Here is a 57671-nt window from a genome sequence, read left to right as displayed (position 1 = left end):
GCAGACTCAAACTCGGCGCGTTGTCATTGAGCGGAACACCATCACGCACACAAGGCACCACCTCATTAGTGATCCAGCGCCGCAAACTGCGCTTCTCGGCATGGCAGTGATACACCATCATCTCGTAGATACCCGACTCACTTACCATCAACTCCTCCTCAGCCCCGTAATGAGCGCCGAGCAACACCATACGACGCTGATCATCATCCAGTTTGCGCGTCGTGCGCTCATTCAAAGGCCAACTCATCAACCGACTGAAATCCCGGGCGCAGAACCAGACCTGGGATTCCAGCAGGACCGTGCGCAGTGGGCGGTGATGGCGGTGGAAGGTGGTGGGGATTAGGGCTTCGGGGGTGGGTTGCTTGGGAGGTAGTTGGGAATCGAGGTTTGGCATTAATGATCTCTGCATTTGTAGCCTTCTTACGCTGAAGGTGTCGGGAGTTAAGAAACCCCAAAGCAGAAAAGGCCGGACGTATTTCCCTTGCGGGTCTTGTATTGGTCCACTCCCGACATAACAGAGATTTTAGGACGCGCAGCCGGAGGCCGCAGGTACAAAAAGCCGCATTTTATCGGGTGCGGTCTGGCCGCCGCTTTTGAGGTTCTGGTGCGTTTCTTAGGCGCGGTGCAAGGGTAGGGGGCATGGGGCAGGCGGGCAAGGAGCAAGGTTGTAGGGCATTTCTGAAAATTTTCAGCGCTGATCGCAGTAGCGCTTTACCCATACTGGCCATCTGGCTATGGTGTAGGAATCTTCTTACAAGGATGTTCAGATGATTTCGCCTATCCTTATAGGCTTCAGCTTCCAAGTTGGCCATATTCAGCTAAAGTCTCCAATCACTTGCCTTACGCTATGATAAAGCGTTTCGCTGAATACAGCTCCATGCGATGAAATCTAAAATTCGACGTTGATAAATAGCGCAGAAGGAAATCAGAATGACATTCAAACTGCTTGGAAAAACTACTGATTTAAAAAGTGGCGCGCACGTAATTTATTGTCAGGCATCTCCCGATAAATACTTGGATATAGTTGGTGAGCGTTTTGGCGAGTTTTCAATTCAACGTAAAAGGGAGACGCATAGGGCTTACAAAAGGTTAAAAACAGACATAATTGCAGGATCGCTCCTGCCATCTATAACTCTATCTGTTCGGCATCATCTTGTTAAGGATATTGCCAGTCATTTTCACGATAATTCAAAGTTAGAGGAGTTATTGTCTGGTAATGATGTTGTAGACATTCTTGATGGGCTGCAGCGAACGTTTATTTTATCCGATATTAAGTCTGAAGGAGTAGGGTTTAAGGAAAATCAAGAGCTTCTTTTGGAGTTTTGGCTAGAGCCTGAAATGAGCAAGCTGATTTACAGGATGATCGTTCTTAATTCCGGGCAAAAAGCAATGTCTATGAGGCATCAGGTCGAGCTTTTGTTTTTATCTCTCAAAGAAACCATTGTAGAGAAAGTACCTGGGATTGAAATTATTTCTGAAAAAGATGCTAAAAGAAGAACTCAAGCCAACAAGTATTCTCTGAGCAACATAGCGTCATCCTATCATGCATTTATAACTGCGCAACATGAAACGGAGAAGGAGAATTTAGTAGCTCAGCGTTTGATTGACGAGGACGCGTTTGACTCAACTGAGCAAGAGTTAACAGAGCAGTTTGAAGATTATTTAACATATCTAAGAATATTTTGTAAATTGGATGAATTGTGCTGGATTCGATATTCACAATTAGACCTCGATTCTATTTTTGAAGGCGAGGATGATAGTGAATCTATTTTTAAGCGAAGGTCTTATGAAGAAGCCTTTACTTGGTTAGGTTCTGAGAACGTGATGCTCGCTTTTTTTGGTGCTACTGCCCAATACTTAAACAGTGGTAAGCGTGATCGGATTAACAGCGCACTTGCATCCTTAATTAAAGACGCAGAAAACAACGATGTAGTCGATCCCTTGGGTATTGTTAGTTTTAATAGGGTTAAATCTGGGTTGAACGCTAGAAAAACTAACGTAGGTTTTGCTACTCGCAAGCTGATCGCTACAGGCTTTAAAGAGTTTTTCCGAGAGGATGGAGATGTGAAGCTAAATAAGTGCTGGCCATCTGCTGCGGAGTGAAATATGGAGCTTAAAGGGATTTCTAAAAACATAACAGATATTCAGAAAATGTATAATGATGCCGGTGGAGTATTTAATGTCGAGTGGGTTGATGAAAAGTTAGTAGTTAATGGTTATGTAGCCTTGCCAGTCTTTGAACTCGATTGCTCCGTATCCACTGATGACGATATAGATATTGTGAATGACTGCGGTAAGCTTTTAGGTGTGCTCTGTCCTGTTGGTTTGTTAGGTGCCTCCAGTCCAATCAAGGAGTTGGGCATAAATCGGCTCAATGTCTTAATTCACGATATGGACGACGAGCAATTCGGTCTCCAAAAATCGCATAGCTTCAAAAGTCATTACCTGTTGGTAAACAAGGAGTTCGTGAGTCAATATATGGTTGACTTCTATGATACGGCTCCGATTTGGGGCGGATTTAGCCATAAGCGAAAACGGGCTAGTTATACGCGATCTATTTTGAAAATAGAGTTGCCGTCTAAGATTTTTGTGCCCACCACAAGGCATGAAGCTGACCTAGAAAAAGCGATTTCATCGTCAAACGGATTTGACAGGTTTCTAAAATATTATCATCAGCTTGAATTGCTTTTTGATGTTGTATTTGTTTCAAAGATTCGAAGTCTCTCTCGTGAGTCTATCGAGGGATTTGGTTCTGTAATAAAAGAATATCAAAAAAATGAGTTGGATTCTTTGAAAAGAGTTTTCAAGGATTACGTGATAGATATTTCTGAGTTGTTGTCGATCATGGGTAACTGCTCACCCTATACAGATGTCATGGAGGAAATTTTTCAAGACCACACTAAAGAGGGTAATCCAGCTGTGGTGAACAAAGTCTCAAGGTGGGCAGATCTGGTGGTGTTTTTACAGGGTGTAGATCACTCCGCAGCTGAAGCTAAATCATTAAAATTAATCAGCCATGCTACAGATGATATGTTGAGAAAGTTTATCTTGGAATTGTCTGCTTATTGGATCTACCGCGTGCGGTGTTCTGTGGCACACAATAGGATTGGTGAGTTTATTTTTAGCGATTCGCATGAGGAATTTGTAGTTGAGGTAGGGGAGGCTATGATTAAAGAAGTTTTAAAGCAGCTATTTACAAACAGCGCGTTGGAAGCAATATTGAAAAGTTAAAGTGGCGAAAGTAAAGTGATTTATAGAAAATCAAATGGCAGCGGAGCGCACATTGTGCGCTAGCCGATTTTCAATAGCTATGAAACTTCAGGGATGTTTGTGACTATTTCCGAATAGCTAAAAACTTTCATTTGTGACCAGCACTCCGATTTCTTCGCCCACTCAGAAATCATTTTACCGTTAGCGCCGATGTGTAATGCTTTGTTTATCTCATGCGATAGAGATATTATCTGTTTCTGTAATTGTAGCGAGATAGATTGCTCCCGCCAGATGGTTTGGAAATTAAGTTTTTCGCCTAGTTTTAGTGAGAGTATTGAAATTGTGTAGATTGTAATGTTGCCTTGGAATGCTGGGAATAGCGGTCTGATTATTTTTTGCGCTGTTTTGAATAGAATTGATTTCGCAATCATTTCTTTGAACTGATTTTGATCGGGGATAACGTTGTTTCCTGAAATCTCTTGCTCACTTAAATCGTCCATAAATGCTTGGAAGTTTTTTTGACTTCCTAAGCTAACTATGTAAGGCTTTTGATCCCAAGTAAGTAGAAACTTTGCAAGATCTGGTTTGGTTATTTTGCGGTAGGTCGGGATTTCCTGCTGCAGTTTTTTCTTTTGGACAGGTGTGGTTGCTTCTTTTTCAAGCATTACCTTGTAGCTTCCAGCGGAGCGCTCATAAAACCAACGTCCAACTCCATCCGGGCAATATGTTCGCAGTGAGAGCTTTTCAAGTTCGCGATGAAATGGCTTGTTGGCCGAGAGGTCAGACTGCTTCACAACATTCTGGCTATTAGCGTAGCGAGAGATGTTTGAAATTAACTCCTCGTCATCTTCTTGCCCGTTCCGAAGTACAATTATTTTTGCCGGCACCCGGACACGACTCAGATCTATCTCGGGATTCTTTTTCTTCGCGAAATAGATTGACGCCGTTGTTTGACCGCCATTAACGATTTGCATACCCTGAAGCCAGAGAATGCCAGTTGAACCATCGGTAGCGCGATCTAACTTGGCAGCATCGGCTACGACGACAATTCCATTATTGTAGGCCATAAACCGATCAGGGTTGTTCCTCAGGCTGTCGCGGATCCCTTTGTTAACGCCTTTGCTGTTCACCCCTAAAAAGGAACGTACGTTTGCTTCAAGAATGCGAGGACCATATTTTTCATAAAGGAAACGCAATGCTTCACCGGGAACTGCCGTAAGGGCGTAGTCGTATTCATCTTCTCCAACACCTGGCACCCACACACTTTGTAGTGCAGTGCCACAGAGTTCTTCGAAGTTTACTACGAGTTCATCTCGAGGGCGCCCCTGCTGCCAGTGGTTGAAGAGTCTTTGAATATCCATAACTTCAAGACGAACTTGTTTGTTCTCTATATCTTGAGGTACGTAGTTTCTTGTTTTGACTTGGCCGTCCGTTATTACGAAAATACGGATACTGTCTAAAGTTTTAAAAATGCGCTCTACTTCCATTACAAGCGGGTAAACTTCATTGGTTCTGTCAATTGCCTTAGACAGCTTTCCTGTCGCACAGAATTTTAGAAAGTGAAGCCCTTGTTTTGCTGCTCGACTGATCTCTGCATCTGGGATGCTTTCAAGGTTTTCCAATCCCTTGTAAAGGCTCACGAAAAGATCAAGGCCGTCAGGATTTCCTTGTTCGTCCGTAGTATCCGATACAGAATAACCGCTGATTTTAACCTTGTAAGCCCCGACCATCGCGCCATAGTGGCAGACGATAGGTTCAAAAGATATTCCTTCCTCCGCCATATGCGTCATTACATGTTCTGTAAATATCGCTTCTGCGGGCACAGGTGCCTCACCGGGTGCAGTATCTTTCAGTACTTCTTCCCGAATAGATGCCTGCGTTTCTCGCAGAAAGTCCACAAGTTCCATCAAATCGCTCCAAGTTGCTCAAGCACGGCTGTAAGAGTATGGTCGTCGGACGATATTAATGCTATGTCAAGTTCGTACTGCGCTTGGCGGATTGCTGTATGTACGGTAGTTCGTATAAGCCTAGGGAAATTGCCGTCTACTTGATGCAATCGTATCTCGGTGAGGGAGAAATTCCGGATGTAGGTATTTGCGTGCATATCAATGTATCCAACTTTATGGAGCGCCTGCTCAAAAAGTCCAGTTGCTGAGAAATCTGCCATGATAATACCGCGCAACTCCTCAACGAGTGCGGGTAGCGTCATACCATGCTCATTAATCGTGAGCCGGAGTGCAGCTATAAATAATGGCGGGGATTGGGCATCATCCAATTGCTCCAAGGAAGCAATTCTGACTGGGAAGCCTTGCGTTGCCATTGTGGATTTGACTTCGATTGCACCGGTGCCTAATTCGAAGTCATGAAGTCCGTCAAGCGGGCCTTTCCATCCATTGACCGCAGAAAAAAATGGCAATCCTTCGTCAAACAGATTCCTTAGAAAAAGTAGCTCTCCTACGAGTCCCTGTTCTGCCTCGAGAGTGAGGCCAGCGCGTCCTCTTCTCATAAACTCTTGCCAACCGCGAACTCTTCCGAGAAGTGTTTGATAGGCAGCATGCTCAGAGCTTTCAATAGCTGCGCTCAATCGACTGCACACATCCACTACGACTGCAGCAAATAGCTCAAGGCTTCCTGCTGGTTGGCGAATGATGGCAAGCCACTGATGCTCGCCTAGGGTTTCGCCAAGGTTCACCCGTTCGATACGGAATCCTTGTCCTTGAGGCAACTGTGAAGTGGGCGCTATCTTTGTTTCTGAAAAGCCAATTAGAACAGTCTCTTCATTTCCAGGAGCGTGTCTAGCAGCCTTAACCTTTATGGTATTTTTTTGGAAGAGGTCAATAGTTCTCCATCCCGGTGAAGAAGCATCACCGGAAAGGGCCCTCCACGTGCTCAGCAAATCTGTACTACTCAGCGCCGCCATATTGCTGCTCCCAAAGTAGGTTCGTAACGACATACGGCACTGACTTGCCCGCCTTGCTGGAAGGGAAGCTGATCGCAAAGGCAACGATAGGTCTTTCGACGTCTGAAACTTCAGACTCTGAAGGGTCCAGAAGGGACAGCAGTAGAAGCCCTTTTTCAGGATGAGCTATAACGTTATCTCCTCCTAGGCCTCGGATCCTCCTGATCCACGGACCACTTGGTACATCCGGCAGATTTTGACCTCTTGAACGGCCGGGATCAGGTTTCCAATTTTTTTGAGTTAATTCAAGGGCGGCGTTCCACGATTGCTCATCAAGGTCTAGAGCTTCATCCTTAGGAGAAAGGAGACGACCGATCGAGTACTTATCATCAGCATCAGGAGACTTATTTTTCCGTTTCGTTCTTTTTACTTGAGCGCCGGATACGTCCTCCGTGCGTTCAGAAACTCCCCCGCCGACTACCGCAACCGTCCACGTGGTAAGCTCGTTGGAGCGAGTCATCTCCTCAATAAAGTCCGCAAGAAGATCGCTTCTCACTTTTCGGGAGTCTGGATGCGTTTTATATCCTCTCAGAAAGTCAATTATATGTGGCGCCTCGACTTCAGTCCAACTTACACCGCTCCAGTTATCCAGTCGACCATTGCGGCTCTGTGATGGGATTGGAGACGATGTACCCATGGCTGCTACAAGGGATGTAAATGCTTCAAGGTTTTGGTCGATCTTGGTCTTGTTTTTGAAGAAGCTAACGGTTTCTACAATATCTCCACTGAAAGAAAGGTACAGAGTCTTGGCTGTCCGCATCTTCAGTGGAGAAGTAACCAACAGGACTGGGTGTGACACAACTTTTAAACCGTAGTCGCGAGGCGTAAGCCCGCTGTCCATCATGAAGTCGAATTCGGCTCTAAGCTCTTCCGCAGCGTCGGCAATATGCTCAAACCACTCAACCAAATCCGGAGTCGTGTAGAGTCGACACAAGTCCAGATAGCCAGGTCGATAGCCAAACCAGCGTCCCATCTGCATCAGAGTGTCATACATTTTGGAGGCTCGAAGAAAATAGCTGACGCATAGGCCTTCAAGGGTCAAGCCTCGAGCTAGCTTGTCGCCGCCTATTGCAATAACTTTTAGCCCGGTAGCGCTATCGGCGTAGTCTAATGCATCCTTCGCTGTACCATTGATCATGCGTACATCAATCTGATCTAGGACGTCCGGTAATGCGTGCTCTATCTTAAGCCAGTCGATAACCATTCCATCAGACTGTTCAGAAAACTGCTCCTCTAAGCTGTCACTGGTCGCAAGGAAGTCTCTGTCCCAGAGGTTACGCAATTCGCTGAGAATTTCGGCATGATCGATCCTTCTTCTAAGTCTTTGTCTCAGCTGCATGACATAGTTTCGGACTTCCCCATGTACATGCTGCTGAACCAAGTTGAAACGTGTGACATGTACAAGCATAGATGTATGCTCTGCTCCCTGTCCTCGCAACTGGCGAATTACACAAGCCAATATAAATGCTTGAATAGCTTCAACTAACGAAGGAGGCATATCATCCGAGGGTACATAGCTGCTTTTATGACCGACAGGCATCCAACCGCTTTTCCCATCTTTTGAACAGTGATCCGAGACAGGCCTCACCAGATCTAGTGCGCCGACACGGCCATTTTCCCCTGCCAGCCCAAAAACCCTCGATGGCCCTACATAGCTGGACGGTGCTGAAAGATTTGTAATAAAAGCCGCTGGGAAAAGGTCAGGACCTTCTTTGGTCGTTTCACCTTGTTCATGAATATAAATATTCGCAAACGGAGTAGCAGTGTAGCCTACATAAGCCTTTCTCGAGAATGAGTGCAATATCTGGCGGATAAGGCTGTTTATTGCAGTTGGCGCATGTTCGAGATCAGGCTGCCCTTTATCGTCTATAACCTTTTCGCCTGTATCGACAGAGGCATGGTCTGCTTCGTCATCAATTATCAGTAATGGTAGGTGCGTGACTAATGGGCGGCCAGTCTCCGGGTCTGTAGTTTCTGCCACATGCTTATGAATCCACTTCAATAATCGCTGCAATACCGTTTTGTTTTTCTTGACCACAAATAGCCAAGGTTTTTGTTCTGGTGAGACGCCAAGATTTTTTACGAATTTTGTGTTGAAGTCGCCTGTTTCTGTCCTATTGGTTACATACTGCGGACGTAATGCAGGTGAGGGGTCGATTTTCCCCACTCCAATTGATACGTTACCTTCCCCTTCAATGGGGCTAGTCTGGTAACCGAGAAAACCTTCATCCAATCGCATTTGCGTCTGAGAGCGCAGGTTGTTGTGGAGGCCAGCCAGCACAATAATGATCTTGTATCCGGCATCAGCTGCTTTGCAAATGAGGCCAGTGTAGTTTCCGGTCTTACCCGACTGGACGTGACCGACTACCATGCCCCTACGGTCCCATGAGCCTTCGCGTTTAGGGTCCTCTAGCATGGAAAGGATGTTGTCAGTAGTCTCGTCAAGTGCTTCCACAGCACTCCACGGTAGTTTTTGCTCTTGCCATTCCCGGTAGCGGCGCCAATATCGCCATTCCTTCTTCGCCTCGCTCGTGAGCCAAGGAATATGTCCAGCCATATCTACAAGAGATGATTCTTTACCGACCCATATACTAAATCGTCTAATGAGCTCGTCAGTGACTGCGTCACGATCTAGACCCTCACCCTTGTTGGGCATTATTTTCAGCACCATATCGATTTTTTGCGAAATGAGTGCAGGGGTGATGGCTGACTTGTCCTGTTCGTCCACCAGCATTTCCTGGACGATCTTGACCACGCTCCATTTGTTGTCATCGGACATTTGTCACTACTCCTTGAAGTTGTCAGGCAGGGCATCTACCAACGAAGGGAACGCATGGAACGGCTCTGTCATTCGAAGTTGTTGCCTAGCTGAAGAGGCCGAATACCCCTTCTTCTCGATCATGCTGCGGTACATGATCATCAGAATCTCATTAACCTCAGCAGCCTGGGTTTTTTCAAAACCGGTGCGGGGGGTATCTTTATTTTCTGCTGTGTCTATCCATATCCGCTGGACCGGCACTGTTTCTTCAATTACTCGAAGCATTGCTTTGATTTGCGGTAGCAACACTCCAGCGTCATCCAGAATATTTCTCACTGCTGGGTGGTCTGTGTCTATCCTATATCTTATGCCGCTAGCAAGCCGCTCGACTTTCCAAGCTTCGGCCACCTGTTTGTTACCTAGCATCACTGGCCTGCCTCTGTGAGCAAATGCTCGTCGTGCACGCGTGCGTGTTGCCTCAGCTAGACGGGTTAGCCAATCTCTTAGGTATACCGGAGGTCTAGCGGTAGACTTCCGAATATCTATTTTCCAGTCCGTATCCGTGTCGTTGGGTATATCTAGACGAATTCTTGCAAGTCGGTGTGCTTCGTCCTTTGTCCATGACCTACCTGTTCCTAAACCAAGCCAACTACCAGCAACGAGTAATCGCTCGTTGCGGTACACGTAGAATCCTTGTTGTGCCGTCCAGCCTTCCGGGCCGCTTAGATCTTCAAAATCCTCTGTGGACAGCATGTCCTTATGCGGTAGGACATGGCATTCGGCTTCAATATTTTTAATCGTAGGGTGCTTAAATACCGGAGGGTTGTAGGGTTTTCCGGGATGGTCCGCCATAAACGGGTCCCATGGTCTAACTGGTCGGTCATTTAGCAGGATTTTCAGACGAGGCCGGTTGCCTTCAAGGTATCGATGGAAGACCATTCCTAGATGCTGTTCGACCTTATCGGATAGATTCAAAAAATCTTGAACTGTGCTCCCAGGGGTAATAATCCGATCCATGGTTTCCCACAAGACTAAAGTGCCTTGGCCTGATTTGGAAAGCTGCTCTAAATATCCTTCCGACTTTGGATGGGGACCTTCCAAAAGGTGCCATCCACCATCAGAGCTATTTGCTAGATAATCCAGATCCCAGCGCAAGGACTGCATGCCGTCGGTGCCGATTGTTGCCACTGTGAGCCTACGGCACTGTGAAAAAGATGCGGTCTTCAATCCGAGTCCGAAGCGTCCAAGATCAGACTTGGATCTCTCTTCCAGCGGGTTACGCTCACCCAAACGCATTGCCAAATCGAGGCCGGCCGCCGACATTCCAACTCCATTATCCAAGCAGGTAATTCTTCCAATGGAGTCTGCCCAGACGAACTCGATTCTGACTTCTGAGGCGCCCGCTGCAATACTGTTATCAATAATGTCGGCCAAGGCCGTCTGAGTGTTGTAGCCGAGCCCGCGCAATGCTTCAACCATTGCGCTAGCCTTGGGTGGAGCATTTCGACTTTTGAATATGGCTGACAAAGTGACGCTCCCTGTCGAGTGTGCATTGGTGAGATCGGCTTTATTTAGCCTTTCTTCCACTTCTAAGTATTCCAGCGACGATATCTGCGATCTGCCTCGCTAAGAGGGGAGGGACCGCATTGCCGACCTGATGAAACTGCTGTGTTCGGTTACCTAAGAAGAAGTAATTATCTGGAAACGTTTGCAGGCGCGCCGCCTCTCGGACTGTCAAACTTCGGCATTGCCTGGGGTCGTAGTGAATAAAGTAGTGACCATCCTTCGCGATATGACTAGTAATCGTTGTTGACGGGATACCTGCCCTTTGTACGCGAAAACGGTCGCTGAATTTTCCAGTTGTCCAATTTTTGTGGTCTGGGGCTAAACCAGGAAGATCAAAATCATGATGCCCTTTGGGTGAGTTTTTGTATGTGTCGGCAAAAGCCGCAGCGTATACGTACCTACGGAGGTCGGAACTCATATGGCCCCTAGCTTCATGATTGAGCCAGTACTTGAGCTTTGGGTCGAGTAACCAGCTGTCGAGATGGGTTCGAGTCACGCCATTTGAGGAGCGTTTTTTCAGGACCCGCAATCCTCCGGAGTTCATATCACCGCTGTCGTAGCTGCTGGCCAAAATACCTAGCTTGGTCGCTAAACTAAGCCTCTCGGGCTCATTCTCAACTTGAAGAAGGCACTCCCTGCTTAAATCTTTCAAATGCTCACGTATAACCTGCGCCCACGAATCTGGTGAGTCCTTCATTTTAGTCAGCGTGCTTCGAAGTGGAGGCAGACACCCTATGACTTGGTCTATTGATGGCCCTGAGGCGGTGGAAAGCTTATGGTTTCCAATAGCATCTAAATATTCTTCGGACACACCTAGCAGTATCACCCGGTGCCGGGCTTGGGGAACTCCGTATGCCTCTGCTCGAATAATGTAGTTGCTCGGGGTGATGCTGTCTGGCGGAGCCCCACTTTCATACACATCGTCGGCTACGAGAGAGCAAATCCGGTATTTGGGGCCAGTGCTGCTCTCTCCCAAGGCTGCATCCGGGTCCGCAAGATCTCGCAGAATTTGAGGGAACATCTGTTCCCCACCAACCTGTGATGAAAGAATCCCTTTCACGTTCTCCATTACGAACACTGCAGGCCGCTTTTTTTGGATGATCCGTAGGTATTCCCTATATAGGAAGTGACGATGGTCATTTTCTGCCAAGTAGTCTACTTTCCCTCGATTCCTAGCTCGCCCTACGATCGAATAGGCTTGGCACGGCGGGCCGCCAATCAGCACCCAAGGTTTGGTTTCATCCAGACGGTTTGCTAGTATTTTGTCGAGCCGGATATTTCCTTCCTCAGTACCAAGCTCCAGCAGTTGCGCTTCGCTATCGGCATGCTTCCAAGCTTCTAGGCTTCTAGGTGTGTATGGCTCTGCCACAGTTGCCGTTTCACAGAAGTTGTAATAGTCCTCCAAGGCTTCTGCCTGTTCATTTTTTAGCAATCTATAAAAGGCCCGGAGTCTCAGCGTTGAGCGCGCGGAAGCCTCCATCTCGGCAGATACCTTGATATCGAAGGTCGTACCGTGATCGTCCGAGTGAGAAGAGAATCCCTCTCCAAGTCCACCAGGGCCCGCAAAGAGATCTACAACTTGGATAGAATTGCTACGACTCATGAAACCACGCTGTTTTGAGGAAATACGAAATGGACGTTGTTGATCGGGCCACGAGATCCCGCATGATGTCTGCCATCAGAGGGAAGGACACGAAGCCTGAACTGATAGTCAGAAGTTTTTTGCACGCCCAAGGCTACAGATTTAGGCTTCACCGTAAGGATTTGCCTGGAAAGCCGGACATTGTACTGCCTCGACTGAAGGTCTGTATTTTTGTACACGGATGTTTTTGGCATCGCCACGTAGGCTGCAGATACGCTGTCATGCCCAAGTCGCGGGTAGATTTCTGGACTGCAAAACTCGAAGCCAATGTCGATCGGGATCGGAAAACTTTGGAAAACTTGGATAGGTGTGGGTGGAATGTTCTTATAGTTTGGGAGTGTGAAGTCAAAAAGCCGGAAGTGATGTTGCCTAGGCTGCTTTTGCGTCTGAAAGAAATCGAGCATCAGCTGATGAGCTAACGAGCGTCTCTGCGAGATCACGAGACCTCATCCAATGCAGAAAGCAGGTTTGGCACCCATGAGTGGCAAACCCATCCGCCGGAGGAATTCCTGTTCAAATAATGGCTCAGGGAGCCGGAGAGTAGCTTGTTGATATCGGAAATTGCATAACCTAGTACCAACTCGGCGTGCGCTGATCGGTCCCCCGGATTGTCCACAAAATATCTCAGCACATCCAAAGCCGTTTCGCCAAGTTTTGCAGTTCGCTCCATGAGGACGTTTTCAACACGCGATATCGCGTTGGGCTGTTGTGTTATCAGCCGATCATCGATCCAATCGAAATCTTCAAGTGGTCCAGCAAGGTCAGGAGCCCGCGCGCCCTCTTCGATGGGGCGATAGCTACAGAGCGCTTCTTGGGTACGTTTTGCCGCTTCTCTTAGATGTTGGTCGTTTATCTTTGGAGTTTGTATTTCGTCAGCGGACTCCCAGCCCCAGTCATCGTCACCCTCGTTTTCGGGGACCAAACCTAATGCGATTTCCTGCTCCAAATTATCTCCATTAGGGGCTAGGTCAGTATTGTTGTCTAAAGCTTCATTGCCCTCAATAGGGTGCGATAGTAGGAACCTGTATAGCCGTTCGGATTCCTTTCTTTCTCGCAGAAAATCGACAAGCAAAGCACGTGCTTCTTGCTCTAAGCCTAAGCATGTCAGCGAAGATATTGAGCTCAAGATTCCTGAAGGCAACTCTCCTCGGAAACGAATTTGGAGAAGGTCCGAACAAGCATTTATTTGAGTAGGAAGCGGCGAGGGCAGTAGCGATGTGACGAGTGTTGTCCAATCCTCCCAAACGGCGTCTTGGCTGAGGGAGGCTGCATCGTCTACTGTGCCGATTTCGATGCAGCCGTTCTTAACAGGCCACAGCTGTTTTCTATATGTAACGGCAGGCTGACCGCCTTCCGTTCTAAGAGGGCGGGTGATGCGGTCAATTTCCAAGCCGCAAGACATCACTCTTACTGTCACTTCCATATCCCTATCGCCTGGCGGGTAAGAGCGTTACGATTCATGTTGTAGTGCTGGCTACATGCTACATGATGCGCAGTAAAGCCGCATCGAAAACGCTGATAGCGTATCCCGATTTGGACTTCCACCAGAGGGACTAACGACTGAAGATCGTACGGCATCCTCGGTCAGACTTGAGAGATCACTCTTGGGTTGAAGATTGCATCGCGAACAAGTTCGCCCCTACCGAGGTCGGGGACCATGCCATTTTGCACAGGTCATAAAAAAGCCAGAAGCTTTACGCTTCTGGCTTTTTCCATTTTCAAATCATCGCTAGGTAGCCGTCCCCATTTTTCATATCTGTATGAATGCAATGGCATTGATTTTTTTGACAATTGTCAAAATCACTGGCGGAAAGATGTCTAGATACTTTGGATTTTGCTTGTTTTCGGCAAAATAAGCTGGCGGCTGTTATGCAAGATAGCTATAAATCGCCGTGGGCAATAGCCCATTGTGCCCGTGTTAACTGATTGGGCTAGGGGGTTGCGCGAGGGAAGGTGGGATTTAGATAAGATGGTTTTTTAACGCGTAATCGCGCAGTATTGCTCTTTCAATCATGGGGTAATTTGTATAAGGTAGTAACGGGTGGCTAACACTAAGTTTTTTTGTTTTAACGAGGTTGTTAGCTAACTGAGTATGTCCCAAGTATTTGTCTGCTTGCGAAATGATGCAGTACTTTTCCATTATCTGTGAAATCTTGATAACGTCACTTTCTAGCAGATAAGCAGGCTGGTAATTTCCAACCCTGCTAACAAAGCCGGATGCTATGAAAAGCCGGAAGAATGGTACCGCAGAGATCTGGTATTTTTCTCTTACGCTTGAGATGTTCTCTAAAATTAGTAGCTTCCCAGACTTGAAGCCGGTTGAATTGGGACGGCTCGGCAGTAAAAATACATTGGCGACGTCGTCGATTTTATAGAGATGCGTTCGAAATGAGTCCGTTGACACCCCAGGTATTGTGCTGATTCCGAACTTTAATAACGCTTGGTCTACGCATTTTAACGGAATATTTAACCATCCGGCGATGGTCGATGCTGATGCATAATGATCATAAAAGTCATCTACGCTTTTCTTTTTAATCGGATTGCTGAAGTTATCGATTGTTTCTATAGTTTCCAATGCTCCGGAATTAATCAAGAGCGCTATCATTCGGATCGGGAGATGTAGATGACGACATGCTTCAAAGTGGGTGAGGCCATATTCTTTGGTCCTCGGAAGCTCTTTCATAGCGTGTATGAATTCAAGGACTGGAAGGCGTAAATAATAGTAAGTTGGGTTTTTGTCGATTCCTGGTCCAGTCACGGGCTTGATACCTGCTTTCCTAAGTACGGCACTGGTATGTCTTTGCTTACAGCTTAATAGTTTGGTAGCTTCGCTCGCGCTTATATATTTAATTTTGAATTTAATTAGCTCCTTTTCCTTGACTAAGTAGCCATTTTTTTGGTTGCCGCCTACAGTAGCTGGGATCAGCTTGGCTTCTATGAGGCGTCTGAGCCCCGCAGGCCAGCACCCCACAAGCTCTGCTGCCGCTGATGCACTCAGCCAAACGCCCAAGTCATTTGGATCATGTTGCGGAAGACTTGTCCAAGACTGTGTCCGCTTTTCATATTTTTTAGTATGAGGGGTACACCATTCAATTACCGCTTTACTTGTTTCAATACTCATCACATGTAGGCGCACTCTTTGGCTTTTGAATTCTGAGTTGCGTAATCCTAAGTGTCGAAGCGCACGCCGTATTTTATCGACAGGAATTTTGGTGTTTGCTGACAGCATGTGCACGGAAATGTAATGCCGGCAAAAGTTTGCTATGTCAGTAGGATCAAATAACCAGTCATCTGTCCGCCAAGAAATTGGGTGTAGAAGCTTTTCGTCAATGGCGCCGCGCAGAACGACTTTGCTTAGCAGTAACTCTTTTTTTAGTTCGCCTAGGTTCATGCCTGAGATAGCTTTCTTTTGGCTGAAGCCGTTGTTAAGTTTTAGTTGGAGTATATGCACGGTCATCTTTTGCACTTCTTGCCAACGATAACGGCCTATTGATGAAAGAATGTTAGAGTTCTTTCGGACTATTCTCCATTGATGTGAGGCCAGTTTTTGCCAGTTGGAGATCTGGCGGCTAGTTAACTCAAAAGAGGATATTAGTGGGGTTGTGCACTCTCTGAACGGAGTGTCGGTGCTAAAACTGTGTCGCAGGAAAATTTTCACACAATCCTGACATTGCTTGGCCGGGATCAGGGAAAGTTTGGCGCTAATAATTCGTCTGGGTATCTCGGGGTATAATGTGTGTAACGTTCCCAGGTGGTAGAGGATTGCCTTCTGATTAGTTTCCAATAGGGCAAATGCCAGCGCCACTATGGTTCTTACTGCGCTGCACTCAGTTGGATCTTTTGTGTGAAAGCCTAACAGCCGCAGATAGTCATTAAATTTATCAAATCTGTCGGTATCTCTTTCTCGGAAAATTTGCAGTAGCTTAATCTCAATGAGTGCTTCCGCTGATGTGCAAGTCGGGGAAATTGGCAATTCTGCACACCGGCACTTTCCAGATAGCAGGTTAGACCAGCGGAGCTCTGTTCCGCAGTTGGGGCATTTAGCCAAATACCGGCGTAAATGATAAGGACAGTACACTGCAAGCTTCAGATCCTTGATGAAATGCTCGTGACCTGCTGCCCAGCATTCGGAGCAGAACGCAGTTTGTTGTTTTCGCACCATGTCAGCTCTGACTACTAGTCCGCAGATTATGAGAGGCGGGCCCTCCAGCAAAGGTCCAACCGGTTCGTAGAACCCGCTCAGAAACTGTTTTGCATCCCAGCCGGACATGGTTGCAATGGCTTGGACTGCTGGATGAGTGCGAGACATTATCGACTCATGGCGAAGGGCGTCACCAAAGAGGCTCTGAAGGTCCGCCTTGGCTATACATCCGTGTCGAATGGCCATGCGTTTCAGGACGCTGCTCGGGCTTTCTTCGGGAAAGGGTTTAGGGATGAACAATATCCTACTCATTTTCCTCCCCCCCCACGTCCGCGTGATTCATTATGAGAACCAGCGCTTCGTCATAGGAGAGCAAAAAAGGGTTCCCATCTGACAGACTCTTTGGCAACGCTACGTATTGGCAAGCAGTGATGAAATCATCGGCTGTCAACTCCAACCGCTCTTTTCGGCACAGGCACGTCTTCAGCGCATCGTTGATGACTACGCGCATGCGTTTCAGGTTTCCGCGGGTACCAACGAATAGAGGAGCAGCGATCGTTGGATCATTAAGGTGGACACCTTTTTCGAGTGGAGCCAATTGATACATTGCCGTATCCAGATGTTTCAGCGTCGCAAAGTAATCGGAGTTATCCCCCGTTTCATAGCTGAAATCTGAAAGCTCGGCGAAGTATGGATATCTGTTTTCAAATGCTTCGTCTTCGCGCCGGATATCACGGCACAGGCCGGTGCCAGAAAGGATTACGGGAATACCGGAGCCGTTGAGGAGCGAAACAATCCATTGCAGAGAGTCCAGCCGTACTTTTTCGGCGACGGTAGTGATGCAGAGGCGCTGAATTTCGTCGAGAAAAATTATCCTTACCTGAGATGTTTTAAGGCACGTGATGAGCTGATGAGTGAGCTTTTCAACAGTGCCACTGGGGGTGGCATTAATCAGCAGGCGCAGCATGTTGGTGATTAAACCTTTGACGGTTGCCGGTGAGGGGACCTCGCAATAGAAGACGGGAAGGTTGACATAAACGCCGTCTTCACGATGAGCTTCTGAGTTCCCGGTATAAAGCTTGCGAAAGTAATTACACAGCGTGGACTTCCCGGTCCCGCTCGGGCCGCAAAGCAGAGCGCATACCGGTTCACCCAGAGCCTCGGTGTTCTCGATCGCATTCTGAATCTGCGAGAAAGCCTGCCGATACCGCGGATGGAAGACAATTTTGCTTTTGAAGGTTTTAAGCACTTGTTGACGCTCGAACTCCATGATGGCGGACCTCATGCTTATAATCTGATGGATCGCCAGAGACGTGGGTACCCCTGGCAGCGGGTAGGAGTCCGGCGGTGACGCACTCTGCATCAGTGCTACCGACCGCCGGATACATTGGTGTTGGCTAACGGGGCTCAGCGCATCCCAAATGGCCGGCGACTCAACGCCTGACGTCTGGTGGTGATCGCTGGCTGGCCCTGCGCCCGTTTGGAGTGGCCCGGGCAGACGCCTCAAGAGCGACTCCGAATGGCCTCAGACCTCCTCGGACGAATAGTCGTCGGGTGTATTGTCGTGGTAACGGTAGGCCGTCGGCGATGGTTTAAGCGGCTGTTGTTTGCCGGCGCTGGAGGCGCGCCGTATCTTGGGCTGCAGTGAGCCTTTTTCTTCGGCTCGGCTGCGTTTACGCCGCTGGGCTGGTGTCTTGACTAAGGCCAGTTCATGCAGCAGTGCCACCCTGGCGCGGCGTGCCTTGTGCGAGTCGAAGCTTTTACGCTCGGCCCTCAGGCGTTTAAGCGTCAGTTGGTGAAGGTGCATGGTCAAGCCTTGCTGGTAGTCAGGCTCCACCGCCTGCAACTCCAATACCTCGTCGGGATAGCTGGGATGGCAGGCCCACGCCTGGCCGAGGTCACTTGGGTCGTAGTAAACCAAGAGCTTCTCTGCTTTGGGTTCGCGATTGGCCAGGTACCCTACCGCAGGCCCGGTCCAGAACAGCGAGTTGTAGCGAAGCCGCCCCTGTTGGGGAGAGGCTTCGAACGCACTGAGGAAGTGCTGGCGTAATTCCGACTGCGAATAGCGCCGGGGCGGAAACATCGCGGAATACGCCGCCTCCCAAGCAAGGCGGGGAGAAGTATTCAGACTGCTGTGCAGGCGCTCGCAGTACACCCGCGTCACCCAATGGGAAAAGGCGTGCCGGACCTCATCGATGGTCATGCATGCGTTATTTTCGGAGCTGTAGTCACCCCGTGCGGTGACGTTCGAGAAAGTTGTGCCTGGCATCACGTGGGCGATCTCTTTCGACCAGACGCCGAAGAAGGCTTCCACGTGAGGCTTTTGATTGCCGGTGGCAGGTTCGCAGTAGCACACCTCGCCGCCCAGCATGGCGATGATTCGACGCAGATTTTGCGCGACGAACTCCGGACCGCTGTCGAAAACGTACCGGATGGCAACACCGGCGTAGGTGTTATCACTGGATAACGACCGCTTGAGCGTCTGAAGGGTAGTGTCCAGAGAGGGGGGATTAAACCCGATGGACCACGCATACGGCATTCGTGTGTAGACCTCAAGGAACACCGTCAGATAGGGGCGGCCGATCACCTCACCATCAACGCCCACCACCATCACGTGCATTTGTTGCGTGTCGGCCTCAACGAGTTCGAACAACCTCCCAGGCCGAGGCCGTTTGCGTGTCCAGCCTTGGTGTTTCTGGGCATACTTGCTGCCCTGCTGAGCCTGAGCTTTCTCATAAGCGTCAAGCTCCCGAAGGATCCGGTTAAGGGTCGACTCCGAAGGGACCTTCAAGCGATCATGGCTGGGTCTGCCTTCGTTGAATGCTTCCAGCTCCAGAACAATGGCATCGATCACCTCAGTTTTGCATGCCGGTTCGGCCTTCAGATAGAACTGGCTGACCTGCTGATTGATCACCTGCTGAACTTCCCAGGGCTGAAGGGCCAGACGATGTTTCGCTCTCTGCCGTCGGCCGGGTATCAGGGCCAGGCTGCTGTGCCCTGATTTGCAAAATGCCCGAACCCAACTGCGTGCCGTGCTGAAGCTGGGCGGGCTGATATCGTTGATGTCCTTAGCTAGGGTGCTGATCATCAGCGAGCCGCGCTCCTTCGGCATTTTCCCGCCAAAGCGTTTGGTTAGCGCATGCACATAATGCCAGCGTCGGTCGAATGCAGCCGCGTAAGGCTTGGGGAGCCCCGAAAGGATTTTCTGCGGATCCTTCTCGATGGGGGCTTCCTGATCTTTAACTAGGTCGCAGCGCTTCAGTGCACGTAGCAGAACTTCTCTGGTTTGGCGCAACACGATCCGGCGGCCTTCTACGGCGCGCAGTTGCACGGTTTCACCTTGTTGATCGACGACCTGAAAGCGCTGGCCGCGATAGCGGTAGTGTTCACCGATTTTGAATTCAAAGATGCCCATCATGGCCTCCGTAAATCATGCTGTGTGGGGTGAGCCTATGCTCAAGGTTGACCCGCAGTTCATCCAGAAAGATGGCGTGGCTGATATCTGCGGGAGCGAGCCCCTTAGCCAGCAGTGCGGCAATGGTTGCCTGTTTTCCGGCCCGCGCGACGACCTGGGCACGCACTTCAAGTGCCGCCCGTTTTGAGCTGTTGAAGCTGTGGTGATAGAGGTAGCGCAGGTTCTGAGTAACCAGAGAATGAGGCAGTTGGTCTTGAACGAGCCAGCGGAGGAGCACTCCATGCTCCTGCAGCATGGCTTCGATGGTCGTCGTCCACTCACGCATGTGAGGGCTGGTCTGAGCATCCGGTAGCAGGAACTTGTGGTACATCGATTGTCCGTTGCTGAGTGCAACGAGGAAGTCAGCCTTGTAGCGCAGTTCACCCTTGCACACGGTTGAGGGCCGGCACTGGTACGTGCGTACATCGTGGCGATACTCGAGATGAACGCAATAATCCGCCTGCATGAGGTTGCCGCAGGTCATCGGGCCATGGTTTTTTCGCGACGGGAAAAACGTTACCCGACTGCCTGGGCGTCCTTTGTTTAAGGGCGCACGGGTCCGGTTTTCAAGAAAATCCGTGGATGGTACAAGCATGGTGGTGTTCCTCCAGAGGGCGCGCCTAATTAGGTCGTGATGACCATTAAGCAAGGTCATCTGCGGCGAGCGCGCCGTGAATGTGAGTGCCCAAACTGCGCGCGGTATCAACGGCGGGACTGTCGTCGCGACGATCGGGGGAGCACTAAGGCTATCGCGGCGAAGATCAGGTCGATGAGTTGTGCGCGGTGCAGGCCTTTGGCGTGGGGAGTACGCAGTCCGGTGAAGTCCCATGAACCAGCCGACGCCACGAAAGAATCGCGTCGGTGCCTGGCCTGTACCCTGGGATTACTGGACGGCATTGCACGCCCGGCCTGTTCGGGGGGTGTTTGGCGGCGTTGGTGAGAGAAGCGAGTGGGCCAGGACGAGGATCCGAATTGTCCATGCCAGGTGCTATCCGGGATTTTAGGCCCCCCTTTGGACGGGGTACTGCGTAGGTACAATCGATGGCGATGCATGTTCATGTCCTCCAAGTGGATCCGAGCAGAGCGCCGGATCGCCAACTCACTGTAGTCCCGTACATACCGTCATACTGCTGACGAAAACGTCTCGTTTTTCGAGATAGCGACTGGCTATGAGTCGGCAGATCAACGACTTACGTTCGTCCCGATTTCGCATTACGTGGCGAACGGCTCTAACGCGTCACGGCCACGGAAAATGGCACGGGATCTGCGATAGGCATTTTCTATGTCCATACAAATTAAACGGTTGCCGCAGCTGGGTTTTCGCATTAACCGTCACGAGTGGGTGGCAGCTTGGCCCAGTACGCAGGGGGGAGTGAGAGGCGCTGGCGTCTGTTGCGTAACGTTCTATAGTTGTGTACCGGGGCTACGGGGGCAGGAGATGACAAAGTGTCGACACTTTCCGGAACTGCAATACGGCGCTGCTGCAATCGGTTCCTTGGCGCCCGGCTGTACCAGATATCGAGGGCCCGTGACCGGGACGAATTTGCCCGATGGTGCGATTATCTGGATCGTCCGTCTCTCCATGCCGCACCGGGCAGTCAAGGGATGGCTGGTAGAGGCGGAGCCAATCCCAAATGGCTGCGCCTGCTGGATGACGGAAGCCAGTTGCAGACCCATTGCCTGAAGCGTCTGCTCGCAGCGTTTCCGGAGCTCAATGAGGTGCTTCAAAATCCCTTGTGGACACTGCTGACATGGGACTCTGAGGACGCAGAGAGCCCTGCGGCCTTTCTACAGGATCTTCTCCCCAGTTGCCGTGCCCTGGCGCCGAGTTCCTATCGCTGTCGCGTCAATGCGCGGATGAGTTGGGCACTGGGTGTGCCTGACTGGGCCACACTGGCGATGCCACTGGCCCTGCTACGCTGCCAAGCCCCGCGCCGGACGCCGCAGCGCCGGTGGCTGCAGGAGCATTTTAACGATTACCTGACGCTCGCGTCGCTCTCGCCAGAGTGCCATGGCTGTTTTGCTGACCTGTGGGTACTCATCGATCAGTGGCTACATGCCAAAGGGCTGGAGCCCACTCCGTCGCGACCCTTTTGGCCGGTCGACGCCGCCGCGTTTGATTATCAGTGTGCCTATTGTTACGGAAGGTGCGACGACCTGAAGGAGTTGGGATGGTTGCCCGCCGATGATCGCCCCTCGCGACTGGACATTGCGATGCTCTGGTGTCTCCACCTTGGGGGGAAAGTCTTTGTCGAAAAACTGCAGGGCAGTCTGAACCATGGCGCGCGACGCTGCCCGCCCCAGTTGCTGCGAGCGATAAAGGCGCTGGACCCGCAGCTCGAAGTGCCCAGCGCGGTGCGAGTGGACCGATCCCGTGCTGGCTAGCACAGTGGCCAGACCTCTATCCGTGCTGGCGTACGGACGGGTTTCACACGCGGTGCGTCGGTGTGTCCAACAGGCGTTGCAGTTGAAGAATCTGTCGCTGCTCATGCCGTCGGTACAGGGCATCGCTGCGCTGCTTGAGCAGAGCAGCGCGCAGACGTGCGCGTAATTCTGCCTGCTCCGTTTGCCACTGAGCTTGTGCTTGCTGGTGACGATGGACCTGTTGTTCCCACTCGGCTTGGGCCTGGCTGTACTCCCGGGAGTCGGCAAGCGCCTGTCGGCTTGCCAGACGCGACTCGGTGAGCAGCCGTTCGTTGGCCCGATTGAGGGTGGCTAGCTCTTCCTGTTTGGCGAGTAAGATTGCCTGCAGGGTCCGAAGTTCTTTGGCCAACTGCTGGACCTGCTGATCGTGTCGAGCCAGTTCCTGTTCGCGCTGATTCCGTTGTTGCTCCTGATAGTGATCCCGCGAAGCCTTGAGGTGATCGTGACGTTCGCCCAAGGCTGTGAGGTGCGCTTCGCGCTCACCTAGCGTGTGTTGCACATGCATCAATTGCCGTTGCTGAGCCTCGAGCTGGCTCTGCAGGTCGCGGGCATGGCTCTGCGCCGTCGATTCGCGCTGGCGGTGCTCTTCCACCTGGGCGTCCAGGCGCCGGACCTGATCCTTTAACGACGCCACCAGTTCGTGTTGTTGCGCCTGAGCCTGCGCATGCCGTTGCCAGGCTTGCTCGAGCCGGGTTTTATCGCCCGCGACCGCTTGTTGGGCTGCCTCCTGCAGCCGCTCGGCTACACTGCTGATCAGGCGTACCAGGTCGTCTTCCAGAGCAACCGGTGCGGTAGGTGCCTGCACGGCACTGAGCTCCTGCAGATAACGCAGGATGGTGCTTTTGGAGCCCGTGTTGCCCAGTTCAATTCGCACCGCGTCGATGCTGGGGCGGATGCCACGAGCTTGCAATGCGTCGCGAGCCTTCTGGACCAGCGCCTTGTTGATGCCACCCCGTGCCATGGAACGTCTCCTACGATTTCGTAGCGTGTTACGGAGTATGTAAGTACGGGTGTACTTCTGTCCTCTGGTTCCTGAAGACAGGCGACGGACTGACGTTTGAGAATGCTGAATTCTCGAACGTGACGCGCTTTTTCCAAGATGTTGACTGCAAACGCAGTACGCGAGGAGTGCAGTGGCATGAGAGCCAATGTCGACCGATACCTTAGCGCCGCCCGTCGCGAGAGCACCGCGCGGAGGTATCAGCAAGCAATTGAGCATTTTGAAGGCAGCTGGGGCGGACTGCTGCCAGCTTCCAGTGAGGTCGTGGTGCGATACCTCGCCGACCATGCCGAGCGTTTTTCCGGCAATACTTTGCGCACTCATCTGGCAGCGTTAGCGCAATGGCACAAGAGTCATGGTTTTATTGATCCGACCAAAGTACCTAAGGTGCGTGACGTGCTGCGCGGTATTCAGGCCGAACACCCAAGGCCGGTGAAGCAGGCTGAGGCTCTGCAATTGCAGGCGCTCGAGGCGTGCATCATGGGGTTACAGACCCAAATTACTTCGGGCAACGACTGCCAGCGGTTGCGGGCGCTGCGCGACCGGGCGCTCATTCTGTTGGGTTTCTGGCGAGCCTTTCGCGCCGACGACTTGTGCAGCTTGCGCGTTGAGCACATAAAGCTACGCAGCGAAGAAGGGCTGGAGTTGTTTGTGGCCAGCAGCAAAACTGACCGAGAGCATAAAGGTCGGACGGTCACCGTACCTGCGCTGAAACGATTGTGCCCCGTAAAGGCTTATGAGGAGTGGCTGCAGGCGAGCGACCTTAGTCAAGGGCCGCTGTTTCGCTCAATCGACCGCTGGGGCCACCTCGGTGTTAAGCCTCTAAACCCCAACAGCATCTCACGGTTGTTGCGTCTGGCTTTTGCCCGCAACGGGCTGGATGGCGAAGGCTACAGCGGTCATTCATTGCGTCGTGGCTTTGCGACATGGGCCAATCGAAACGAGTGGGGCACCAAAGCATTGATGGATTATGTCGGATGGAGAGACGTCGCCTCTGCCATGCGTTATATCGACAGCAACGCATATTTTGGTGAGTGGCTTGATAGCAGGTAATGCCGACGCTATTGAGGGGGCCGCGCCGAGGCACCTTCCCGCCCTTAACGGCGTATGGCGAAACTGCCGCAAAAGGATAACGCTTCCATCGAGCAGGTAAGACGCAAGTAGCCACTTTGCCAGCTACAGCATCGTCGGTTTATTAAGTCCATACGTCAGTGCGCAGGTGAAAAGAGCTGGAGTCCACCCTGATGCCAATTGGGCAGTCATCACACTCGATTTCGATCAATGGTATACGTTTCACATCTGTTTTGAACAAAGACTCGCCACGATCCCCGACGCAATTCTGGGTGGGCCAAGATTGTGTCATAGAAACTACAGACCTCTTGGCTGATTGAAAATCGACTGATGATAAGCGATGACGCTGCTGGCCCTTTGTCTCAGTATGTGCATCTTCGCATCCTGTAAGGGGAGAGCTGTTGCAGGAGTAGTCAGCGATACAGGCACTAAATAAAAAAGCCCGCTATACGGAAAGCGGGCTTAACGTTGTTTCGCTATAAGCTCAGATGGCCTTGGCGGTGAGCCGTGATAATTGTTTTATTTTTGGGGTGTCTCTGCATTGGCTGGCAAAAAAATGAGGGTGCTTTTTCTATTTGAAATCACATCCTCCTCATTGAGATATGCCTTTTCATACCCTCCCTTAATGTACGTCTCTGCTTGGTCAGAGTAGTGCTTGTCGAACGGTACGCCACTCTGCCCAACCGGGTTGATGGTCAGCGCTTTAGCGGCGTCGGCGAAGTCGATCAGGCGCCGGGTCGATGGGCCGTAAGTCACCGGCCATGGTGCAGAATCGATCTGTGCCGACAGGTTGTTGGTCACTTCATGAGTGCCAGGAGCGGCAAATGGGCCGACGTTGACGATCTTGTCCAAGGGCTTCTGCGAGCCTAGTGGATGGCCATGAGTCAGGGTGTGGGCCTTACCCCATTGCCACTGCGAAGGGTCATCGCCGAAGGTTGCCTTGAGGTGCAGCAGGCTGTGGTCCCAGGCGACCTTGACGGTCTCGGTGCGGTGGCCGTTCCACCAGGGCGAATCTGGCGATGCGGTCAGGCGCGGTAAGGCGGCGTCCACCGCCTTGGTGTTTAGTAGGCTCTCAAACATTGCGTCGCCCAGTTTCGGGTGGAAAACGTTATAGGTGAGGTTGAACAGGAACTGGTTGAACAGCGTGGCACTCGTGGAATCCACCGGGTAACCGCCTCTCCATGTAGCCAGTTGCTCGACCAGTCTCAGCTCCGCCGGATCCTTGACCACTTCACGCAGTACTGGCAGTAGCGGCGCTAGTAGCCTTGGGCCGTATGCGTTGGTGGTGCCCAGTTGCAAAGCCTTGCTGCTTTCCAAATCCCATCTCACGCTGTTGTCGCTTAGTTGCGCGTTTAACTGCTGGCCACGGTCGGCGAGGTTGTAATAACCGGGGATCGGCATGCCTGTAGGGGACGCAGGCTGCGCGTTGGCCGATACCACATAGCCGCGCGCCGGATTTTCCTCTTGGGGGTTGGTACTGAACGGGTAGAACCCAAGCTTATCCGCTTGAACGGTGCTGCCGTCCAGTATAAAGCTCGGGTTGACCCCTGTTGGACGGACCGGCAATTGTGCCGCGGCCCACCAGCCAATATCGCCATTTGCATTGGCCCAAACGATATTCAGGCCGGGTGCCTGGACTTTGGCCGCGGCCGCGCGCACCTTGTCCAACGTGTCGGCGCGGTTGAGCTGGTAGAAGCCGTCGAAGATCGGGTTCTCGGTATCCAGGAACGCCCACCACATAGCAATCGGCGTTTTACCGGCGCTTTCCCCAAGCACATCATTGATGATCGGGCCGTGGGGCGATGTGCGCAGGGTCAGTGCCACCGGATCTTGACCCTTGACCGCGATCTGCTGTTCGCTGCTGGTCATATCTACCCATTTGTCGTGATACCAGACTTGGTTGGGGTTGTCCGGGTTTACCTTCTCGGCGATTAGATCAAGGTCATCGTTCTGGAACATGGTCAGGCTCCAGCCGAAATCTTTGTTGTGACCCAAGAATGCCACTGGCACCAACGCATTGTGATAGCCATAAAGCTCGAATCCCGGCGCCGTCAGTTGCGCCTCGTACCACACTGATGGCACCGAGAAGCTTATATGTGGGTCACCCGCCAATAACGGCTTTCCACTCTTGGTGCGATTGCCGCTGATGGCCCAAGCGTTGCTGCCTTCAAACTGGGGCAGGCCGTTCCCGGCCATGGCTTGTTCGCTCAATTGGGCGATGGCACCGAGGTCTTTCCAGTCGCTGGCCGCCAGGTTTAATGCACCTTTTGGCTGCCAGTCTAGATCGAAGACCTTCAGGTATTCGCTTCCGAGTTCATCGCGAACGTAGGTTAGCAAGGGTTCGGTACGGAAGGCGATGGCAAAGCTGTAGGCCACGTAGCCGGCAATGCTGAAAGTGTCTTCGGCAGTAAACGGACGCTTTTGAATTCCCAGTACGTCAAACTCCATAGGTTTGGCGTGACTGTCCTGGTATTGATTAACTCCGTCCAGATATGCTTCCATGGCCTTCCAGGACGCAGAGTTATGGTCCATTTGCTCGACGTATCTAGAAGCACGTTCTCGAATGCGCAGGCTGCGGAAGAGTTTATCGGTATCGAGCAGCTTGGGGCCCAGCACCTCGGCCAGCTCGCCACGGGCCAGCCGCCGCATGATTTCCATCTGAAATAGCCGATCCTGAGCATGCACGTAGCCCAGGGTGCGGTACAAGTCGGTCTCGTTCTCGGCATTGATATGCGGCACGCCACGGTCGTCGTAGTTCACTGCGACCGAGCGTTGCAGATGGCTTAGACCCACCGTCCCCTCGCGGGTCGGCTGCTTGCTGTACACGTATAAGCTGGCGCTGAGGACTATGAGTAGCGATAGAATCGTGAGCGCCCGTAGAGCATTTTTCATAGAACATCCTGGCTAAAAAAGGGAGACCAAAACTGCCTAAAGTTACTGTGGGGACATCAGGCTGAATGTTGCCATCATGATCGGCTGCACCGATCATTCACCTTTGGCGGTATCCAACAATGTTGGCGGAAGTAAGATCTGCTTTCACCTCCGGGGTCGGGGTAATGCAGGCCGTTGCGGTTGCTGAGAGGGAACGAATCGTCCAGTGCCACAGGCGCTGCAGATGCTCCCATGCCTGCTAAGCAGTCACCGGGTGCGATCATCGTTGTGCGGGAGGTGGCGCTATGAAGGCATGTGAGCGTGCGAGGTCGACAAATATCATGTAGGGACCAATAAGATCTTTTTAATCTTCCCATAAATTCTTTTAAAAACAGTTGGTTAATAGATTTTCGTTGAGATATTAAGGTTTGGCGCCATTATTTTGGCGTAATATTTGCGAATTTTGCAACATTATATTTTTTGCTCATAACGATGAGGCGTAGGGGCATCGGCGCAGTACCCGGAATGAGATATGTTTGGAGTCCGGTCGCCTCAACCTCGCTACTTCAATGAACCGCGCTGATAATCCCCTTACGTGCCCATCTGCCGTCAACTTGGATCGCAGCAGGCAAAGCCTTTTTCGTATAACGAACTCGGGGCATGACGCTGATGCGCGTTGGGCCTGAGTACCGCCAATGTGACCTGTGGATATTATTTGTTAGTTTTTTGTGGTGTCGCGTACTTTCATTTTCATTTAGCCTGTTAAGGGCCAAAATAAGAGTTGCTCGCCCTGAACTCTCCTTGATACCAGCTTTAAAAAACTGGTTTTCTTTGAAGTCTGCTGTCCTCGCAGGCGATTAATGCTTTTATCAATATTAGACGTTCTCAAAATCCTATACCTCGAACGGCAGCGCCGTGAGTTTAATCTGACTCCAATCAAATCTGGTGCTGGGGCTATCTCATCTATATTTAAAGCACGCAAGGTTAGGTGGTTCAGTGAGCTGTGCTACTAATTCACTTGCGTTTTCATTGGCCTTGAAAACTGATCTGCAGCATGTGCTCACGGCAGGCCGAACTTTTTTTATTTTTTTTTGGAGCTCTGGGCACGACAGGTGAGCGTTGGACCCAGGCATAGTCAAGACGTATGCGTTGATATTATTTGTTAGTTTTCTGGAGTGTCGCGTTCTTTGGTTTTCATCTATTTTGTTCTGGAGCAGAATACGAGCTGCTCACCCCTTTACTCTCCTTGATAACCAGCTTTAAAAAGCTGGTTTTTTTTTATGTTCATCTAGCCCTTGTGTTTCAACGTTCGGGCCAAGATCAATAGACCTAAAAAAACTCGCTATCCCAGATGCGTTGAGCTATGGGTCTAATCTGCCAGCTCCAGTCAAATCTCGTGCGGCGATATTGTCTATATTTGGACGTAGAGCGGTCGCATTGCATCATCGTTCTGGATCTTTGTGCGCGTCTAATAGCAGGCCGGGTACCGTAGGGGATGTTCTCGGCTTGATCACTTTATCAATAGCTATCTGGCCAACTACGGCTTATGACAAGCCACCATCGCCCATGCCGCGCTGATCCGTGCGCTCGGATCGATCAGGGAAAGGATGGCAAGCGCAACCCGGAAATGCATCAAGCTAAAAATGGGAGCCATTACTACTTCGATGTCAAAGCGTACTTTGGGGCTCGACGATGGGGCAGGGCTGTTCCACGGCATGATGGTCATTCGCGCTGGTAATCCGAGTCGACAAGGTGCCATGGGTGGCGAGATCATAGTCTGTGCTGAGGTCTGCTATATCGATCTCGAGAAGCCCGAATGATATGCGGGACGCGAAGTCATCTGACAGGTCGCATATCGGCGACGCCCCTAAAAAAATAGGTCAAGCGCAGCGTATTTTACGAAGTAATACATAGGATCGAAAAAAGCAAAGGGTCAGTCTCGCATCAGGGTTGATGCATCCCTCTGGGGTGATCAAGCGCCAGTTTGCTTAACCCAAAGTGCGATCCGGGTGGCCTGATGAAAAGCACCGCTCAGACAGTGACGCTATTCGCCTGTCTCACCTGTAGATGTAGCGTCAACATTTGCTCTCCGGCGCAGGATGGTCGCTTCTATGATATTGATAATCACTGCTGCGAGGCGCTAGAGGCACCAGGGAAATAGTAATTACTCATCACATTTGCCTGATGTCAAACGGTTACCTTTTTTTTGAAGGCGCGATGCTCAGGCAACTAAAAAGCCGTCTGCTTCGGATCTTTCTTTGGCGTAGTGCTAAAAAGTAGGGTGTAGGATTTTGCCTACAATGCATTAGGGCGTTCCTTACAGCCTTTGCTGATGGGATTGCTTAGTCTCGTTTCTTACATATCTGCGAGCCAATGGATGCTTGAAGTAAGTGTGTTTTAACGTTTAGCGTTCATTTGCTTGAAAGTTGGGGGGGGGAGGTTAGCCGGATGCGGCGTGTGATAAAACGCTATGGTGCATGGGGGGGGAGATGTCTTTTGTAAAAAAATCTTCTGCGTTAGCTGATGCTATTAGCGACGCGCAGCCATGCGGTGTCAGCGTTGAATACGATGCAGATTTTCTGCAGTTGGAGCAGGAAGTTCTTGGCAGGCCAGAGGTTGAATACGGATCGAGCGTGACTCAAGCTGTAGAGCCGAACTGGCAGTCGGTTATGTCATTGTCACTTTCGCTGATGGGAAAAAGCCGGGACTTACGCGTAGCTGTTCACCTGACTCGTGCGCAATTGAATGTATACGGTTTCGCCGGAATTGCTGATGGACTGGAGCTGATCCAGGGTTTGCTTGATAGGCAATGGCGGGACGTTCACCCGCAGCTTGATCCAGATGATAACAATGATCCCTTGCAGCGAATCAATATACTCTTGTCACTCTGCGATCCAGTTGGCATGTTGCGCGAATTGCGGGATGCACCATTGGTAAGTGTGAGATCTCTAGGTAAGTTTAGCATTCGCGACATTGAAATCGCCAGCGGAGAGATGCTAGCTGTTTCCGGACCAGAGAAGCCAACGTCGGCAATAATTGAAGCGGCTTTTAATGAGGCAGATCAGGGTGAGTTGATTGGTACCGAGAAGTGTCTTTCAAACGCATTGGCGTGCACTATTCGAATCGAGCAGTTGCTTACGGAAAAAGTGGGCGTCGCTCGATCGATTGACTTGAGTCCGCTGTCTACACTTTTGCATCGAGCTGCCGAGAGTGTGCGCCGTCACTTGGTCGTCAATCCCGGAGAGGGTCAGGTCATGCAAGTGGCTGCCGGCGCAGGTATGTACTCTCCTCTTCAGCTTGGCATTGCTAATCGTGATGACGTTAAAAATACGTTGGATAGATTGTGTTCATACTATATGACTCACGAGCCCTCAAGCCCTGTTCCCTTACTGTTGGCGCGTGCACGCGAACTGGTTGACAAGAAATTTATGGAGCTGGTGCAGGATTTGGCGTCTGATGGCCTCGCTCAGTTAAAATTGATTAGTGGGACGAATTCCGAAAGCTGAATACTTGGTTCGTGATTATCTGCTTCGGCTGTCTTTGCCGAAGTGCGTTGGTTATGAAAGTGAATGTATTGGTCGTTTAGTGTTACACGCTGTTTATTGGTCGCAAATAAGTGTGCGGAGCAGTCGCTCACTGCATGTCTGAAATTTAACCTTCATACCGCAGGTAGGTAGTTATGGCAGGTAATAGTCAAAAATTTATTGCTCGAAACCGTGCTCCTCGTGTACAGATTGAATATGATGTGGAAGTTTACGGTGCTGAGAAAACAGTTCAATTACCATTCGTAATGGGGGTTTTTTCTGATCTCTCAGGGACACCGGCAGAGCCACTGCCGCCCGTGGCTGAGCGCAAATTTTTGGAAATTGATGTCGATAATTTCGACGAATGTTTAAAGTCGATGAAGCCGCGCGTTGCTTTTTCTGTGGAGAATTCACTGACCAATGGGGGTGAATTTCCTGTCGAGCTCACGTTTGAGTCCATGGCTGATTTCACCCCGGGTGCGGTGGCGCGTAAAGTCCCTTTGCTCAATGAGCTGCTCGTGGCACGTAATCAATTATCGAATCTGCTTACTTATATGGACGGTAAAGTCGGCGCGGAAGAGCTGATTGCGAATTTATTGCATGATCCAGTATTGATGCAGGCGTTGAGTTCAATGCCTAAGGCCGATGATCAGTCTGACTAGTCAAAAGTAGGACTTACCACCGTGGCGTGGAATTGGCGAGTAATTGACTTATTAAACTGAAGGGTACCATTATGTCCACTGCTCAATCAGACTTGACACAGCAAGCAGAAGAAGTGGTTAGCTTGGAGGTTGGAGATTTTGCCAGCCTGCTGAAGAAAGAGTTCAAGCCCAAGACAGAAAAATCCAAGACTGCTGTTGAGGACGCTGTGCGGACATTGGCCGAGCGTGCGCTGCAAGGCACAAACCTAGTGTCCGGTGACGTCTTGGCAACCATAGAAGGCTTGATTGCAGAGCTCGATCTTAAGCTGTCCGAACAAATTAACCATATCCTGCATCATGAAAATTTCCAAAATGTTGAAAGCGCCTGGCGCGGTTTAAATTATCTGGTAAACAACACTGAAACTGATGAGTCCCTGAAAATTCGGGTGATGAATATCTCGAAGTCCGAGGTGCATAAGACGCTGCGTAAATTCAAAGGCGTTGCTTGGGATCAAAGCCCGATATTCAAGAAATTGTATGAAGAGGAGTATGGCCAGTTTGGCGGTGAGCCTTATGGTGCTTTTGTAGCGGATTATTATTTTGATAATAGCGCACCTGATGTCGAGCTACTGGCGCAAATGGCCCAAATCAGTGCTGCCGCCCACTCTCCATTGATAACTGCCGCTGACCCAGGGGTGATGCTCATGGATACCTGGCAAGAACTGGCGAATCCTCGAGATTTGACCAAGATTTTCCAAACGCCTGAACACGCTGCTTGGAGGGCCTTTCGCGCTTCTGAGGATTCTCGTTACGTAGGCTTGGCTATGCCGCGTTTCCTGGCGCGTGCGCCCTATGGTGCAAAGACGAACCCAGTCGAGGATTTCAATTTCGAAGAGGCAACCGGCGTCAGTGGCAGCAAGGATTTCACTTGGGCCAACGCCGCCTATGCCATGGCCGTGAATATCAATAGATCCTTCAAAAACTACGGCTGGTGTTCGCAGATTCGCGGTATAGAGTCGGGTGGTGTAGTCGAAAATCTCCCCGTGCACACCTTTCCGACCGATGAAGGCGGGATTGACATGACTTGTCCGACCGAGATCGCCATCAGTGATCGGCGCGAGGCGGAGCTCGCGAAGAACGGTTTCATGCCACTGGTGCACAAGAAAAACAGCAATTTAGCTGCATTTATCGGTGCTCAATCTTTGCACAAACCAGCGGAATACGACGATGCGGACGCAACAGCCAACGCCAATTTGGCAGCACGCCTGCCCTACCTGTTTGCGACGTGTCGTTTCGCGCATTACCTCAAATGCATCGTGCGGGACAAGATTGGCTCATTTAAGGAGCGTTCCGATATGGAGACTTGGCTCAATAATTGGATCGGTCGCTATGTAGAGCACAATCCCGCTACCGCATCGGAAGCTGATAAGGCTCGCAAGCCATTGGCCGGGGCAGAAGTTGTGGTCGAAGAAATAGAAGGCAATCCAGGTTACTACGGTGCCAAGTTTTACCTGCGTCCTCACTATCAACTTGAAGGTTTGACTGTGTCTCTGCGTCTGGTTTCGAAACTGCCATCGACAAAGTCGTAACGGCAGCACTAAATCAAGGCTTACATGCTTTTTTTAATTTTCGAAAAAGCGATAAAATAATTTAATTTATAGGTAAATTTTCATGATCCTGCTTAATCTTGGTAACAAAATAAAAGGAACTTCTACGGTCGATAAGCATACTGGCTGGATTGCTATTAGTTCAATTCAAATGGGCGTAGGGCGTGGAATTACAGTTGCCGATGGCGGTGCTGACCGTGACACTACTAACCCCTCTTTCTCCGAGATTACGTTCACCAAAGATACCGACATTGCATCCTCGGACCTGTTTATGGAAGCAATCTGTGGTAAAAGCTTGGGTAAGGCCGAGATCCATTTCATTCAAACCGGCGGCGCCGATAAAACGCAGCAAGTGTTCCTGACCATTGAGCTGGAAGGAGCGATTATCACCTCCTACACCGCTAATAGTGCAGGTGAGCGTCCACACGAAACTCTCTCGATCAACTTTACCCAGATCAGCTACCAATACAATGCCTTTAGCGGCGACAAGATCACCACAGGTACTGCGAAGAAGTGGGATTTGCTGAGTAACAAAAAACTCTGATTGTTTCATTGCTCGCTGGGCCTCCTTCCCAGCGATAAGCCTGTGTGGGTTACCTGCTCGTTTAGGAGGCCGTCTTGAACACTTCCTGGCCATACTGCACCGTCCCGCGGGTTGGTAGGTCTTGTGGCATTTCGAAATCCGTTATAGGCGGGTTCCATGGCTGAGTTGACCAACATAGAAAGATTGCAGCCGTCTTTGCTCGATAGATTAATCGATGAAGATACGCAGCAAACTCATGAGGCTCGGGATAAACGTGTTTTGTCCAAGCAAGGATTGCGCAAAGCTGTGTTACGAGATGTAGGCTGGCTGCTCAACAGCACCAGCCTGAGCAGCGTGCAATCCATGGAGGCTTATCCGCAAGCGACTCACTCGGTTTTGAATTTCGGACTGCCTGATCTAGTAGGGCGAACTGTAACCGGATTGGATCAGGCCGAATTAGGCCGGCGCATCTGTCAGGCTATTTGGGATTTCGAGCCACGTATTTTGCGCGCTACCGTTCGTGTTGTTCCATTGAAACAATCCGAGGTCAATCCGAACCAATTGGTTTTCGAGATTCAAGGTGAACTATGGGGGCAGAGTCTTCCTGAGCGCCTGTATCTGAAAACTGAACTGGACCTTGAAGGCGGCAATGTTCAGTTGTTCGATGTTGATGAAAGGAGTGTTCGATGAATCCTAAGTTTTTGCGGTACTACGAGCGCGAGCTTCAACATTTGCGAGAGATGGGGGGGGAGTTTGCCAAGGATTTTCCAAAGATTGCCGGACGGCTCGGTTTGGAATCTCACGCTTGTGCCGATCCATACGTGGAGCGGTTACTGGAAGGCTTCAGTTTTTTGGCTGCTCGTGTGCAACTGAACATCGACGCGGAATTTCCAAGATTCATCAACCATTTGCTGGAGTTGGTTTACCCACAATATTTAGCCCCCATGCCTTCAATGGCTGTGGTTCAGCTTCAACCAGATCTGAGTGAAGCACGTCTGGCCCAAGGTTTCAAAGTGCCACGTGGTACGTCCCTGCACAGCCAGTTGGGCAAAGAGGACCAGACTTGCTGCGAGTTTCGCACAGCTCATGATGTGACCCTTTGGCCCGTTGAACTCGTTGAAGCACGCTATTTCTCCTGCGCCGGTCAAATAGGCGCAATTGATCTGAGCCGCATTGGGAATATCAAAGCCGCATTACGTCTGCGCCTACGGGTAGGGGCCGGCTTGTTATGCAATGACCTCGCTCTGGATAGACTGTGTCTGCATTTGCGCGGTGGTGAATCATTGCCTGCTCGCATCCTTGAACAGTTGTTGGGTCAGGTATCTGGTGTCTTGGTCATGCCGTCACAGGACTCTGGTGCGTGGCATGAATTTCTACCGAAATCAGCGATTCGAGGAATGGGTTGCAGCGACGAAGAGGCGCTGTTGCCGTCCGGCACCCGCTCATTTCAAGGGTATCGTTTACTGCAGGAATATTTTGCGCTGCCGCAACGCTTTCTCTTTGCTGAAGTGAAAGATCTGGGGCCGTCTATGCGGCAATGCTCCGGGTCCGAAATCGACGTGGTGGTGCTGTTCGAGAAATTCGAGCCGATGCTTGAGCAAACGGTGAGTGCAAGCAACTTTGCCTTGCACTGCACTCCGGCCATCAATTTGTTCCCAAAGCGCTGCGATCGAACCCACCTAATCGATCAGCGGGCTGACTATCATGTTGTGCCGGATCGCACGCGGCCCATGGATTATGAGGTTTACCAGGTCCAGAGCGTAACCGGATATAGCAGCGGTGGTGACGTACAACCGTTCCAACCTTTCTACACCTGTAATGATTTGCAATCGGGACAGGAAGCTGCTGCTTATTATCAGATGCGTCGCGACGCGCGGTCCTTATCAGAGGAGCAGCGCCGTCGTGGGCCACGTTCGAGCTATGTTGGCAGCGAGGTATTTCTTTCGCTAGTCGATGCCAACGAAGCGCCATTTAGTAGTAGTTTGAGGCAGTTAGGCGTCGAAGCCCTATGTACCAATCGCGATCTCGTACTGAGTATGCCAGTTGGCAGTGGCAAGACCGATTTCACCGTCGAGTCTGGCGCCCCTGTTCGCTCAGTGCGCTGCGTAGCGGGGCCCACTCCACCGAATCCTTCCTTCGCCGAGGGACAGACTGCTTGGCGCCTGGCCAGCCATTTGTCGCTGAACTATCTTTCGTTGCTGGACCAGGATGCAGAGCAGGGCGCTATTGCCTTACGAGATCTATTGCGCCTTTATTGCGCTACTGAAGATTTGGTCGCTCACAAGCAAATCGACGGGCTGCGATCGGTAGTGGCCACGAATATTGTGCGTCGTTTACCCCTGCCTGGGCCAATCACTTACGGGCGCGGATTGCAGATCCACGTTACCTTTGACGAGAGCCATTTCGAGGGAAGTGGCGTCTTTGTCCTAGGCTCCATACTTGAGCAGTTTTTCGCCAAATACGTCTCACTCAATTCGTTTACCGAGACAGTCATCAAAAGCACTACACGTGGCACGATCATGCAGTGGCCCGCACGGGGTGGGCGATGCGAGATCCTGTAGAGCTGCTGCTTCGTCTGGAAGAGCATCCAGAGGACTTTGACTTTTACTCTGCGCTAAGGCAAATCGAATGTGCCTACCCCACGCAACCACGCATAGGCCAGGCGTTGCGCCCCGCACAGGAAGCTGTGAGGTTCGGCCATAACCTGTCGTTGGCTTTCGAGGCTTCCATTTTGGCTGGCGTCCACAGGCGTAGCGAGGGAGTAACACCGCGGCTGCTGGTCAATTTCTTCGGTTTGACTGCCTCCAACGGACCACTGCCTATACATCTGACGGAATACATTCGTGATCGTCTGCACCACATGAATGACCCTACTCCCTCGAGATTCCTTGACATCTTCCACCACCGGATGATCAGTCTGTTTTACCGGGCGTGGGCCACTACGCAGCCGACCGTGAGTCTGGACCGTCCGTTGGATGATCGTTTCTCCAATTACGTGGGATCGCTGATTGGTATCGGCATGCCCTCGTTACGTGAGCGCGACGCGATACCCGATTATGCGAAGTTGCGAAATGCCGGGCATCTTGCAAGGCAGTGTCGTAATGCCGATGGACTGGCTGCGACGTTGGGCGATTTTTTCAAGACGCCGGTACGTGTGCAGGAGTTTGTCGGTCACTGGATGAAATTACCGGCAGATAGCCTGTCGCGTTTGCATAGTGGCTCAAATGCTCTGGTATTGGGGATGACCACGGTCCTTGGCAAGCAAATCTGGAACGCCCAGCATAAATTTCGAATTGTGATGGGGCCGGTGGACGCCGAGCAACTCTATCGTCTTGTCCCCAACGGCGAGAGCATGAAGCGATTGCGTGCATGGGTGTTCCAGTACTCGGGACTTGCACTGGATTGGGATGTCAACCTGATCGTCCAAAAATCCCAGGTACCCACATTACAGCTCGGAGGGACTGCACGATTGGGCTGGAGCAGTTGGCTATGTAGCCATACACCTGCTCAAGATGATGCCCAGCTGGTTATCAAACCGTACAGCACTTCGCTCCCGGAATTTACTTCAGTTGAAGAGTCAGCTCATGCCTGAGATCAGTCGCGTTGCCTTATTCGGAAAACTTAATGGCTTGTGCTACCAAAGCATTGAAAGCAGTACCTTGTTTTGCAAAATGCGTGGCAATCCTTATGTTGAGTTGGTGCACTGGTTGCACCAAATTCTACAGTTGGCTGATTCCGATCTGCAGTGCATTGTCGGACAGTACGAACTTGATCCTGCCATCCTCGCACGCGATCTGACGGCGGCGTTGGACCGCCTGCCACGTGGCTCTACTTCCGTCACTGACCTGTCTTCGCAAGTTGAAGAAACCGTCGAGCGGGCCTGGGTCTATGCCACATTGATGTTCGGTGAGTCCCAGGTTCGCTCTGGCCATTTGATAGTGGGCTTGCTGAAAACATCAGGGTTGCGGAACGCTCTCCTTAATGTGTCCAAGGAATTCGCAAAAATCAGTTTGGAGCACCTGGGGTCGAAGTTTACCGAGTTGCTCAAAAACTCATCCGAAGCAGGCATGCAAGCCCAAGATGGTTTTGAGGTCTGCTGCGCAAACTATGGGGTTTGTGAAGAGGCAAACGCGGTAGCACCGACTGCAATGGGTCGACAGGAGTCTTTGACACGGTTCACCGTTGACCTGACCGAGCAGGCTCGCCTCGGAGCAATGGATCCGATCATTGGACGCGACGATGAGATCCGTCAAGTTATCGATATCCTCATGCGTCGTCGTCAAAACAATCCAATCCTTGTTGGTGAAGCTGGCGTTGGAAAGACCTCGGTCGCTGAAGGCCTTGCGCAGCGTATTGCTCGGGGCGATGTTCCGCCAAGGCTGAGGGACGTGCAATTGCTGGCGCTTGATGTTGGCTTGCTTCAGGCCGGCGCCAGCATGAAAGGGGAGTTCGAACAGCGTTTGCGATCTGTTATTGATGAGGTGCAGGCAAGTGTCAATCCAGTGGTGCTGTTCATTGACGAAACCCATACCTTGGTCGGCGCCGGTGGCCCTGCCGGTACCGGCGATGCGGCCAATCTGCTTAAACCGGCCCTGGCTCGCGGTAGTTTACGTACCCTGGGGGCGACTACGTTTGCCGAATATAAAAAACATATTGAAAAGGATCCTGCATTGTCCCGGCGATTCCAGACCGTGCAGGTTGACGAGCCTGATGAGAATCGTGCACTGCTGATGATGCGTGGTTTAGCTGCCTCGATGGAGCAACATCACAACGTGCAGATCCTTGATTCGGCCCTTGAGGCAGCAGTTAGGTTATCGAGCCGCTACATCCCGGCGCGCCAATTACCCGATAAGGCGATCAGTCTGATTGATACCGCATGTGCCCGAGTTGCTGTGAGCTTGCACGCAACCCCTGCCGAAGTTGATGACAGTCAGCGGCGCATTGAGTCATTGGAAACCGAACTAGCCATCCTCGCTCGGGAAAGCGACTTAGGGATCGATACACAGGCACGATTAGTTCATGTCCATGATCAGATGGGGAGCGAACTCTCTCGGCTGGAGGGGCTTGAAGCGCGCTGGTCATTCGAGCAAGACTTGGTCGCGAAAATTCTGGAGTTGCGCAGCAAGTTGCATGGAAGCAAGGGTGCCGAAGGCAACCTTGCCCTGGCCGCTGCTCGTGAAACGTGGCTTGTTCAGTTGTGTGATCTGCAGGCAGAGCTTGAGGCCTATCAAGGTGAAAAACCATTGGTACTGGTAAGTGTTGATGAGCAAGCCGTAGCGTCGGTGGTGCAGGATTGGACCGGGATTCCGGTCGGGCGGATGGTAAAAAATGAAATCGACAACGTGCTAAACCTGGTTGACAGGCTCTCACAGCGAATCATTGGTCAACGTCATGCTCTCGAGATGATTACCAAGCGCGTCCAGACTTCACGCGCAGGTTTGGACGATCCCGGAAAACCGGTTGGGGTCTTCCTGCTTGCCGGTACTTCAGGTGTAGGCAAGACAGAGACCGCATTGGCGCTGGCCGAGTCGTTATATGGCGGTGAGCAAAACATTATCACTATCAATATGAGCGAGTATCAGGAAGCGCACACGGTTTCGGCATTAAAAGGAGCCCCGCCCGGTTACATCGGTTATGGCGAAGGTGGCGTGCTGACCGAAGCCGTAAGACGAAAACCTTACAGTGTCGTACTCCTAGACGAAGTCGAGAAAGCTCACCCCGATGTTCATGAACTGTTTTTTCAAGTGTTCGACAAGGGCTGGATGGAAGATGCTGAAGGTCGGATTATTGACTTCAAAAACACCTTGATCTTGCTGACAACCAACGTTGGTACAGACTTGATTGGTAGTTTATGCAGCGACTCGGCGGTTGCTCCCGAACCCGGGAGCATCGCCAAAGCATTGCGCGTGCCACTTCTGGAGGTCTTTTCACCAGCGTTGTTGGGACGTTTGGTAGTGATTCCGTATTACCCGCTAAGCGACGCTATGTTACGAGAAATTATCCGCCTGCAATTGGCACGTATAGCGGTTCGCATTTTTGAAACCCACAAAATTCCATTTTCCTACAGCGATGATGTGTTGAACCTGATTGCCAGTCGATGCACTGAGTTGGAAAGCGGAGGTCGCATGATCGACGCCATTCTGACCAACTCACTACTGCCTGTAATCAGTACCGAAATCCTGACCAGAATGCTCCAAGAGGAGCCGGTTCAACGGGTGAACGTCAGTGTGCAAGGCTGTGACTTTACTTACGCATTCGATTGAGACCGACGTTGTTTCGCGGCAGCGGGAGATCGAACTTTTTTGTTGAAAAACGAGAGTACACAACATGGCAGAAGATTCAGATATCGCAACTCAGTTGTCGGGGGGCTTCGGGCAGGCGGGCTGGGTGGCAAATGTTGGCGGACTGAGTGGCACTAGCGGTTTGCTCGTCGTAGATCGGGACAGTAATGGCGCAATAACCCGTAGAGTGGAACGGCGCGTGGCGGCTAACACTGCGATCACAATGTGTGCGAGTGCGGCGTCCGGTGCCGCAACGTTTTCACAAGCCGCAGGTCCCATTGGCGGGATTGTTGGTAGTGCGGCGGGGATGGTATCGACCGCACTTAAGGGGGGGTTGGCCGCCTACGATGGACAGAAAGCGATTGCCCAACTGAAGCAAATTCAAATGTCGTTGGGTAATCTTTCCAGTAAGGGGTCTCCAGATCTCCAACTCGTCGCCGAGGCTCTGGACTATTGCATCGGTAAACAATCGCTCAAGCGCAATAAAGGGTTGGCTGACGCCTCTATTGTCGGTCAGCCCGGCAATGCTTTTTACAAAGGCGGGAAGGCGATATACAAGTTCGCCAAAGGCACCAAAGGTGTCAATCGCGCAGTGGTTGCGAAGGCTCTGGTACAAATCGCAAAGAAGAATTCTGGGGATGCGTCAGTGATTGCGCGCCGAATCATCGAGATAGTGGCGGCCAATAATTTCGAAAACATTCTCACTAATGCCGTCGCCGATTCGTTGAAGTCGGGTTGAGTTCACTGCGTAAAGACAGGTCGCGGTCAGGCCCGCTTAAGTGGGCCAAGGTATAAGCACTCCCTTGTTGCAGTGGGCGCTATTGCTCTTTGTAATCTAGCTATCAGTACAAGGCTGATTTAGTCATGGCAACCTCTCAGGTCAATCGTGAAATATCTGTTACCAGCACGCTGGCACGCGACGTGTTGTTATTTCGAGGCATGCAAGCCACCGAAGGTCTGTCTTCGCTGAGCGAATACAATCTGGAACTCTACAGCGAGCGGGTTGACTTAAATATCGACGCGCTGTTGGCAACGCATATGACAGTCACAGTCAATTTGCGGCGCGGGGGGCAGCGATACTTCAGTGGGCTTGTTACGCGCTTTGTCGTGACCGGTCGCAGCGGACGTTATGCTACTTATAAAGCGACACTTAGACCGTGGCTTTGGTTTTTGACCCTGAACTCGAACTGCCGAATTTTTCAAAATCAGAGCGTTCCTGAGATTCTCAAATCAGTCTTTGCAAAGTACTCGATCGCCGATGTTGATGTTTCCAGTTTGAGTGGGACTTATTCCCCGCTTAACTATTGCGTGCAGTATCGAGAGAGTGATTTCAATTTCGTCAGTCGGCTGTTGGAGCAGGAGGGCATTTATTATTACATCAAGAGTTCACTGAACCAGCACACCTTAGTATTGGCTGACTCATACAGTGCCCACGCACCCGCATCAGGGTATGCAGAAATAGACTATATGCCTGCCGCAGAAAATGCCTCACCCGACAGTGAAGTAATTTACGATTGGCAAATGGGCGGCGAGGTCCAGTCGGGTGCTTTTGTATTACAAGATTTTGATTTTGAAAAGCCGTCTGCCAACTTGTTGGCTAAATCGGTTCTTTCGCGTGGCTATGGGCAATCGAGCTATGAGCATTATGAATACCCAGGAAAGTACAAGGAGCGCAGGGATGGCGAGGCCTATGCCCGGTTGCGTTTAGAAGCCTTGCATGGCGGTTATCGTCTCGTACAGGGCGCAACCCGGGCGCGAGGGCTGTTTCCTGGGGTGCTGTTCACCCTGACTAGCCACCCGCGCAGCGATCAAAACATTCAAATGCTGATGGTTAAAGCGACTTACGTGTTGTCTTCCGATGCCTACGAACCAACTCCTGTAAGAGAACCGACGCCGGTCTTTACCAGCGAGTTCATCGCTATGCCCAGTCAGCAGGAGTTCCGGCCGGCGCTTGTCACCCGTAAGCCTCTGATCACTGGGCCACAGACGGCCATAGTGGTGGGCAAAGAGGGGGAGGAAGTCTGGACCGACCAGTATGGTCGTATCAAGGTGCAATTTCATTGGGATCGCGAAGGCCAAGGGAACGAAACCAGTTCCTGTTGGGTGAGGGTTGCGCAAATTTGGGCGGGTAAGCGCTGGGGCACTTTATTCCTGCCGCGTATCGGTCAAGAGGTGGTCGTCAGTTTTCTCGAGGGAGATCCTGATCAGCCACTGGTCACAGGTAGCGTTTACAACGCTGAATGCATGCCGCCCTATACGCTTCCTGAACACGCTCTGCGTTCAACAATGAAGAGTCAGTCGACAGCGCCCGGAGGGGGCTCTAACGAACTGCGGTTTGATGACAAGCAGGGAGCTGAACAGGTGTTCCTTCATGCAGAAAAGAACCTTGATCAGCGCATTAAGCAAGATTCATTGGATTGGGTTGGTCGGGACCGTCATTCCAAGGTAGTGGGTACTCTGCGTGAGCAGGTTGGCGGTGATCGGCATTCTAGCGTCGGCGGAGATCATTACGAAAAGGTCGATGGCGGCTTATCGATTTCGTCAGGTCGCAACATGGTTTTCGATAGCGGGATGAAGTTTGGTGTGGTTGCTGATCTTGATGTGCATATCAAGGCAGGGATGAACGTTGTCATCGAAGCAGGCGCCAGCATCACGTTGAAGGCTGGTGCTGCTTTCATGACGATCGGCCCGGCGATCGTAGCCTCCGCAATTCCCCTCCCTTTGCCCCAGGCATCAGCTGCGGCCAACGCCATGGCGTTGGCTGCCAATACTGGTCCGGCTGGAGTGCCGCTTACACCAAAGGAGGCCGACGATGGCAAGTCAAAGTCGTAAGTATCTCCTGACTTCGGGCGAATTTCATTTTCTGGACAGGAGCCAAAAATGCCTTTGAGATTACGCGTGACTCATTTCTGCAGCCAGCCGGCTCAGACTGAAGTTTCTGCCGTGTTTGCGGTAAACGGAGGAACTTTGGGGCGCTCTTCGAACAGCGACCTGATGCTTGACGATCCAAGCCATTACGTTGCGCTTGTCCAGGCCCGGATTGTTAGTCGGGCTGATCAATACTACTTGATCCAGACCGGAATCAATCCCAGCGCAATCAACACCAGGTTGGTGGAGAGTGGCAGCGAGACACTGTTGCAGGATGGAGACTATTTGATTGTCGGAGATTATCGGATAGAGGTTATCGTTGAGCCGCAGACTGCCGTGCAAGAGGGTAATGGACCACAGTTACTGGATGAGGCACCGGTAATGCCGCTTACGGCACAGCAATCGTTAAAATTCATGGCATCCAGTTCGCCTCTGGAGGGCCCTCTGAATGTGCCATCGGACTTGGGCAATGGATTGCCCGACGCTTTGGCGTGTTCCCGAATTCTGGATGATAGGCCATTGCACGCGAGTGACGCATGGCAGGCTGGGCCGCTGGGCCTAAACCTCTTCAGCGATTTACTGGAACTGTCTTCGCCTATCCTCGATATAGCGTTAAACGAGGAACTGGTAACCGCTATCCGGGGTACAAGAAGTGGTGATTTTTTTCCAGCAGATCCAGCTCACACATTACCGACACTACAGTTTGGTGAAGCGGCCATTGCGGCAGGAGCGAAGATCATACCTGACGATTACGATCTGCTGACTGATGTGCTGAAAGAGTTACCTACTGAAAAGCGAGACATGCCGACAATTGGATCTGCGTCAGCGAAGGAAAATGACAGCGCCGTCTTTAAAGCGTTGCTCGATGGACTCGGGTTACCGGATCTTCATACGCGCCACCCCCCAGTCGAACTGGCGTTTCTGGTCGGCGAGACACTGCGTGAAGCCACTGCGGGGGTGATGGAGTTGTTGAGGACTCTACCGCACGACATTGGGGTTTTAGAAGACTCTGTTAACCCGTTGAAATGCGTTGCCGACCTCGACTGTGCTTTGGGCCAAATGCTAAAAGGTTGTGACAGCACGGAACTCTCTACTTTAGCTGCCTACAGTGAAGCTTTCGATGAGCTCAAAAGACATGAGCAGGGGGCGATCATTGGTATGCGTACTGCGCTGAGGACGGTGGTACAGCGCTTGGACCCTGCAGGAGTTGATAAGTATGTAGGTGATCCCGGAGTACTGGACAAATTGATACCTATAAGGCGCAAGGCCCGAATGTGGGATCAACTGGTCGCGCATTACAACAGCCATAATATGGAGGAGCACGTGCAACGACTACTCGTGGAGAGTTTTACGGTTGCCAGTAAAGCAAAGGTTATACGCCTCCATCATGAGCGCTGAAGTTAATTACCCCACTATTTCGTTAGCGAGTAAGAGTTTATGTCTTGGAACAGTAAAGTTATATGGTCAGAAGGCATGTTGCTGCAGCCTCAACATTTACAGCAACACGACCGTTTCCTGCAAGCGCAACTGGAGGCCCGCGTCAGCGGCTTGCGGCCCTACTTTTGGGGTTTCTCCCGGTTGGAAATCGATCAAGAACTTTTAGCCCTTGGTAAGTTGTCGCTGCGTTCTTACAGCGCGGTAATGCGAGATGGAACACCTGTTGGTATGCCTTTTGAAGACAATGCGCCACTGCCGCTGGAGATTCCGCCGGATGCCCGGGACCTGACCGTGGTTTTAGCGCTGCCAACCCGCAGGCCTGGCGTATCGGAAGTCGATGATCGTAATGGCCAGGAAAACTTCGCTCGTTATCGTCCTGCCGAATACGAGGCATGGGACAGCAACGGTCTGGACAACAGCGCATTGATGCATGTTGGCAAGTTACGCTTGAAGCTGGCTTTCGAAAACACTGTGGCAGACGCGCATACAACGTTGGGGGTGGCCCGAATCATCGAGCGCCGTGCCGACCAAAGTGTGCTACTTGATCCGCACTTTTGCCCCCCGTGCCTCGAAGTCCGTGTCGCGCCCGTGCTGGGGAGCTTCATGGATGAGCTACTCGGTTTGCTCAACCAGCGTGCAGCGGCTTTGGCGGCGCGCCTCTCGCAGCCTGGCAGTAACGACGTAGTAGAAATTACTGATTTTCTGTTGCTGCAAGCGCTCAATCGCAGCGAGCCCCTGGTTCGTCACTTGTCCGGTATGACGGGCCTCCATCCGGAACTCTTATACCGGGAGCTGGCTACATTAGCGGGAGAACTGGCAACCTTTGTGCAAGCGGAAAAGCGTTCTACGCGATATTCAGTCTATCGGCATGATGGTTTGGCCGAATCATTCTCACCGCTCATCCAGGATTTACGCCACTCCTTATCGGCAGTAATTGACGCCAGAGCAGTACAGATTGCACTGGAGGAACGTCAATATGGCATCCGCGTAGCGGTGCTTCCAGACCCGGAGTTGCTGCGCTCGGCTTCTTTTGTTCTGGCGGTAAATGCTCAAATGCCAAGTGAAGCCATTCGCAGCAGTTTCCCTCCTCAAGTCAAGCTGGGTTCTGTAGAAAAAATTCGCGAACTGGTGAATTTTCAGCTACCGGGTATAGGCCTACGTCCATTGCCGGTTGCGCCGCGGCAACTGCCCTTCCATGCAGGTTTCACCTATTTTGAGCTTGAGAAGAATAGTGAACAGTGGCTACACCTTACTAATTCGGCGGGTTTTGCGCTGCATGTGGCAGGAGAATTTCCTGGGCTTGAAATGCAGTTTTGGGCCATTCGATCTTGAGCAAAGGTAGCGGGACGTGAGTTTGAACGATGCGCTTTTTGGGGCGAAGACTTCGCAAGGTGAAGGTCTGAATCCGCTGGTCCGTGCAGCAAATCCGTTATTGGATATGGTCATGCCTTTACGTTTGTTGGCTGCACCACCTGATATGGAACAGTTACGCCAGCGTCTGATTCATACAATCCAGGTGTTTGAGGCACAAGCATGCGCCAGTCAAATCAATATTGAGAAAGTGGCTGCGGCGCGTTACGCGCTTTGTACTCTTATTGATGAAACTATTTCAGGTACCTCATGGGGGGGGGGAGTTTGGAATAGCCGTAGTTTGTTGGTGACGTTTCACAACGAAGCTTGGGGAGGCGAGAAGTTTTTTTTGATTTTGCAACGTTTGAGCCAGGATGTTCACAAAAATCTCGATGTACTTGAACTGATGTACCTCTGCCTGGCGTTGGGGCTTGAAGGACGCTATAGAGTGATGGAGGGTGGGAGAGAGCAACTGACTTCCCTGCGTGCCCGTCTTCTCCAGTTGATTCAGCAAAAGCGTGGTGCTGTAGAAAGGGATTTGTCGGTATGTTGGCGCGGTACTGAAGCATCGCAGCAATCGGTATTGCGATCCGTGCCACTGTGGGTATTAACGGCTGTAGTAGCGGCGCTTTTATTGGTGTTGCAGATGACTTACAACTGGTTACTGAATAGCTACTCTGATCCTGTTTATTCTCAACTGCATGAGATTCAAGTCACGCAGCCATCAAAAATCGCGCAGTCGATAGATCCACCGACGGCTCCCAAAGTTGAATCAGCTGGCATTTCGAGATTTCTCGCACCGGAAATAGCCACAGGTTTAATCAGTGTCAGAGAAAGTGCTGGCCGGTCAACCATTACCTTAAGTGGAGATGGACTTTTTGCTTCAGGCAGTGCCGAGGTGGCGAGTACTTTCGAACCGCTTCTGGCTCGTATCGGCGATGCACTCGGCACAGTACCCGGTGATGTGTTGGTGGTCGGACATACTGACAACATCAGACCTTCGATGATGGCACGCCTGTCATCCAATTTCGATTTGTCCAACGCCCGGGCCAAGAGTGTCACTCAACTGCTGGCCTCACGTGCGGGTCCACCAGAGCGTTACTTGAGTGAGGGACGCGGGGAGACTGAACCGTTGGTTCCTAACGATACGCCAATCAATCGTGCTCGAAACAGGCGAGTTGAAATCATCTTACTTGCACCAGCACAGATGCAGTAGATCTCTTGGATCCTTTCAATGAAATTACGTGAATGCCTATGAAACGATATTTTGGCTGGCTAACCAAGCGTTGGTCTTTGTCATTGCTCGGTGTTTTGCTCCTGTCTCTGCTGGTCTGGTATTTAGGCCCGCTGCTAGTCTTTGATCGCAACGACATGCTGGCACGGGAGGTTTGGCGATGGCGAGTTATCCTACTGTTGTTTGTCATTTGGGCGGCCTACTTTATTTATGTTTTTTTTCAGGCAAGGCAAGCCAATCGTTCATTGATTAGCAGCGTTTCAGGTCGACAGCCGTTTGGCAGATTATCGGGGGGCCGGGAGTCGCAAGCTGAAATCATGGCCTTGAGCGAAGGTATGCGGGAGGCCATGGCGATACTACGTAGGGCCAATCCTGGCTGGAATATGAGTGGCCAGTACCTATATAAATTACCTTGGTACATGATCGTCGGCACGCCAGATAGCGGCAGAACCACCATGCTTTCTCAGTCGGGCCTGAATTTCCCGCTTCGTGATTCGTTGGGGAAGAGCTCGCTTCGTGGGGTGGGCGCCACGCTGCATTGTGATTGGTGGTTTGCCGACGAGGCCGTATTACTCGACACGGCGGGTCACGACCCGACAGATGATAGTTTCACGCAGGCCGATAAGACGGCGTGGAATGGTTTCCTTGGGCTGTTAAAAAAACACAGACCTTTGCGGCCGATTAACGGCGTGATTGTGACGATTAGTGTGGGTGACTTGTTGCAGCAGAGCGAAGCCGAAAGGCAGGCGAACGCTCAAGCAATCCGTGCCCGTATTAACGAACTGCATGAGCGACTTGGCTTACGTTTTCCTGTGTACGTAGTCATAACCAAATGCGATTTGCTGCCGGGATTCGTCGAGTTTTTCGAGCCATTCGGTCTTGAGGAGCGTTCTCAAGTATGGGGGATTACATTCGAACTACCTCAAACCGAAGCCGATGGTCAGTCTTGTACAGTATTGACAGCGTTCCCTATTGAGTTTAAGGCGCTGGAGCGTCAACTGCTTGCACGGACGCTGGAGCGTGTGCAACAAGAGCCGGATTTGGTGCGTCGCGCATTGCTCTATGGATTCGCGCAAAAATTCGCCAGTATCAAAGACGTTTTGGCATATTTTCTGAATAGTGTATTCGAATCCAATAGCTATCAGGAGCCAACCTTACTTCGTGGTGTTTACTTCATCAGTGGCAATCAGGTGCGCACGTCGTTTGACCAAAAGGCAGCGTTAATATCCGAGTTAAACAACGGATCGTCTTCTAATTCTGAACCTGTCAGTGGTCGCAGTTATTTCATAACGCGGCTGATGCGGGAAGTAATATTCAAAGAATCAGGGCTGGCAGGTTCGACCTTTAAAGAACAGCGTCGCCAACGCACTGTCAAGCGTTTTGGTGTCGTCACTATAGGGTTGTTTTTGCTGGCATTGGCAGCGACCTTGACGGTTAGCTACGACCGTAACAAACATCTCGTGAGCGTGGCGGAAACTGATGCGGCAAAACTTGCTAAATTGGCGGAGCAGTTTTCCAATGCCGACACCAAGCCTGTCACATTAGCGCAGACACTGCCTGTGCTTAATGCCGCCCGGAATCTATCAGCCGGGTTTTCCGATGGTGCTCTTGAGGTTTCACCCATCAATGGTATGGGGCTTTATCAAGGTTACAAACTCGGAGATGGCGCTGTCCTTCTTTATCAGCGGCTTTTACGAAATACACTGTTACCAGCGATTGTGGCAGATATCGAAAGCTCACTACAACGAGGCGAAGCCAGCAATGAGGAGTTCCTTTACGAAACCCTGCGGGTTTATCTGATGTTGGGTTATCGTCAGTACTTTGATGCCTCTGCTGTGCAAGCCTGGGTCGAGTTTGGCTGGCGCAATGGAGCGTTGTCTATCAACGACACACAGCGCCAACAGCTATTGGCCCATCTAAGTGCGATGCTAGCTGCTTACCCTAAACAGATTGAGCCAGTGCGATTAGATGCAGCATTAGTATCTCAGGTCCGCTCAATACTTATACGCACACCACTTGCTCATCGTGTCTATTCTCGTTTGAAGAAACGGTACTTAAAATTAAAAACTGCGGAACTGACAGTTAATAATATCTCTGGGCGCGACGTGTCGTCATTACTGATGCGAAAGAGTGGCGAGTCACTGTCGCGCGGTGTTAATGGGCTATATCGAGTGGCTGGCTATCGAGAGCTACTTGCCAGAAGCGAGCAGGTGATAGCAAGTATGTCCCAGGACAGCTGGGTGCTGAATGATCAGGACTCAGCCGGAATGCATGAAAACTTCCAGTCTTTGAAGACTGCGGTGCTGGAGCTCTACTTCACTGATTACATCCGTGAATGGGATAGCATTCTGGCCGATATTCGTCCAGTTCCATTAACGAACCTGGGCCAAGCTGCTGAAGTAATAAAAACACTCAGTGCGCCTGATTCGCCAGTAAGGCTATTACTGTTGGCGGCCGAGAGAGAAACCCGCCTAGAGCGGCTGACCGAAGGGGTAGACAATAATCCCGTCGACCATGCGCAGTTGGATAAGTTTGACGAAGCGCAGAGGAAACTGTCTTCCGTACTCGACTTTGCAAGCACACCCTTGGTGGCGACCCCAGTACTTGCCAATTCGGTTGATCGGCATTTTGCCGACCTGCATAAACTAGTGGGGGGCGCTGGAGGACAATCTTTGGAAGAGGCTTTTGCGCTGTTAAGAGAGGCTGGGCAATACTTCGATGACGCTGAGGAAGCGCGTCGTAGCGGCACGCCCCCCCCCAAAAATGACATACTAATACGTCTCGGAAAGGCGGCTCCAACCCAGATTGCGCCGTTATCCTCGGTTTTTCGTGATATCGCGGAGAGGGGGGGCGCCTTGACCATGGGTAGTGCTCGTGAACGTCTAAACGACCTTTGGAGGGCTTCTGGCGCATCTTTTTGTCGCGATGCAATTGCTGATCGATACCCGCTCGTACGCAGTGCCTCGCGAGATATCACGGCAGATGATTTTGGCAAGTTCTTCGGCCCTGGAGGAATTGTCGATGATTTTTTCAACAGAAATCTTGCCGCCTATGTGGACATGAGTCGCGGCCAATGGCGCTGGCGCACAGTAGGCCCCACGCCTTTGCACATATCTCAGGAAGTCCTCAACCAATTTCAATATGCAGCTCGCTTGCGCGATATGTTTTTCGTTCCTGGAGCACGCCAACCTTCGCTGCGCTTCGACCTAAAAGCGCTGACAGCGGATGCGGCCCTTTCAAGTGTCAGTCTTGATATTGATGGGCAGCCCGTGTTGTACGAAAGTGGAACGCCGGGCACCTTTTCGCCGATTTTATTACCCAGTGGTAAAGGACGGAATCAGGTGCGGCTTAGTGCATCATCTGCGAGCGGGGGAGAGGTGTACAGTGAAGGCCCATGGGCTTGGTTACGTATGATGGACAAGGGTAAATTGAATATTCAGCAAGGTGAGCGGTACCAACTGACCTTCAGTTTAGGGGGCAGTAATGTGGTCTATGAACTGCGACCGAGCAGCGTCATCAATCCATTTCGTCAGAGTGCGCTCGGACGATTCCGCTGCCCATCTTTTCTTTAGCACCTGCTCGAAGTTGTAGGACCCAACGAAGTTTAGGGCACCGACATTACCTACGTTTATATATATGAACGTAGGTTGTAATTTTCTGCGGTGCTGTATCTGTCTTCTCGCTTGGTTTTCGGCCAGTTAATGAAACTGCCGGTGAACGGTGGCTGAGCTATCGATGCATCACCGGTAGAGTTTTGGAGGCGTAAAATGGAACGACAGGCAGGGGTCCATATCGACCATGGTAGTACCTATAGAAACTGCAATCGGCCCAGCTTTTGGGAGGCGAACAATTTGGTTGCCAATGAGTCGTCGGAGCAACTGCGATGACAATGTCGTAGTCTAGAACTTGTCCAGCTTTTGCAGCAGGAGAGAATCAAGCGGAAAATTTATACCAAGGCGGAATGTTCTTGGGCTGATGTCTTCGTTTACATCGAGAGTTCTGCGATGCAAAACATCGTTATAGCTTCAAAACTGCCGGTGCCGCTGGGGTTTGGAAAAGCCCAAGCAATGGGCTTACAAGGTGTTTGGATATCCCGGATTGCTAATACCCTCCCGACTGTCGCTTGATTAGTAAATCTTTATCAGGTAGTTATGGTTTCAGCTCCGTTAACCATCAACGGAGCTTGCTTCTAGGGTAAATAGCTTGGGTACCGATTCACCGTGTAAGGAACCCTTACCCGCAGTCTTTATTTTTTGACCATCCTGCTATTCTTGTCTCGACTGTTCTGAATTCGACGAGCAATTGCAGGAATTCTGATCCCTAAGAGGAACATAGACAAGCCTGCATATATGACCCACTCTTTCAAGTCCGCGCGTACGATCCAGAGCATATGCAGCAAACTTAAGCCTAGAATCAGGTAACTGAGCCGATGCAGTTTCTTCCAGCGCCTTCCCAATTGGCGCTGGCTATAGCGATTGGACGTTACCGCCAGCGCCAGCAATCCAAGAAATCCTAAAGCGCCGACGATGATATATGGCCTCTTGACCATCTCCACGCCCAATTGAGCCCAGTCGAAGTTAAGGATAAAAAAGCCATAGCCCAGCATGTGCAGCGACGCGTATGTAAAACACCACAACCCCAGCTGCCGGCGAACCGCGACCCATCCGGACCAAGCAGTTGTTCGCTGCAGTGGCGTCATGGTCAGCGTGATCAGAAGTAACATGAGGGTTCCTAACCCAAAGCGCTCAATCAGCACTTTCCCAGTATCAGGCCCTAGCGAGAAAATCCACCCTTGGTAAAGCCAAAACAACGGCACCGATGCTGCAGCCACGAAGACGTATAACCGCCAGAACTTGAAGCGCGTCAATAGTTTCTCCTTAAATCCATACTCGTATAAAGAGAAGCGACCTGTTCTCCATATCCGTTGAACATTACGGTTTGACGAATATTCGGGCTAAAAAGTCCGCTAGGTAGACGGCGCTCGTGCGCCTGGGTCCACCGAGGGTGATCTACATTCGGGTTCACGTTGGCATAAAAACCATACTCATTTGCCGCGATACTTTGCCAAGTCGTCTTGGGCTGTTCGCTCGTGAGACTGATGCGGACGATGGACTTCACGCTTTTAAAGCCATATTTCCAAGGCACCACTAGACGCAAAGGCGCTCCGTTCTGATTCGGCAGTTCCCGTCCATACATACCCACCGCAAGGATCGCGAGCGGGTTCATCGCTTCATCCAGGCGTAACCCTTCTATATAAGGCCAGTCAATTAATGCGAAACTGGAACGCTGGCCGGGCATAGTTTTCGGATCTTGCAGCGTTTCGAAGCGAATGTATTTTGCCTTCGCCGTAGGTTCGACCTTCTTGAGCAACTCGAAGATCGGGAAGCCCAGCCAGGGGATAACCATAGACCACGCCTCCACGCAACGCAGACGATAGATACGCTCTTCCAACTGGTAAGGCTTCATAAAGTCCTCGAGCGCGTATCTACCAGGCTTGGCGACTTCGCCGTCAATGACCACGCTCCAGGGCTCAGTGTTCAACGAGCCTGCGCTTTGTGCCGGATCCCCCTTGTCCGTCCCGAATTCGTAGAAGTTGTTGTAATGGGTTGCGTCCTTGAACGGCGTGATCTTTTCGTCATTGGTGGCAATTGATTGCCACTTCGTCTTAGGCAATTTTCCTCTGAACCAGTCCGGGGGAGCGCTGGGACCTGTATCGGGATAACGTAAGGCTTCTTGTGCCTGTGCCGAGCGAGGTATTGCGCTCAGGGTGATCCCTGCGAGCGTGCTACCGACTAATGCGCGGCGGGAAAGATAAATGGATTCGGGCGTGACATCCGACTCTTTACAATCGGATGTTGAGGGTATTTGGATTAGCATTATGATCCCCGCAACTATGTTTGGAATTCCAGGTTGAAATTAAATCACCTGAGGGGCTCAATCGTTCCGTGATTGTGACTGGCGAATTTCACCAAATGTGGAAGTATTTTTCAAAACTTCCCTAAGCCAGTTGAACCCCATCATTGCATTGTCGCCGTTTACCCGTCACGAGTCGCGGCACTATAAGCCTGGAGCAATGCTAGTCCCCACTGCTTTATTCTACACGGGGTGCGCTGGGGTGCTCAGTGAAACTAATTTGGTTTCGCCAATGCGGTGTCTGTATATTTCTCGCAAGTATTTAATCGCCTTTTTAACGCTTTCTCGCGACAGACGGATGTCGTTGATGGAGATGTATTTGTCTTTGTCATGTATGAGTTCGCGATATTTTTTCTCATACATTGGCTTGATTGCGTACCAATTTGTATCAAGAATTTTTGCCGGGTTCTCAAAATCGTTTAATAAATAGTCAATAAGCCCTTCGTCCAGGTTCTCGTCACTGATACAGTCCAGAATTGCATTATCTATTGTGTCATCGAAACGGTAAGGTGTCTTTGCAAAACATCGTTTGACGAATGCCACTATTAGCGTTAGGAAGTCATCTGACAGGCATGGGCTCTTGGCTACAAGTGTTGTCAATGACAAGTTGGCCGATGCGCCAATCACCAATGCGTAACGCTTGAGTGTCGTATTGGGGAATAAGTTGTTTAGATGAGTCTTCAGTCGGTTTAAGTCTGTGAATGATAATTTATAGTCTTTTGGAAGTGATACGATTGACACCACCGAAGAGCAATTTTTGTAGAAGTGCAGGTCACGCAGTGAGGCCCCATCGTAGCCAGAGCTTTTATATTCCTCTAACGAAGCCCGATAGCGCTTCGCTTCGACTGGCAATATGCTTATTCCCTCAATGGCTCGAGTGTCTGTATTGAAGTGGGGTAGGTCGATCGAGCGAAAGAAAAGATCATCAATGTCTAAGTGCTGTTGTTCTTTGTCCGTGTTCTTGAACTTCTCTATACCCTGCGGCTGAGTTTCTGAAACTACTGACTCAGCATAGGCAATGGCCACTGGACCGGCGAGGCTCATGAACAAATCGTTTGCATCAAGACGAATGGTCTCACCGATATCCATGCCAGCGCGACGAAAATAACTATTATCGTAGTCAGTGGTAACAGCTTGTGCTGTTAATATATTGAAAATTTGCTGAGCAATATATTGATTGGCGTGTTTTTCCATTGCGTTGACATCGGAGCATAAACTGTTTCCACCCTCTTCGGCGTATCGCATGATGTCGTTCGAAATTAGCATCATTGCGTTCCACGGCCGAATACGCTCCATGACATTTGAAGTACTGCTCACTTCATTCGCAACGTTGTAAGAGAAATCCCACTCTTCAGATAGATATTTGCACAGCAGGCGACCGGCGTTAATGTGCAAAGCTTCTGACATTTCCCCGCTATGCTGGGATACATTGGGAAGCACACATATGCCGCTGCTAAAGATAGGCTCGAATACGAACGAGTGACTACTGTTTCCGTTGTCCTCATCCGTAGGCTTGGTGTCAAAGGTTTTATTCATGTATGAATGTTGCTGCGCCAAACCAAACTCCGACGCCATGCCAGAGCCCGTGCCGCCGCCAGCGCTGAAAATTGAGAAGTAAAGGCGTGACTGGTTCGCCTTTATGCCGCAACTGTCGATGAGGTATGAATGAATCATCTTCCAGTCAAGGCTTGAGAACTGTTGAGTCTCCCTGTTGAGAATAATCTTGGCCAAATATTGGCCTAAAATGGGGGCGTTGCCGGCGCCACCAGCATGAACTTCTGATAAATCCATTATCTTCATTTTACTGTAGTAACGAAGAAATCCGCTTTTCTGACCTCTTCGCGACAAATGTATTCTTCCAGCTATGTCTTTATCAAGATCACCCAGAATTACCAAGGGTTCAACCAGGAATAGCGGTTTACTCATTTTATTTGGCAGCAGCCGAACGTTATGTCTAATCCACTGGGCAAAATTAGATTTTTTTTCAAAGCGACTCTTCCCAATTGGAAACCATCGCTCCGAGGTGAGCTCTTCGTTTGAATAAAATTTTCGCGCATTGAATACAAGCTCTGCAACATCCAAAGCAATATTTGAACCGCAGTGGCCAAGACCAATAAGGCATACTGATGGGAATGATTGGCTACAACGTTGCTCGTTATCGCCATCAATGTGTGGCCGCTTGGGAAAGACTAAATCACGTAAGTCGTCCAGGTTGCGCACGATGCGGTCGGCGCTTGATTCGCTGAAGTAAAAAGACCGCTGAGCGGAAACCGATGCGATTCGTGCAGGAAGGCTCTCTGAGCAAGATTTTTCTTGCTGACACAAATCCATAACTCCCGGAACCATATTGCCAATATCATCTTTATCTTCCATACCGCCCCTGTAAAAACCTAGGTATATAGGCTTTATTCTAGTCATCTAATGTACTGGACAGTCCAAAAAAGCTGTCGTGTGTCTTTCGATGCTAAACGCGATTGACGAGTGCGGTGAGTATTAGCTGTGATTTGTGAGTATTTGTGTGATTGTTGGGGGGCGCATCATTAGCACAGATCGTGTCTATGCCCACTGTATGCGCCCCTCATTTGCAAGGAGTTTTATAGGTAAGTATAGCGATTTGCTGAGCTAGTCCAGTAAGAGCTATAGCGTCTCAGCTTTAGGCTCTATTTGTAGGGCGATCCTTACAGGTGTTTAAGGGGCGGACTACTTACGAGTCGTTCTGTCCGGGATATCTTTTCGGGTTGTAATTGTTTGGTTTAGGTGGGCTGAAGCAATAACAGTTAACTTTCAAGTCTTATTTTATGGGTGCAATTTGAAATTACTCTCTAGGAAATCAATTTTTTTACTGGCGGTGTTCATTCTGCACCCGGTCGCGGCCTTCGGTAAGAAGCAGCTTCAGTCAGATCTACCAGATTTGCCAATGGAGGCCAGTCCAGAATTTCCTCTGGGTCAAATGATGGAGGCGGCTGCTGCCCAGCTGAGTGAAACCGCCAGGCGTGAGTCAATTCACCAAGAATTTGGTATGAGTGCTCTAGAAACAAGTAGTGATGCTGAGTCGCAACGTGAATCTGTCAGCAATCTCTCTATTCCTTTGGCTGACAAAAATTTATCTTTAGGCCGTCATTCAGTATCAGTCTCAACTCAAGACACGCGGTTTCGGCTGGGTGGCGGTATCTCTGGAGGTGAGGCAGCCACCAAGATTGAGCTTGGCAAGCTGTTCAGTGATCGCTTTGCGGTTGGAGGGATGGGGCAGTTTGGTAAGCATCAAAGTGAATGGGTGGGTAGGGGCGTTTACCTTACTCCAGATAAAAAATACGAATTCGACAATGCTTTATCTTTCATGAGAGGAACGCCCTTATTTAATTTCGACTCAGGCGAGACTCGCACGCCTGTGACGCAGGTGTCCGGAGTGTCTTCTGTTCGCCATTTATTTCATCCTGAGAGCGGTATTGGCTTTCACTCCATCGGTGGCTCAGTTTGGGCGGCGCAAGCTCAAAGCAAAAGCAATCTGGCCGCCAAGCTGGTCATCAAAGAAACTCCAACCTATTACAGCTTTCTTTATGACCCCAGAGAGATTGCTACTGGAAAGCTGAAAGGTACCAGCGTCGATGCTCAATATGCACCCACTCAGTCTTTGGTGTTCAATGGGTCCATTGGCATGGAAGAAGTGAGTTATGCGATGGGCGATAGCTCAAAAGAAATACAGCGTCGGCCTTATTTTTCAGGGGGCGTTAAAGCCGAGTTGTTCAATAACTCATTGGTAAGTCTTGGAGTTTCAAATGGCGTTGCACGTAATTTGAGTCTAGGGATGTCCTATGGCATTTCGCGCCTGACTGTCGGGGTGTCCAGCGGTAGGGATGGGGCGTTGAGTAACAAAAGTCTAATGTTTGATATTGACCTTGGCGCACTGTTGTCTAAGAAAAGTGCGGGGTCAAATGAGTTTTCTTCATCCCTGGCCAGAAGAGAATCTATGCAGGTGTACTCTAGTCAAGCGCTTCTTGAGAAAGCCGTCACAAGACCGATGAAGCTTCCAAGCAGCTTCCTTGCAAAAGTAGATCGCACAGGCGTTAAAAGAGTCACCGTAGATAAGAGTAAGTTGCCGCCAGGCACTAAGGTTAGCGCGAATAGTAATGAAGTTGTTATTCCTATCGGAATTGCCGGGCTTAGGTTGGTCAGCGCTAAGCGTAACGGCAGTGATATTGGCTTGCCTGACGCGTTTGTACTAGGTTCTGGAGAAGTTTCTCTGAGGACTAACAATTTGCCAGTGCCTGGCGGTATCGATACCTATACCCTGCGCGTCGTTGATTCGGTCGGTGCTACCTACGATTTAAAGGTCTCAGTAGGCTCAGCTAATAGCTGAAATATTTAATTATTTATTTTTGAATTTCCTTTGGAAATATATATGTATTTCAAAAAAAAACACCTGTCATTGCTTTTAGGTTTGGCTGCTTTGATTTTGTGTGTCATGGCGGATGCTCAAACCAATTTGAACATACTAAGTATTGTCGTTGAAAAGTTAACCAGCAGGCCTGTGTTGACTTTTTCTAAAAACTCTCTGGCGTTGCAAGTTGGAGAGAAGGCTTCTAATGCGGCGACGTCGGATCAGCCAAATAGTAAGGGCGCAATTTCTTATGAATCCAGCAATAATACGCTTCTAAAAGTAACGCAAGCAGGGGAGGTAGAAGCGCTTGCGCCCGGAATAGGCACCATTTCGGCGACTCAGGCTGCCGATTTACCTGGTTTTGAAAGTGCGAAAAATAGCTATACCGTAAAGATCTATACGTCTTTGAGCGCATCCAGTGCTGTGGCGACTAGTACCTATGCCGTGGGGGATAGTGCTAACGTTACACCTGTTATCGCTACCGGTGGTACCGACAACCTCACTTATAGCGTATCTCCCGGCCTGCCTGCCGGTTTGAGCATGAACGCAAATACAGGAGCAATCACGGGCACCGCCAATGCAGCGGCGGCTCAGGCCACTTATACCGTGACGGCTACTGACAGCGCCTCGCCTGCCCACACGGCCACGGCGACGTTCGCCTTAACGATTAATGGGGCCTTGAGTGCAACCACTGCCGTGGCGACCACGACCTATGCCGTGGGGGATACTGCCAGCGTGAGGCCTGTCACTGCTGCTGGTGGTACTGGCACCCTGAGCTATAGCGTATCGCCGACGCTTCCGGCCGGGTTGAGCTTGAGT

General features: G+C 50.8%; 37 protein-coding genes (1 of these 37 running past the window's edge). 21 read left to right on the top strand and 16 right to left on the bottom strand.

Going from position 1 to position 57671, the window contains the following annotated elements; translation table 11 throughout:
• On the bottom strand, nt 1-394 hold the 5' portion of the coding sequence (locus AUC60_RS18110; RefSeq protein ID WP_087270778.1) for a BRO-N domain-containing protein. The gene continues 173 nt to the left of window position 1, outside the view; the window shows 394 of its 567 coding nt (coding positions 1-394); it begins with the start codon at nt 392-394; its stop codon lies off the left edge, out of view.
• A 536-nt stretch (nt 395-930) separates the two neighbouring features.
• Between AUC60_RS18110 and AUC60_RS18105 the strand changes: the two genes are divergently transcribed.
• Entirely contained in the window at nt 931-2103 is a 1173-nt protein-coding gene (locus AUC60_RS18105) for a hypothetical protein (RefSeq protein WP_087270535.1), read from the top strand.
• 3 nt (nt 2104-2106) lie between these two features.
• Entirely contained in the window at nt 2107-3231 is a 1125-nt protein-coding gene (locus tag AUC60_RS18100; protein WP_087270533.1) for a hypothetical protein, read from the top strand.
• 77 nt (nt 3232-3308) lie between these two features.
• Here the strand turns inward: AUC60_RS18100 and AUC60_RS18095 are convergent, their stop codons facing one another.
• The 5 genes from AUC60_RS18095 to AUC60_RS18075 form a co-directional block, all read right to left on the bottom strand.
• Nucleotides 3309-5117 (bottom strand): AIPR family protein, encoded by a 1809-nt coding sequence (locus AUC60_RS18095; protein WP_087270530.1) that lies wholly within the window; start codon nt 5115-5117, stop codon nt 3309-3311.
• A complete protein-coding gene (locus AUC60_RS18090) occupies nt 5117-6130 on the bottom strand; it encodes a PD-(D/E)XK motif protein (RefSeq protein WP_087270527.1) in 1014 nt (337 codons plus the stop codon). The genes AUC60_RS18095 and AUC60_RS18090 overlap by 1 nt, the downstream gene beginning before the upstream one ends.
• A complete protein-coding gene (locus AUC60_RS18085; protein WP_087270525.1) occupies nt 6114-8948 on the bottom strand; it encodes a Z1 domain-containing protein in 2835 nt (944 codons plus the stop codon). Before AUC60_RS18085 ends, AUC60_RS18090 begins: the two co-directional genes overlap by 17 nt.
• Before the next feature lie 6 nt (nt 8949-8954).
• Entirely contained in the window at nt 8955-10406 is a 1452-nt protein-coding gene (locus tag AUC60_RS18080) for an ATP-binding protein (RefSeq protein ID WP_087270522.1), read from the bottom strand.
• A gap of 88 nt (nt 10407-10494) precedes the next feature.
• A complete protein-coding gene (locus AUC60_RS18075; RefSeq protein WP_087270519.1) occupies nt 10495-12096 on the bottom strand; it encodes a DNA cytosine methyltransferase in 1602 nt (533 codons plus the stop codon).
• 29 nt (nt 12097-12125) lie between these two features.
• On the opposite strand from AUC60_RS18075, the gene AUC60_RS18070 reads away from it, so the two are divergent.
• The gene (locus AUC60_RS18070) at nt 12126-12554 is read left to right on the top strand and encodes a very short patch repair endonuclease (RefSeq protein ID WP_087270517.1); all 429 of its coding nucleotides are present in this window, start codon (nt 12126-12128) and stop codon (nt 12552-12554) included.
• 17 nt (nt 12555-12571) lie between these two features.
• Here the strand turns inward: AUC60_RS18070 and AUC60_RS18065 are convergent, their stop codons facing one another.
• The 5 genes from AUC60_RS18065 to AUC60_RS18045 form a co-directional block, all read right to left on the bottom strand.
• The gene (locus tag AUC60_RS18065; RefSeq protein ID WP_087270514.1) at nt 12572-13558 is read right to left on the bottom strand and encodes a hypothetical protein; all 987 of its coding nucleotides are present in this window, start codon (nt 13556-13558) and stop codon (nt 12572-12574) included.
• Between the two features lie 537 nt (nt 13559-14095).
• Nucleotides 14096-16576, bottom strand: coding sequence for a TniQ family protein (locus AUC60_RS18060; RefSeq protein ID WP_158099138.1), 2481 nt, complete (start codon nt 16574-16576; stop codon nt 14096-14098).
• 4 nt (nt 16577-16580) lie between these two features.
• Nucleotides 16581-17546 carry a TniB family NTP-binding protein gene (locus AUC60_RS18055; protein WP_158099137.1) on the bottom strand — a complete coding sequence of 322 codons (966 nt, stop codon included), beginning with the start codon at nt 17544-17546 and terminating at the stop codon, nt 16581-16583.
• Nucleotides 17547-17801: 255 nt separating this feature from the next.
• The gene (locus AUC60_RS18050) at nt 17802-19691 is read right to left on the bottom strand and encodes a DDE-type integrase/transposase/recombinase (RefSeq protein ID WP_158099136.1); all 1890 of its coding nucleotides are present in this window, start codon (nt 19689-19691) and stop codon (nt 17802-17804) included.
• The gene (locus tag AUC60_RS18045; RefSeq protein ID WP_087270501.1) at nt 19678-20325 is read right to left on the bottom strand and encodes a hypothetical protein; all 648 of its coding nucleotides are present in this window, start codon (nt 20323-20325) and stop codon (nt 19678-19680) included. The genes AUC60_RS18050 and AUC60_RS18045 overlap by 14 nt, the downstream gene beginning before the upstream one ends.
• A 1010-nt stretch (nt 20326-21335) precedes the next feature.
• Between AUC60_RS18045 and AUC60_RS18040 the strand changes: the two genes are divergently transcribed.
• Nucleotides 21336-22115, top strand: coding sequence for a hypothetical protein (locus AUC60_RS18040; RefSeq protein ID WP_087270498.1), 780 nt, complete (start codon nt 21336-21338; stop codon nt 22113-22115).
• A 43-nt stretch (nt 22116-22158) separates the two neighbouring features.
• Here AUC60_RS18040 and AUC60_RS18035 read toward each other — a convergent pair whose 3' ends face one another.
• A complete protein-coding gene (locus tag AUC60_RS18035; RefSeq protein WP_158099135.1) occupies nt 22159-23115 on the bottom strand; it encodes a DNA-binding protein in 957 nt (318 codons plus the stop codon).
• Between the two features lie 177 nt (nt 23116-23292).
• Here AUC60_RS18035 and AUC60_RS18030 point away from each other — a divergent pair, with 177 nt between their 5' ends.
• Nucleotides 23293-24207, top strand: coding sequence for a site-specific integrase (locus AUC60_RS18030; RefSeq protein ID WP_158099134.1), 915 nt, complete (start codon nt 23293-23295; stop codon nt 24205-24207).
• A 537-nt stretch (nt 24208-24744) separates the two neighbouring features.
• Here the strand turns inward: AUC60_RS18030 and AUC60_RS18025 are convergent.
• On the bottom strand, nt 24745-27117 hold the full coding sequence (locus AUC60_RS18025; protein ID WP_087270493.1) for a penicillin acylase family protein: 2373 nt from the start codon (nt 27115-27117) through the stop codon (nt 24745-24747).
• 2468 nt (nt 27118-29585) lie between these two features.
• On the opposite strand from AUC60_RS18025, the gene tssA reads away from it, so the two are divergent.
• The 14 genes from tssA (at nt 29586) to tssM (ending at nt 50133) form a co-directional block, all read left to right on the top strand.
• Nucleotides 29586-30602: a type VI secretion system protein TssA gene (gene tssA, locus AUC60_RS18020; protein WP_238599599.1), complete on the top strand. Its 1017-nt coding sequence runs from the start codon at nt 29586-29588 to the stop codon at nt 30600-30602.
• Nucleotides 30603-30775: 173 nt separating this feature from the next.
• Nucleotides 30776-31282: a type VI secretion system contractile sheath small subunit gene (gene tssB / locus AUC60_RS18015; RefSeq protein WP_087270487.1), complete on the top strand. Its 507-nt coding sequence runs from the start codon at nt 30776-30778 to the stop codon at nt 31280-31282.
• A 71-nt stretch (nt 31283-31353) separates the two neighbouring features.
• On the top strand, nt 31354-32850 hold the full coding sequence (tssC, locus tag AUC60_RS18010) for a type VI secretion system contractile sheath large subunit (RefSeq protein WP_087270485.1): 1497 nt from the start codon (nt 31354-31356) through the stop codon (nt 32848-32850).
• Nucleotides 32851-32932: 82 nt separating this feature from the next.
• Nucleotides 32933-33412, top strand: a complete 480-nt coding sequence (locus AUC60_RS18005; RefSeq protein ID WP_087270482.1) for an Hcp family type VI secretion system effector — start codon at nt 32933-32935, stop codon at nt 33410-33412.
• 156 nt (nt 33413-33568) lie between these two features.
• Complete coding sequence (tssE, locus tag AUC60_RS18000; RefSeq protein WP_087270479.1) at nt 33569-34081, top strand: type VI secretion system baseplate subunit TssE; 513 nt, start codon at nt 33569-33571, stop codon at nt 34079-34081.
• Nucleotides 34078-35952, top strand: coding sequence for a type VI secretion system baseplate subunit TssF (tssF, locus tag AUC60_RS17995; protein WP_087270476.1), 1875 nt, complete (start codon nt 34078-34080; stop codon nt 35950-35952). Before tssE ends, tssF begins: the two co-directional genes overlap by 4 nt.
• On the top strand, nt 35937-36983 hold the full coding sequence (gene tssG / locus AUC60_RS17990; RefSeq protein ID WP_087270473.1) for a type VI secretion system baseplate subunit TssG: 1047 nt from the start codon (nt 35937-35939) through the stop codon (nt 36981-36983). Before tssF ends, tssG begins: the two co-directional genes overlap by 16 nt.
• Nucleotides 36976-39654: a type VI secretion system ATPase TssH gene (gene tssH, locus AUC60_RS17985; protein WP_087270470.1), complete on the top strand. Its 2679-nt coding sequence runs from the start codon at nt 36976-36978 to the stop codon at nt 39652-39654. Before tssG ends, tssH begins: the two co-directional genes overlap by 8 nt.
• Nucleotides 39655-39718: 64 nt before the next feature.
• Nucleotides 39719-40411 (top strand): hypothetical protein, encoded by a 693-nt coding sequence (locus AUC60_RS17980; RefSeq protein WP_087270467.1) that lies wholly within the window; start codon nt 39719-39721, stop codon nt 40409-40411.
• A 125-nt stretch (nt 40412-40536) separates the two neighbouring features.
• Nucleotides 40537-42504 (top strand): type VI secretion system Vgr family protein, encoded by a 1968-nt coding sequence (locus tag AUC60_RS17975; RefSeq protein ID WP_087270464.1) that lies wholly within the window; start codon nt 40537-40539, stop codon nt 42502-42504.
• A 48-nt stretch (nt 42505-42552) separates the two neighbouring features.
• Nucleotides 42553-43938 carry a type VI secretion system-associated FHA domain protein TagH gene (tagH, locus tag AUC60_RS17970; RefSeq protein WP_087270462.1) on the top strand — a complete coding sequence of 462 codons (1386 nt, stop codon included), beginning with the start codon at nt 42553-42555 and terminating at the stop codon, nt 43936-43938.
• 39 nt (nt 43939-43977) lie between these two features.
• Nucleotides 43978-45309 carry a type VI secretion system baseplate subunit TssK gene (tssK, locus tag AUC60_RS17965; RefSeq protein WP_087270459.1) on the top strand — a complete coding sequence of 444 codons (1332 nt, stop codon included), beginning with the start codon at nt 43978-43980 and terminating at the stop codon, nt 45307-45309.
• A gap of 16 nt (nt 45310-45325) precedes the next feature.
• The gene (gene icmH / locus AUC60_RS17960) at nt 45326-46543 is read left to right on the top strand and encodes a type IVB secretion system protein IcmH/DotU (RefSeq protein ID WP_238599597.1); all 1218 of its coding nucleotides are present in this window, start codon (nt 45326-45328) and stop codon (nt 46541-46543) included.
• Between the two features lie 32 nt (nt 46544-46575).
• A complete protein-coding gene (gene tssM, locus AUC60_RS17955) occupies nt 46576-50133 on the top strand; it encodes a type VI secretion system membrane subunit TssM (RefSeq protein ID WP_087270457.1) in 3558 nt (1185 codons plus the stop codon).
• Between the two features lie 674 nt (nt 50134-50807).
• Here tssM and msrQ read toward each other — a convergent pair.
• The 3 genes from msrQ to AUC60_RS17940 form a co-directional block, all read right to left on the bottom strand.
• Nucleotides 50808-51428, bottom strand: a complete 621-nt coding sequence (gene msrQ / locus AUC60_RS17950; protein ID WP_087270453.1) for a protein-methionine-sulfoxide reductase heme-binding subunit MsrQ — start codon at nt 51426-51428, stop codon at nt 50808-50810.
• Nucleotides 51425-52438, bottom strand: coding sequence for a protein-methionine-sulfoxide reductase catalytic subunit MsrP (msrP, locus tag AUC60_RS17945; RefSeq protein WP_087270450.1), 1014 nt, complete (start codon nt 52436-52438; stop codon nt 51425-51427). The genes msrQ and msrP overlap by 4 nt, the downstream gene beginning before the upstream one ends.
• Before the next feature lie 219 nt (nt 52439-52657).
• Nucleotides 52658-54847 carry a hypothetical protein gene (locus tag AUC60_RS17940; protein WP_144443270.1) on the bottom strand — a complete coding sequence of 730 codons (2190 nt, stop codon included), beginning with the start codon at nt 54845-54847 and terminating at the stop codon, nt 52658-52660.
• Between the two features lie 436 nt (nt 54848-55283).
• On the opposite strand from AUC60_RS17940, the gene AUC60_RS17935 reads away from it, so the two are divergent.
• Both AUC60_RS17935 and AUC60_RS17930 read left to right on the top strand, forming a co-directional pair.
• Nucleotides 55284-56831 (top strand): hypothetical protein, encoded by a 1548-nt coding sequence (locus tag AUC60_RS17935; RefSeq protein WP_144443269.1) that lies wholly within the window; start codon nt 55284-55286, stop codon nt 56829-56831.
• 42 nt (nt 56832-56873) lie between these two features.
• Nucleotides 56874-57671: putative Ig domain-containing protein (locus AUC60_RS17930; RefSeq protein ID WP_193441874.1), on the top strand; the 798-nt coding region annotated here is incomplete at its 3' end.

The organism is Pseudomonas caspiana, assembly GCF_002158995.1.
Taxonomy (GTDB): domain Bacteria; phylum Pseudomonadota; class Gammaproteobacteria; order Pseudomonadales; family Pseudomonadaceae; genus Aquipseudomonas; species Aquipseudomonas caspiana.
Note: the sequence above shows the minus strand (reverse complement) of the source record. Positions and strands in the feature narration are given on the sequence as shown.

What these genes read in the sequence shown, in the direction of transcription:
- AUC60_RS18065 (WP_087270514.1), bottom strand. Translation starts at nt 13,558, where the DNA reads ATGGAAGTGACAGTAAGAGTGATGTCTTGCGGCTTGGAAATTGACCGC.
- msrP (WP_087270450.1), bottom strand. Translation starts at nt 52,438, where the DNA reads ATGCTAATCCAAATACCCTCAACATCCGATTGTAAAGAGTCGGATGTC.
- tssH (WP_087270470.1), top strand. Translation starts at nt 36,976, where the DNA reads ATGCCTGAGATCAGTCGCGTTGCCTTATTCGGAAAACTTAATGGCTTG.
- AUC60_RS18050 (WP_158099136.1), bottom strand. Translation starts at nt 19,691, where the DNA reads ATGGGCATCTTTGAATTCAAAATCGGTGAACACTACCGCTATCGCGGC.
- AUC60_RS18045 (WP_087270501.1), bottom strand. Translation starts at nt 20,325, where the DNA reads ATGCTTGTACCATCCACGGATTTTCTTGAAAACCGGACCCGTGCGCCC.
- tssC (WP_087270485.1), top strand. Translation starts at nt 31,354, where the DNA reads ATGTCCACTGCTCAATCAGACTTGACACAGCAAGCAGAAGAAGTGGTT.
- AUC60_RS17980 (WP_087270467.1), top strand. Translation starts at nt 39,719, where the DNA reads ATGGCAGAAGATTCAGATATCGCAACTCAGTTGTCGGGGGGCTTCGGG.
- tssK (WP_087270459.1), top strand. Translation starts at nt 43,978, where the DNA reads ATGTCTTGGAACAGTAAAGTTATATGGTCAGAAGGCATGTTGCTGCAG.
- AUC60_RS17975 (WP_087270464.1), top strand. Translation starts at nt 40,537, where the DNA reads ATGGCAACCTCTCAGGTCAATCGTGAAATATCTGTTACCAGCACGCTG.
- AUC60_RS18095 (WP_087270530.1), bottom strand. Translation starts at nt 5,117, where the DNA reads ATGGAACTTGTGGACTTTCTGCGAGAAACGCAGGCATCTATTCGGGAA.
- AUC60_RS18055 (WP_158099137.1), bottom strand. Translation starts at nt 17,546, where the DNA reads ATGGAGTTCGAGCGTCAACAAGTGCTTAAAACCTTCAAAAGCAAAATT.
- tssF (WP_087270476.1), top strand. Translation starts at nt 34,078, where the DNA reads ATGAATCCTAAGTTTTTGCGGTACTACGAGCGCGAGCTTCAACATTTG.
- AUC60_RS18090 (WP_087270527.1), bottom strand. Translation starts at nt 6,130, where the DNA reads ATGGCGGCGCTGAGTAGTACAGATTTGCTGAGCACGTGGAGGGCCCTT.
- AUC60_RS18085 (WP_087270525.1), bottom strand. Translation starts at nt 8,948, where the DNA reads ATGTCCGATGACAACAAATGGAGCGTGGTCAAGATCGTCCAGGAAATG.
- tssE (WP_087270479.1), top strand. Translation starts at nt 33,569, where the DNA reads ATGGCTGAGTTGACCAACATAGAAAGATTGCAGCCGTCTTTGCTCGAT.
- AUC60_RS18005 (WP_087270482.1), top strand. Translation starts at nt 32,933, where the DNA reads ATGATCCTGCTTAATCTTGGTAACAAAATAAAAGGAACTTCTACGGTC.
- tssA (WP_238599599.1), top strand. Translation starts at nt 29,586, where the DNA reads ATGTCTTTTGTAAAAAAATCTTCTGCGTTAGCTGATGCTATTAGCGAC.
- AUC60_RS18025 (WP_087270493.1), bottom strand. Translation starts at nt 27,117, where the DNA reads ATGAAAAATGCTCTACGGGCGCTCACGATTCTATCGCTACTCATAGTC.
- AUC60_RS18030 (WP_158099134.1), top strand. Translation starts at nt 23,293, where the DNA reads ATGAGAGCCAATGTCGACCGATACCTTAGCGCCGCCCGTCGCGAGAGC.
- tagH (WP_087270462.1), top strand. Translation starts at nt 42,553, where the DNA reads ATGCCTTTGAGATTACGCGTGACTCATTTCTGCAGCCAGCCGGCTCAG.
- AUC60_RS18075 (WP_087270519.1), bottom strand. Translation starts at nt 12,096, where the DNA reads ATGAGTCGTAGCAATTCTATCCAAGTTGTAGATCTCTTTGCGGGCCCT.
- AUC60_RS18105 (WP_087270535.1), top strand. Translation starts at nt 931, where the DNA reads ATGACATTCAAACTGCTTGGAAAAACTACTGATTTAAAAAGTGGCGCG.
- tssG (WP_087270473.1), top strand. Translation starts at nt 35,937, where the DNA reads ATGCGAGATCCTGTAGAGCTGCTGCTTCGTCTGGAAGAGCATCCAGAG.
- AUC60_RS18070 (WP_087270517.1), top strand. Translation starts at nt 12,126, where the DNA reads ATGGACGTTGTTGATCGGGCCACGAGATCCCGCATGATGTCTGCCATC.
- AUC60_RS17940 (WP_144443270.1), bottom strand. Translation starts at nt 54,847, where the DNA reads ATGGAAGATAAAGATGATATTGGCAATATGGTTCCGGGAGTTATGGAT.
- tssM (WP_087270457.1), top strand. Translation starts at nt 46,576, where the DNA reads ATGCCTATGAAACGATATTTTGGCTGGCTAACCAAGCGTTGGTCTTTG.
- tssB (WP_087270487.1), top strand. Translation starts at nt 30,776, where the DNA reads ATGGCAGGTAATAGTCAAAAATTTATTGCTCGAAACCGTGCTCCTCGT.
- AUC60_RS18100 (WP_087270533.1), top strand. Translation starts at nt 2,107, where the DNA reads ATGGAGCTTAAAGGGATTTCTAAAAACATAACAGATATTCAGAAAATG.
- AUC60_RS18080 (WP_087270522.1), bottom strand. Translation starts at nt 10,406, where the DNA reads ATGGTTGAAGCATTGCGCGGGCTCGGCTACAACACTCAGACGGCCTTG.
- AUC60_RS18035 (WP_158099135.1), bottom strand. Translation starts at nt 23,115, where the DNA reads ATGGCACGGGGTGGCATCAACAAGGCGCTGGTCCAGAAGGCTCGCGAC.
- AUC60_RS18040 (WP_087270498.1), top strand. Translation starts at nt 21,336, where the DNA reads ATGGCTGGTAGAGGCGGAGCCAATCCCAAATGGCTGCGCCTGCTGGAT.